At 72.0% G+C, this 56811-nt stretch carries 51 protein-coding genes (2 of these 51 running past the window's edge); 23 read left to right on the forward strand and 28 right to left on the reverse strand.

Features of this window, described 5'->3' with window-relative positions; all coding sequences use genetic code 11:
* From ACIQGQ_RS03685 to ACIQGQ_RS03700, 4 genes are all read right to left on the reverse strand, one after another.
* Positions 1-704: the beginning of an alpha/beta hydrolase gene (locus ACIQGQ_RS03685; protein WP_402390126.1), read on the reverse strand. Its footprint begins 889 nt before the window's first position; only the first 704 of its 1593 coding nucleotides appear in the window; it begins with the start codon at positions 702-704; its stop codon lies beyond the left edge, outside the window.
* On the reverse strand, positions 701-1948 hold the full coding sequence (locus ACIQGQ_RS03690) for a serine hydrolase domain-containing protein (protein ID WP_402390129.1): 1248 nt from the start codon (positions 1946-1948) through the stop codon (positions 701-703). The genes ACIQGQ_RS03685 and ACIQGQ_RS03690 overlap by 4 nt, the downstream gene beginning before the upstream one ends.
* 86 nt (positions 1949-2034) lie before the next feature.
* Entirely contained in the window at positions 2035-2658 is a 624-nt protein-coding gene (locus ACIQGQ_RS03695) for a TetR/AcrR family transcriptional regulator (RefSeq protein WP_402390131.1), read from the reverse strand.
* Complete coding sequence (locus ACIQGQ_RS03700; RefSeq protein WP_402390133.1) at positions 2646-3386, reverse strand: enoyl-CoA hydratase family protein; 741 nt, start codon at positions 3384-3386, stop codon at positions 2646-2648. The genes ACIQGQ_RS03695 and ACIQGQ_RS03700 overlap by 13 nt, the downstream gene beginning before the upstream one ends.
* A 288-nt stretch (positions 3387-3674) precedes the next feature.
* Here ACIQGQ_RS03700 and ACIQGQ_RS03705 point away from each other — a divergent pair, with 288 nt between their 5' ends.
* The 3 genes from ACIQGQ_RS03705 (at position 3675) to ACIQGQ_RS03715 (ending at position 6886) form a co-directional block, all read left to right on the forward strand.
* Entirely contained in the window at positions 3675-4055 is a 381-nt protein-coding gene (locus ACIQGQ_RS03705; RefSeq protein WP_402390136.1) for a hypothetical protein, read from the forward strand.
* 4 nt (positions 4056-4059) lie between these two features.
* Positions 4060-5421, forward strand: coding sequence for a caspase domain-containing protein (locus ACIQGQ_RS03710; RefSeq protein ID WP_402390138.1), 1362 nt, complete (start codon positions 4060-4062; stop codon positions 5419-5421).
* Positions 5422-5491: 70 nt separating this feature from the next.
* Positions 5492-6886 (forward strand): caspase domain-containing protein, encoded by a 1395-nt coding sequence (locus ACIQGQ_RS03715; protein WP_402390141.1) that lies wholly within the window; start codon positions 5492-5494, stop codon positions 6884-6886.
* Positions 6887-7087: 201 nt separating this feature from the next.
* Here ACIQGQ_RS03715 and ACIQGQ_RS03720 read toward each other — a convergent pair whose 3' ends face one another.
* A complete protein-coding gene (locus ACIQGQ_RS03720; RefSeq protein ID WP_402390143.1) occupies positions 7088-7618 on the reverse strand; it encodes a GNAT family N-acetyltransferase in 531 nt (176 codons plus the stop codon).
* Between the two features lie 125 nt (positions 7619-7743).
* Here ACIQGQ_RS03720 and ACIQGQ_RS03725 point away from each other — a divergent pair, with 125 nt between their 5' ends.
* Both ACIQGQ_RS03725 and ACIQGQ_RS03730 read left to right on the forward strand, forming a co-directional pair.
* Positions 7744-8889 carry a GDSL-type esterase/lipase family protein gene (locus ACIQGQ_RS03725; protein ID WP_402390145.1) on the forward strand — a complete coding sequence of 382 codons (1146 nt, stop codon included), beginning with the start codon at positions 7744-7746 and terminating at the stop codon, positions 8887-8889.
* 97 nt (positions 8890-8986) lie between these two features.
* Complete coding sequence (locus ACIQGQ_RS03730) at positions 8987-9652, forward strand: class I SAM-dependent methyltransferase (RefSeq protein WP_402390147.1); 666 nt, start codon at positions 8987-8989, stop codon at positions 9650-9652.
* 31 nt (positions 9653-9683) lie between these two features.
* On the opposite strand, the gene ACIQGQ_RS03735 is transcribed toward ACIQGQ_RS03730, so the two are convergent.
* Positions 9684-10388, reverse strand: a complete 705-nt coding sequence (locus tag ACIQGQ_RS03735) for a hypothetical protein (RefSeq protein ID WP_402390150.1) — start codon at positions 10386-10388, stop codon at positions 9684-9686.
* Between the two features lie 246 nt (positions 10389-10634).
* Between ACIQGQ_RS03735 and ACIQGQ_RS03740 the strand changes: the two genes are divergently transcribed.
* Positions 10635-12530, forward strand: a complete 1896-nt coding sequence (locus ACIQGQ_RS03740; RefSeq protein ID WP_402390152.1) for a right-handed parallel beta-helix repeat-containing protein — start codon at positions 10635-10637, stop codon at positions 12528-12530.
* 75 nt (positions 12531-12605) lie between these two features.
* Here ACIQGQ_RS03740 and ACIQGQ_RS03745 read toward each other — a convergent pair whose 3' ends face one another.
* Positions 12606-12797 (reverse strand): DUF397 domain-containing protein, encoded by a 192-nt coding sequence (locus ACIQGQ_RS03745; RefSeq protein WP_402390154.1) that lies wholly within the window; start codon positions 12795-12797, stop codon positions 12606-12608.
* Positions 12784-13671: a helix-turn-helix domain-containing protein gene (locus ACIQGQ_RS03750; protein WP_402390321.1), complete on the reverse strand. Its 888-nt coding sequence runs from the start codon at positions 13669-13671 to the stop codon at positions 12784-12786. Before ACIQGQ_RS03750 ends, ACIQGQ_RS03745 begins: the two co-directional genes overlap by 14 nt.
* 252 nt (positions 13672-13923) lie before the next feature.
* Between ACIQGQ_RS03750 and ACIQGQ_RS03755 the strand changes: the two genes are divergently transcribed.
* From ACIQGQ_RS03755 to ACIQGQ_RS03780, 6 genes are all read left to right on the forward strand, one after another.
* Entirely contained in the window at positions 13924-14382 is a 459-nt protein-coding gene (locus ACIQGQ_RS03755; protein WP_402390157.1) for an ATP-binding protein, read from the forward strand.
* Positions 14383-14494: 112 nt separating this feature from the next.
* On the forward strand, positions 14495-15031 hold the full coding sequence (locus tag ACIQGQ_RS03760; protein WP_402390160.1) for a class IV adenylate cyclase: 537 nt from the start codon (positions 14495-14497) through the stop codon (positions 15029-15031).
* 63 nt (positions 15032-15094) lie between these two features.
* Entirely contained in the window at positions 15095-16237 is a 1143-nt protein-coding gene (locus ACIQGQ_RS03765) for a radical SAM protein (RefSeq protein ID WP_402390163.1), read from the forward strand.
* A gap of 624 nt (positions 16238-16861) precedes the next feature.
* Complete coding sequence (locus ACIQGQ_RS03770) at positions 16862-17206, forward strand: hypothetical protein (protein ID WP_402390165.1); 345 nt, start codon at positions 16862-16864, stop codon at positions 17204-17206.
* A 94-nt stretch (positions 17207-17300) separates the two neighbouring features.
* Entirely contained in the window at positions 17301-17999 is a 699-nt protein-coding gene (locus ACIQGQ_RS03775) for an ABC transporter ATP-binding protein (protein ID WP_402390167.1), read from the forward strand.
* A complete protein-coding gene (locus tag ACIQGQ_RS03780; protein WP_402390170.1) occupies positions 17996-20182 on the forward strand; it encodes a permease in 2187 nt (728 codons plus the stop codon). Before ACIQGQ_RS03775 ends, ACIQGQ_RS03780 begins: the two co-directional genes overlap by 4 nt.
* A gap of 186 nt (positions 20183-20368) precedes the next feature.
* Here ACIQGQ_RS03780 and ACIQGQ_RS03785 read toward each other — a convergent pair whose 3' ends face one another.
* Genes ACIQGQ_RS03785 through ACIQGQ_RS03810 form a run of 6 tightly spaced genes read right to left on the reverse strand, consistent with a single transcriptional unit; the run spans position 20369 to position 29324 of the window.
* A complete protein-coding gene (locus ACIQGQ_RS03785; protein WP_402390173.1) occupies positions 20369-21961 on the reverse strand; it encodes a 4-coumarate--CoA ligase family protein in 1593 nt (530 codons plus the stop codon).
* A 42-nt stretch (positions 21962-22003) separates the two neighbouring features.
* Positions 22004-23197 (reverse strand): acyl-CoA dehydrogenase family protein, encoded by a 1194-nt coding sequence (locus ACIQGQ_RS03790; RefSeq protein ID WP_402390175.1) that lies wholly within the window; start codon positions 23195-23197, stop codon positions 22004-22006.
* Positions 23194-25164, reverse strand: coding sequence for a biotin carboxylase N-terminal domain-containing protein (locus tag ACIQGQ_RS03795; RefSeq protein ID WP_402390178.1), 1971 nt, complete (start codon positions 25162-25164; stop codon positions 23194-23196). Before ACIQGQ_RS03795 ends, ACIQGQ_RS03790 begins: the two co-directional genes overlap by 4 nt.
* Positions 25165-25171: 7 nt before the next feature.
* Positions 25172-26770, reverse strand: a complete 1599-nt coding sequence (locus tag ACIQGQ_RS03800) for an acyl-CoA carboxylase subunit beta (RefSeq protein ID WP_402390181.1) — start codon at positions 26768-26770, stop codon at positions 25172-25174.
* Complete coding sequence (locus ACIQGQ_RS03805; protein WP_402390183.1) at positions 26767-28530, reverse strand: acyclic terpene utilization AtuA family protein; 1764 nt, start codon at positions 28528-28530, stop codon at positions 26767-26769. Before ACIQGQ_RS03805 ends, ACIQGQ_RS03800 begins: the two co-directional genes overlap by 4 nt.
* Positions 28527-29324, reverse strand: coding sequence for a TIGR03084 family metal-binding protein (locus ACIQGQ_RS03810; protein ID WP_402390186.1), 798 nt, complete (start codon positions 29322-29324; stop codon positions 28527-28529). Before ACIQGQ_RS03810 ends, ACIQGQ_RS03805 begins: the two co-directional genes overlap by 4 nt.
* A gap of 468 nt (positions 29325-29792) precedes the next feature.
* On the opposite strand from ACIQGQ_RS03810, the gene ACIQGQ_RS03815 reads away from it, so the two are divergent.
* A complete protein-coding gene (locus ACIQGQ_RS03815) occupies positions 29793-30740 on the forward strand; it encodes a BTAD domain-containing putative transcriptional regulator (protein WP_402390188.1) in 948 nt (315 codons plus the stop codon).
* Positions 30741-30788: 48 nt separating this feature from the next.
* Here the strand turns inward: ACIQGQ_RS03815 and ACIQGQ_RS03820 are convergent, their stop codons facing one another.
* The 10 genes from ACIQGQ_RS03820 to ACIQGQ_RS03865 all read right to left on the reverse strand — a co-directional run bounded on the left by ACIQGQ_RS03820 (position 30789) and on the right by ACIQGQ_RS03865 (position 41714).
* Complete coding sequence (locus ACIQGQ_RS03820) at positions 30789-31670, reverse strand: ABC transporter permease subunit (RefSeq protein WP_402390191.1); 882 nt, start codon at positions 31668-31670, stop codon at positions 30789-30791.
* Complete coding sequence (locus ACIQGQ_RS03825) at positions 31667-32620, reverse strand: ABC transporter ATP-binding protein (RefSeq protein ID WP_402390194.1); 954 nt, start codon at positions 32618-32620, stop codon at positions 31667-31669. Before ACIQGQ_RS03825 ends, ACIQGQ_RS03820 begins: the two co-directional genes overlap by 4 nt.
* A 110-nt stretch (positions 32621-32730) precedes the next feature.
* Complete coding sequence (locus ACIQGQ_RS03830) at positions 32731-33243, reverse strand: multidrug transporter (protein WP_402390197.1); 513 nt, start codon at positions 33241-33243, stop codon at positions 32731-32733.
* A gap of 52 nt (positions 33244-33295) precedes the next feature.
* Positions 33296-35443 (reverse strand): peptidase domain-containing ABC transporter, encoded by a 2148-nt coding sequence (locus ACIQGQ_RS03835; protein ID WP_402390199.1) that lies wholly within the window; start codon positions 35441-35443, stop codon positions 33296-33298.
* Positions 35440-35949 (reverse strand): hypothetical protein, encoded by a 510-nt coding sequence (locus ACIQGQ_RS03840; RefSeq protein ID WP_402390201.1) that lies wholly within the window; start codon positions 35947-35949, stop codon positions 35440-35442. Before ACIQGQ_RS03840 ends, ACIQGQ_RS03835 begins: the two co-directional genes overlap by 4 nt.
* Positions 35943-39257 (reverse strand): type 2 lanthipeptide synthetase LanM family protein, encoded by a 3315-nt coding sequence (locus ACIQGQ_RS03845; protein WP_402390203.1) that lies wholly within the window; start codon positions 39255-39257, stop codon positions 35943-35945. The genes ACIQGQ_RS03840 and ACIQGQ_RS03845 overlap by 7 nt, the downstream gene beginning before the upstream one ends.
* 88 nt (positions 39258-39345) lie before the next feature.
* Positions 39346-39582 carry a mersacidin/lichenicidin family type 2 lantibiotic gene (locus ACIQGQ_RS03850; RefSeq protein WP_010071700.1) on the reverse strand — a complete coding sequence of 79 codons (237 nt, stop codon included), beginning with the start codon at positions 39580-39582 and terminating at the stop codon, positions 39346-39348.
* A gap of 32 nt (positions 39583-39614) precedes the next feature.
* Positions 39615-39836 carry a mersacidin/lichenicidin family type 2 lantibiotic gene (locus tag ACIQGQ_RS03855; protein ID WP_352275857.1) on the reverse strand — a complete coding sequence of 74 codons (222 nt, stop codon included), beginning with the start codon at positions 39834-39836 and terminating at the stop codon, positions 39615-39617.
* A gap of 364 nt (positions 39837-40200) precedes the next feature.
* Complete coding sequence (locus tag ACIQGQ_RS03860) at positions 40201-40632, reverse strand: DUF3592 domain-containing protein (RefSeq protein WP_402390207.1); 432 nt, start codon at positions 40630-40632, stop codon at positions 40201-40203.
* 119 nt (positions 40633-40751) lie between these two features.
* A complete protein-coding gene (locus tag ACIQGQ_RS03865) occupies positions 40752-41714 on the reverse strand; it encodes an EamA family transporter (protein ID WP_402390210.1) in 963 nt (320 codons plus the stop codon).
* Positions 41715-41885: 171 nt separating this feature from the next.
* On the opposite strand from ACIQGQ_RS03865, the gene ACIQGQ_RS03870 reads away from it, so the two are divergent.
* Positions 41886-42791: a LysR family transcriptional regulator gene (locus ACIQGQ_RS03870; RefSeq protein WP_402390212.1), complete on the forward strand. Its 906-nt coding sequence runs from the start codon at positions 41886-41888 to the stop codon at positions 42789-42791.
* A gap of 87 nt (positions 42792-42878) precedes the next feature.
* Positions 42879-43307, forward strand: a complete 429-nt coding sequence (locus ACIQGQ_RS03875; RefSeq protein WP_402390215.1) for a RidA family protein — start codon at positions 42879-42881, stop codon at positions 43305-43307.
* A gap of 29 nt (positions 43308-43336) precedes the next feature.
* Here ACIQGQ_RS03875 and ACIQGQ_RS03880 read toward each other — a convergent pair whose 3' ends face one another.
* Entirely contained in the window at positions 43337-44134 is a 798-nt protein-coding gene (locus ACIQGQ_RS03880) for a MarR family transcriptional regulator (RefSeq protein WP_402390218.1), read from the reverse strand.
* Positions 44135-44650: 516 nt separating this feature from the next.
* Positions 44651-47488 (reverse strand): FAD-binding and (Fe-S)-binding domain-containing protein, encoded by a 2838-nt coding sequence (locus tag ACIQGQ_RS03885; RefSeq protein ID WP_402390220.1) that lies wholly within the window; start codon positions 47486-47488, stop codon positions 44651-44653.
* A gap of 314 nt (positions 47489-47802) precedes the next feature.
* Between ACIQGQ_RS03885 and ACIQGQ_RS03890 the strand changes: the two genes are divergently transcribed.
* The 8 genes from ACIQGQ_RS03890 (at position 47803) to ACIQGQ_RS03925 (ending at position 55303) form a co-directional block, all read left to right on the forward strand.
* Positions 47803-49389 carry an ATP-binding protein gene (locus ACIQGQ_RS03890; protein WP_402390223.1) on the forward strand — a complete coding sequence of 529 codons (1587 nt, stop codon included), beginning with the start codon at positions 47803-47805 and terminating at the stop codon, positions 49387-49389.
* On the forward strand, positions 49386-49817 hold the full coding sequence (locus ACIQGQ_RS03895; RefSeq protein ID WP_352275842.1) for a roadblock/LC7 domain-containing protein: 432 nt from the start codon (positions 49386-49388) through the stop codon (positions 49815-49817). Before ACIQGQ_RS03890 ends, ACIQGQ_RS03895 begins: the two co-directional genes overlap by 4 nt.
* Positions 49814-50185: a DUF742 domain-containing protein gene (locus tag ACIQGQ_RS03900; protein WP_352275841.1), complete on the forward strand. Its 372-nt coding sequence runs from the start codon at positions 49814-49816 to the stop codon at positions 50183-50185. The genes ACIQGQ_RS03895 and ACIQGQ_RS03900 overlap by 4 nt, the downstream gene beginning before the upstream one ends.
* On the forward strand, positions 50166-50828 hold the full coding sequence (locus ACIQGQ_RS03905; protein ID WP_402390227.1) for a GTP-binding protein: 663 nt from the start codon (positions 50166-50168) through the stop codon (positions 50826-50828). The genes ACIQGQ_RS03900 and ACIQGQ_RS03905 overlap by 20 nt, the downstream gene beginning before the upstream one ends.
* Complete coding sequence (locus ACIQGQ_RS03910) at positions 50825-52123, forward strand: cytochrome P450 (RefSeq protein WP_402390230.1); 1299 nt, start codon at positions 50825-50827, stop codon at positions 52121-52123. The genes ACIQGQ_RS03905 and ACIQGQ_RS03910 overlap by 4 nt, the downstream gene beginning before the upstream one ends.
* On the forward strand, positions 52120-53328 hold the full coding sequence (locus ACIQGQ_RS03915) for a cytochrome P450 (protein WP_402390233.1): 1209 nt from the start codon (positions 52120-52122) through the stop codon (positions 53326-53328). The genes ACIQGQ_RS03910 and ACIQGQ_RS03915 overlap by 4 nt, the downstream gene beginning before the upstream one ends.
* 96 nt (positions 53329-53424) lie before the next feature.
* Positions 53425-54543, forward strand: a complete 1119-nt coding sequence (gene serC, locus ACIQGQ_RS03920; RefSeq protein ID WP_402390236.1) for a phosphoserine transaminase — start codon at positions 53425-53427, stop codon at positions 54541-54543.
* Between the two features lie 148 nt (positions 54544-54691).
* The gene (locus tag ACIQGQ_RS03925) at positions 54692-55303 is read left to right on the forward strand and encodes a Uma2 family endonuclease (protein WP_402390239.1); all 612 of its coding nucleotides are present in this window, start codon (positions 54692-54694) and stop codon (positions 55301-55303) included.
* Between the two features lie 57 nt (positions 55304-55360).
* Here ACIQGQ_RS03925 and ACIQGQ_RS03930 read toward each other — a convergent pair whose 3' ends face one another.
* Together ACIQGQ_RS03930 and ACIQGQ_RS03935 are read right to left on the reverse strand one after the other, a co-directional pair.
* Positions 55361-55771, reverse strand: a complete 411-nt coding sequence (locus tag ACIQGQ_RS03930; RefSeq protein ID WP_402390241.1) for a DUF4259 domain-containing protein — start codon at positions 55769-55771, stop codon at positions 55361-55363.
* Between the two features lie 126 nt (positions 55772-55897).
* On the reverse strand, positions 55898-56811 hold the 3' portion of the coding sequence (locus tag ACIQGQ_RS03935; RefSeq protein ID WP_402390243.1) for a WD40 repeat domain-containing protein. The gene runs 82 nt beyond the window's last position; only the last 914 of its 996 coding nucleotides appear in the window; its start codon lies beyond the right edge, outside the window; it ends in the stop codon at positions 55898-55900.

Below are 56811 nucleotides of genomic sequence, written 5' to 3' on the forward strand. Positions count from 1 at the left end.
AGGTAGGAGATCTTCCGTTCGCCGAGGGCGCCCCGGATGACGTCCATGTCGCGGGCGGTGTTGCGGGTGGTGACGTACGGGAGGACGTCGGCGCTGGTGGCGCGGCACTTGTCGGCGAGGCTCTTCTGGAAGGCGACCTGGCGGTCGAAGCCGGCCCGGTCGGGTCCGGCCGAGCGGAAGAAGATGCCGGTGTCCCAGGAGCAGTCCAGGGGGGTGCTGCGGCCGACGAAGCGGGGGTCGAAGCCGATGATGTCGTAGCGCGCCCCGACGTCCTTCATGGCGTCGCGGATGTGGGGCGGGGACTCGACGGCGGTGCCGCCGGGGCCGCCGTTGTTGAGCAGGATGGCGCCGATGCGGTGGCGGGTGTCGGTGGCGCGGAGCCGGGAGACGGCGACGGTGAGGGTGCGGCCGCCGGGGTCGGCGTAGTCGAGGGGGACGGTGGCGTCCGCGCACTGGACCCCGGCCTCGTCGAGGTCGTGGCCGACGGTGTCGTCGGGGCCGGTGGCGCAGCTGCCCCAGTCGAGGTGCTGGTGGTAGTAGCGGTCGAGGCCGGGGGTGGTGGCCCCGGGAACGGCCCGGGGTGCGGCGACGGCGGGGGTCGCGGCGAGGCAGGCGGTGACGGCGGTGACAGCGAGGGCGGCGGCCGAGGCGCGGCGCGCGGTCTTCGTCGCGGTCTTCGTCGTCTTCAGCGCGGTCTTCGTCATCGGGACTCCTTGTACGGGTGGCAGAGGGCGGTGTCGACGGCGGCGAGGAACTCTTCCTCGGCCCGGTCGGTGTCGGGCACTTTGGTGAGGGCGAGGGCGACGGTACTGCCGTCGGGGCCGGTCGCGCCGAGCGCGCGGTGGCCGCCGGGCACGGTCCCGCCGTGGCCCCACCAACGGCCGCCGCAGCTCAGCGGGGAGGAGATCAGGCCGAGCCCGTAGCGGGCGCCGGGCCAGAGCCGTTGCGGGTCGGCCGGGACGGTGCGTTTCATCTCGGCGAGCCAGCGGGCGGGGAGCAGCCGTCCACCGAACAGGGCGCGGTAGAAGCGGTCGAGGTCGGCGGGGGTGGAGACGAGGGCGCCGCCCACGCCGCCGATGGTCATGTTCCAGGCGGTTCCGTCGCGCAGGGGGGTGCCGGTGTCCCCCGTACCGGTGGCGGGGTCGTCCCCGGGTTCCGGGGCGGGGAAGTAGCTGTGGGAGTGCGGGCCGCGGATGCCGGTGCGGTCGCCGGGCCAGTAGGTGTCGCGCAGGCCGAGCGGTCGGACGACGCGGCGGTCGATCTCGGCCTCGACGCGGTGTCCGGTGACCTGTTCGACGATCAGTCCGGCGAGGACGTAGTTGGTGGTCGAGTACGACCAGGCGGGCTCGGGGGGCGGCAGGGTGAGGGCGAGGGCGACGAGTTCGCGGGGCTCGTAGTGGCGCAGCCGCCACTGGTCCAGCGGTTGCCCGGCGATGGCGTCGACGTGGTCGGGGAGCCCGCTGGTGTGCTGGAGGAGCTGCCGTACGGTGATGCGCCGGCCGTCGTGGCCGTTGCCCCGGATCAGCCCGGGGAGGTAGCGCTCGACGGGGGCGTCCAGTGCGATCCGGCCCTCGGCGGCGAGTTGGACGACGACGGTGGCGGTGAACGTCTTGGTGACGCTGCCGATGCGCAGCCGGTCCCCGGCGCTCATCGGGCGGCCGGTGTCCAGGTCGGCGACGCCGCGCGCCACGGTCCACCGGCCGCAGTCCGGGCCGGTGACCTCGGCGGCCACGCCGGGGATGCCGTCCCGGCGGGCCAGGGTGTCGAGCCGGGCGCCGAGGGCGTCGCGGGCGGCGGCGCAGTGGCCGGGCGGGGCCGTGTGACGTGCGGTGCGTGCGGTGTGCGCGGATGCCGGTACGGAGGCCGAGGCCAGCAGCGCCGTGGCCGCGGCCAGGACGGCGGCGCGGGTGAGGAGTGGTCTGTTCGCTCTGCTCTGTCCGTGTCTCACGGGGCTCGACGCTAGCCGCGCGGCAGCCCCGTGATCACTGCGGCCAGCACCCCAACCCCACTGGTGCCAGCCCTACTTGTCGCCGCTCAGCCCAGTTCGCGTTCCAGGAGGGCCGCCCACTGCGCGACGACCCTGCGGCGCCGGGCCGTGTCGTCGGTGAGGACGTTGGCGAGGCCGAGGCCGCGTGCCATGTCCAGGAGTCCCTGGACCGTTTCGCGTACGCCGGGCCTCGTCTCGTCGGCGGCGAGGAGTTCGACGGCGATGCGGTGGGTCTCGCGGCCGACGCGGGCTTCGAGTTCGGTGACGCGGGGGCGGAGCTGCGGTTCGTTGGAGGCGGCGACCCAGAGCTGGAGCGCGGCGCGGAAGAGCGGTCCGGTGTACAGGTCGACGAGTGCGGCGACGACCTCGGCGCGGCCCTGGACGGGCAGGGCGCGCAGGGCGGCGGAGCGTTCCTCGGCGACGTACTCGACGGCCGCGGTGAACAGGTCCTCGCGGGTCGGGAAGTGGTGCTGGGCCGCGCCGCGCGAGACTCCGGCGCGTTCGGCGACGACGGAGACCGTGGAGCCGGCCCAGCCGTGCTCGGCGAGGCAGGCGACGGCGGCTTCGAGGAGGCGCTTGCGGGTGGCCCGGCTGCGGTCCTGCTTGGGACTGCGGTCGGCGGGGACCCGGTCGTGGGGGACGCGTTCGTTGGGGGGTGTCACAGCACCCATGCGGGCTCCCGTCGTTCGAGGAAGGCCGTCATCCCCTCCCGGGCCTCGGCGGAGGCGAAGAGGGCCGCCGAGCGGGCGATGAGGTCTTCGGCGTGCTGGTCGAAATTCTCCAGCACAGTAGCCGTGACCAGCTCCTTCGACGCCGCCAGCCCCTGCGGGGAGGCCCGGCGCAGCCCGTCCAGTACGGGGGCGAGCGCCTGGTCCACGTCGTCGCCGGCGGCGAGGGTGACCAGGCCGATCCGGGCGGCCTCGGCGGCGTCGAAGCGTTCGCCGGTGAGGTAGTAGCGGGCGAGGGCGCGCGGGTCGGTGCGGGGCAGCAGCGGCAGGGAGATCACGGCGGGGGCGAGCCCGAGCCGGGACTCGGTGAGGGCGAAGGAGGCGCCGTCCCCGGCGGCGGAGATGTCGCAGGCGGCGAGCAGGCCGAGCCCGCCCGCCCGGACGTGGCCGGTGACCCGGGCGACGACGGGCTTGGGCAGGGCGACGATCCGCCGCATCAGGGCGACGAGGGCCGACGGTTCGGGCGGGGCGGTGAGGTCGGCGCCCGCGCAGAAGGTGTTGCCGGTGTGGGTGAGGACGACGGCCCGTACGGATTCGTCGGCCGCGCAGGTGTCGAGGGCGGCGGTGAGCTCGTCGACGAGTTCGGCGGAGAGCGCGTTGCGGTGGGCGGGCGAGTCGAGGGCGAGGGTGGTGATGCCCCGGTCGTGGACGGGCGCGGCGAGCCGGCTCATCGGTCGCTCTCCTCCTGTGGCTCGGGTGTGCTCCGGTGGACCCGCCCCGCCTCCTGCGGGGCCGTCGCGTCGAGGGTGGCAGCGGGACCGAGAACAATCAAGCACGCTTGCATGATTCTGGTCGCCGTATCTTCTCTCCGCGCCCTGCGCGCCTTCCTGCCGGCGGTTCCGGGCCATCCCCTCCCTCCGGGGCGCGGGCCACGTCCACGGGGTGTTTCGGCCACCACCCGCCGCACTCCCTGCGACAACCGGCGTTCACGGGGTGCCGGTCCTGGCAGGATGGGCGCCATGACTGAGACGCACGCGGCCCCCGCCCCTCTGATGCTGACGGTCTCCGGCGCGGACGCCCCGGTTCATCTGCGCTCCCTGCGCGACTGGTTGACCCGGGAGGACGCGTTCCGCGGCCGGCTGGCCCTGCGCGCCGACGCTCCACAGCCGGGCCATATGGGCACCGCCGCCCAGGTGTTGATGGTGGCGGTCGGCTCGGGTGGTGCCGCCACCGTGCTGGCACGCTCCGTGGCCACCTGGCTGACCCAGCGGCGCGCCGACGTCAAGGTCACGGTGCAGACACCGGGCGGAAGCCGGATCGTGGTCGACGTGAAGCGGGCCGCCGATCCGGAGAAGGTGATCGCCGAGGCGCGCGCGGTCCTGGACCGGGCCGAAAGCTGATGACATGCCGAACTCCCAGGAGGAACACGCGGGTTCCTCCCGCGCGCTGCTGATCGGGGTGTCGGATTACGCGGAGCCCGGCCTGCCGGGGATCCCCGCCGCGCGGAACAACCTCGATGCCCTGGAGAATGCCCTCTCCGGCGAGCGCGGACTGTTCCGGCCGGAGGACTGCCGCGTCCTCGGAAGGAACGGCGAGGCCGTCGACCGGCACGCGGTCGGCAGGGCGCTCGTAACGGCCGCACGCGAGGCCGAGGAACTGTTGCTGGTCTACTTCGCGGGGCACGGCCGTACCGACGACGAGGACAATCTCCACCTGCTGCTCACGGACGCGCATCCTGAGCGGAACACCTACGCCACCCTGCCGTTCGACCAGCTCAGGAACGAGCTGAGGAAGTCCCGGGCCGCGACGAAGGTGATCATGCTGGACTGCTGTTTCTCGGGCCTCGCAGCCCAGGGCATGGCGGATCCCCACGCCGCCCTCCTCGCCCCGTTCGAAGCGAACAGAACCTGCACCCTCACGTCCGCCGCGCGGACCGAGCTCTCGTACGCCCCGCCCGGCGACCGGTACACCGCCTTCACCGCCGCCCTGCTGAGCGCCCTCGAACAGCCCGAGGCGCTCACCCTCGACCAGATCCACCACCATGTCTGCCAGGAGCTGGTCCACAGCGGCCTCCAGCATCCCCAGTTCCAGACGGACGACACGGTCGGGAACGTCGTCCTGACGCGCGGGCCCGCCCGGAAGAACCCCCCGACCAACCCCGCCCGCCCCTCCGGCAGGCAGGAAGTGCGCATCACCCGGGACCGCGGCCCCGCACAGCGCGCCGCCGTCGCCTTCAGCGGCGCCGTCTTCCTCGCCTGCGGCGGGCTGGCCGCGTACAAGGTTCCGGAAGAGCTTCTGGTCCTTCCCTTCCCTGCCGTCTTCCTCCCCTCCGGGTTCTTCCTCGCGTGGAGCTCGGTCCGAAGGCACCCGCATGTGCTGATCACCCGTTCCGGGATGGAGCTGACGGACCGGAGAAACCGCCCGAACGTCATTCTCTGGAAAGACGTGGCCCACCTGGGGTTCCTGAAGGAGTTTCCGTACCGGAACAGGAGGGCGAAGCCGAGGACCGCCGAGGACGTCCTGGCCATCCGCCTGAAGGCGGGATCCCCACCGCCGGCCGAGGGCACCGTCCTGCGGTCCGGCCCCTTCCGGGACGTCTCGCTCTCGTTCCTGGGCATGGGATACGCCGGCTTCCGGGTCGCGGACGCGGGCACCGACCTCCCGGGGTTCCAGGACGCCGTCGAACGGGTCGGCCGTCTGCGCGCCCTCTCCGACCAAGAACTCCGCGAACGGGATCCGAGACTCCGTTCACTCGGGGAGAGCTGACGGGTTCGTAAAAGCGAAGGGCACCGCGCCGCACCACACTGTCCGAAGGACCGTTTGAGAGGCCGAAACCATGTCAGGAATCTGGAAGCCCGACGAGCACGCTTCCCGCGTACTGCTGATCGGTGTGCCGGAGTACACGGACACCGCCCTGGCGCAGATCCCGGCCGTGCACAACAACCTCGACTCCTTGAAGGAAGCCCTCTCCGGCGAACGCGGCCGCATTCGCCCGGAGCACTGCCGCGTTCTCGGCGGGCACGGCACGGTTGTCGACGGGAAGAGCCTCGACGACGCACTCGTCTCCGTCCGGGAGGAGGCCGACGACCTGTTGCTGGTCTACTACGCGGGACACGGCCTGCTCGACGAGAAAGGCAACCTTCACCTGGCGCTCACGGACAGCGAGCCCGGGATCACGGCCCTCACCACCTACTCCCTCAAGGACCTCATGAAAGAGCTGGCGCATTCCCGCGCCAGGGCCAGGGTGCTGGTGCTGGACTGCTGCTTCTCCGGCCAGGCGGTGGGCCCCATGGCCACCGCCCGAGACCTTCTCTCCCTGCAGCTCAGGCCGAGCGGTACCTACACACTCGCGTCCACCACGGCGGACAGTCCCTCGTACGCCCCGCCCGGCGACCGGTACACCGCCTTCACCGCCGCCCTGCTGAGCGCCCTCGAACAGCCCGAGGCACACACCCTCGACCAGATCTACGAGCACATCGTCCGGGAGGCAGACCGCGGTCACCTGCCGCGCCCGAGGAAACAGTCCGTGAACTCGACCGGCGGCATCGTCCTGACACACGGACCGGTAAAGCGGGACGACCGCGAGGTCCGCCCGCCCTCCGGCCGAGCCGTCTTCACGGCGAAGGTCGGCTCGCGTATCCGGTTCCCGCCCTTCCACCTGGGCGTCACCCTGGCACTGGTCCTAGGGGTGGCCGGATTCTCTCTTCGGTTCGCAGGAAGGATGGTCCAGGACCCGTTCAGCCCGGAAACAGCGTTCGCCCTGCCTTCCTGGGCGATCCTGGCGGCCGTCGGGTGGCTGCTCACGAAGACCGCCCGGGGACACTCCGTCACCCTGATGATCGACAAGGGTGGCCTGACCCTGAGGAAACCCGGGTGGCGCCCGGTCGCAATCCCCTGGGAGCGGATCGCCTACCTCGGGATCCTGGACGTCTATTCCTACGAGCAGAGGAACGAGGGAACCAAGAGGGCGAGCAACGTCCTGGTCATCCGGATCAGCGAAGGTTTCGAGCAGCCCCTCCGGGAGAACTTCCTCACCTCGTCCCTGTACGGAAACGGAATCCAGCGCTCTCTCCAGAGGATCAAATATGCCGGAATCCAACTCCAGGACATCGACGCCGCCCCGGAGGGAGTCAAGGAGGCCATCGACCGTTTCAGTCCCCTGTCCTGTCAGTCCGACCAGTGGCTCCGCGAGCAGGATCCGAAGTTCCGCACAACCGTCACCCGGCTCTGAGAGCAGTCCCGTTCCGGTGCACCGGGCAGGACCGTTCGGGGCCGGCCCACACCGAGCAGGACTGCGCGGAACCTGGCCGTACCGGTCAGGGCTGCTCGCGACGCTGATCCGCCGAGCCGCGTGTTCGTCCGGATCGCGATCGCCGCCCACTGGAGCCGAACACCCCGCTGGACTTCCTGTCGGTCTTCCCGCCGAGCGCGGTCAGCCCACTCTCCGGGCCAGCACCTGCCCCGGCCAGGTCCCGGACAGGAAGCGGTCGGTGGGGGTGAAGCCGTTGCGCTCGTAGTAGGCGACCAGTTCGCCGCCGCCTCCCGCCCAGCAGTCCACCCGGAGCAGATCCGCACCGGCCCGCCGGGTCTCCGCCACGGCACGGTCCAGCAGCGCCGCCCCGATGCCCCGACCGGCGTACTCCCGGTGCGAGACCAACAGCCTGATGTACACCTCCGGTTCGTCGGCCGGCGGTATCGGCATCTTCGGGCTGGGGCCGGTGTCCAGCACCAGGGCTCCGACGGGCGTCCCGTCCGACTCCGCGACGAACGGCGACATCTCGGTCGTGTACTGGTCGATCCGCGCCACCCCGCCGGGTATCCGGGAGTACGGCGTCGTGCCCCACTGCTCGGTGTTTCCACGGGCGTTCATCCAGGCCACCGCCAGGTCGAGCATGGCGAGGATGGCGGGTGCGTCGGCCGGGCCGCCCGATCTGATGTGCATGCCGTGTGCGTTGTCGTCCATGGCGGAAGAGTAGGCACATACGGTCCCCGGTGGGCCCCGGCCACGCGGTCGGCGACCGGGCCGATGGGTACGCTGCTCGCGGCGGCGTCCGGTTGGCCGTCGCCGCGGCGGCGGGAAGGGCGGACATGACCGGCGAACTACGCGAGATCCCGCTCATGGGCGGACCCGTGAGGTTCCGCGGCGCGCTGGATGTGGAGCGGACCGGGGCCGGGGTGCTGCCGTGGCGGTTGCCGACTTCGGCACGGGCGCAGTTCCCGGACGAGTCCGTCGAGCGGATGGCCACATTGCCGTCGGGGGTACGGCTGGCCTTCGTGACGACCGCGACCGTGCTGGAGGTCGAGGCGCTCACGACCGTCACGCGGTACGAGGGCGCCGCCGGACCCTCTGGGCCCGGTGCCCTGGAACTCGTGGTCGACGGAGCCCTGTTGCGCAGGGAGCCGCTGTCCGTGGGCAACGTGCTGCATGTGTCGGCCGGGCGCGGCACAACGGTTCCGGGGCCGACCTGCCGTGTCACTTTCGGTCAACTGCCGCCGGGCGAGAAGGAGATCGAGCTGTGGTTGCCGCAGCAGTCCCGTATCGAACTCGTCTGCCTGAGGGCCGACGCCGAGGTCGTACCGCCGCCGGCCACGGGTCGTCGGAACTGGCTGCATCACGGAAGTTCCGTCAGCCACTTCCCGGAGGCCGACTCGCCCGCCGACACCTGGCCGGTGATCGCCGCGGCCCTCGGCGGGGTGGAACTCGTCAACCTCTCGCTGGCCGGCAATGCCCTGCTCGACCCGTTCGTGGCCCGCGCGATCCGGAACGAGCCGGCCGACCTCATCAGCCTCAAGCTGGGCCTCAACGTCGTGACCGGCGCGTCGTTCGGGCGGCGTGCCTTCGGACCGGCGGTGCACGGCTTCCTCGACACCATCCGTGAGGGGCACCCGGACACCCCCTTGCTGGTGGTGTCCCCGGTGGTCTGTCCCCCGGTCGAGGACACCCCCGGCCCGGTGACCCGCACCGCCGAGGGGTACTTCACGGCGCTCGGGACACCCGCCGCCGTCCCGGGCGGGGCGCTCACCCTCAACGTCGTACGCGAGGAGCTGGCCCGCGTCGTGACCGCCCGCCAGGCGCACGATCCGCACCTGCACCACCTCGACGGGCGCGAGCTGTTCGGCGCGGACGACATCCCCGATCTCCCCGATGGCCTCCACCCCGACACCGCAGGCCACCGCCGCATCGCCGAACGGTTCGCCGCCTTCGCCTTCACGCATCCGGGCCCCTTTGCCTGAGGGGTGCGGAACCGCTCTCGCACGAGTGTCCGCCGGTGCCCCTCGGATGCACCGGGCCGCCGTCCCCGTCCCGAGACGATCGATTGGAGTCGCCCTCGTGTCCGACCTCTCCTCTTCCCACCTCGCCGCCGTCCGGGAGTCGTACGACTCCGTCGCCTCCGCCTACGTCGAACGTGTCAAGTCTCCGGCGGAGCTGGACCCGTTGTCGCGCGGGATGCTGGACGTCTTCGCGGAGACGGTACGGGCGGACGGGCTCGGGCCGGTCGCCGATCTGGGATGCGGGCCGGGGAAGGTCACGGCCCACCTCGCGGCGCGAGGAGTGCCGATGCTCGGTGTGGACCTGTCGCCCGCCATGGTCGGGCTGGCCCGTGGCGCCTACCCCGAACTGGGCTTCTGCGTCGGCTCGATGACGGCGCTCCCGGTCCGGGACGGCGCCCTCGGGGGTGTGCTCGCCTACTACTCCACCCACCACACGCCGCCGGAGCTGCTGCCGCTGGTGTTCGGGGAGTTCCAACGTGTCCTGGCGCCCGGGGGCCGGCTGATGCTGGCCGGGCACGTGGGACACGGCCAGCGCCTGCGCCCCACCCAGGCGTACGGCGGCCGCCCCGTCTCGTACGAGTCCCATCTGCTGCCGCCCGACCGGCTCGCCGGGCTGCTCCAGCAGGCCGGGCTCGCCCTCACCGCACGCCTGGTGGAGGAGCCCGCCGAGGGGGCCGAACGGAGCTACGCCACCCTCCTCGCCCGCAAGCCCGAGCGGGCCTGAGGAAACGAGGAGGCCGGGTCAGCCGTCCGGGTCAGGCGTCCGGGTTCCTGCCGACCAGGACCTTGATCAGTCGGTCGTTCTGGAGCTTGGCCAGTTCGGCGGCGGTGTCGTACGGGTGGGTGTCGCCGGGCAGGGTGCCGAGTCGGGTCTCGCTCAGGATCGTGCCGGACCGGGTGATGACGTGGACGGCCCCCGGGGCGTCGCTCCCCTTCTCCATGAAGCCGGTGGTGCTGGAGGCGTCTCCGAGGGGCGCCGTCTTCACCGTCTTGAGCACGAGGTTCTGGTCCGTCGCGTCCCGGGCGATCGCGGCCTTCATCGCTGCCTTCGCGTCGTCCTCGGTGCTGAACGAGTACACGTTGAACGTCACACCCACCGTGGCGTCGTTCGCCCTGCGGTAGCCCGCGGAGCCCATCGCCTTCAAGCCGCCACAGCCGGTCCTCAGTTCGCTCCGGCAGTGGTCCTGGGTGAGGTTGGCGCCGTACGCGATCGGAGTCCCCGGGTCGTCGTTGCTCATGGGATTCTGCGACTCCGGGAAGTATCCCTCCCCCATCGCCGACTTGCTCGGCATGACCTCGACCAGCTGGGACGCCGAGTCCAGCTTCACCACGGTCCGGGCCCACGGCGGCGAGTCGCCCCCCTTGGGCACGTCGTCGATGCCCGCGTCGCACGCGGACAGACCACCCACCGCCAGCAGCGCGCAGGCCGCGGCCGTCGCGGCACGGGTCATTCCGTTCATGAGTCCCCCAACTCAGCGTCCGTACAGGGCAATTGACGCATACACGCGTGAACGGTGGGTCACCGTATCCGGTGGCCACCCGCCGGTCAACGCAGTCCCCCCGGGAGCAGAGCCCTGCATCGGGCACTCCGGCCGGATCGGCACGAGCGGCTCGGTGCGGCCCCGGGTATGTGGTATCCGCAGGACGGCAACGGCACCCGTGGGCCGGCAACGGCGGCCCCTGCCCGCCCGATCGAAAGGTCCCTCATGTCCCTGTACACCTTCGGCGGCGCCCCCACCGACGTCCTCACCACCCGAACGGGCGACGTCGTCCCCGATCATCCACTGCTCGTCCGTATCGCCGATACGGGTGAACTCCTCACCGTGCTCTACCAGATGGACGGAGTCACCCCGCTCGGCCAGCTGCGCAGCAACCCTGCCGGTCACTCCTCGCCGGGGACGATCCCCCCGTTCACCTGCGCGGTCCCGGCGATCGAGTACGAGTACGCGGACGCGGCCGGGAACCCGGTGCGCTGGCGCCAGGACGGCCGGGAGCTGGCGGCGGGCGTTCCGGCGCAGGCCGCCGCGCCGTCCCCGGACGCCCCGGCGACGCAGCCGGACCCCTCCCCCAGGCCGGCCGACTTCGTCGCCGCCCGGCTGTTCGTGGTCCAGGGGGCGGTGGGCGACGGCGTCGCGGACGACCGGCTGCCGATCCAGGCCGCCCTCGACGCCGCCCGCAGCGCCGGGGGCGGCACCGTCGTCGTCCCCGCCGGGCGTACGTACGGCGTCGGCACGTTCCTGGTCGTCTTCGACAACACCACGATCTACGCCTACGGGGCGACGCTCCGCGCGATCGGGAACTCCGGCATCCTGCGCAACTTCCTGCCCGACGAGACGTTCGCGGGCTACGGCGGGCACTCCCACATCAACGTCCTGGGCGGCACCTGGGACGGCAACGCGGCCGACGGCACGTCCGGCACCGTCACCGCGCTGACCGACGTCATGAACTTCATCCACGCCCGGGACATCACCGTGCGGGACGTGACGGTGACCGACGTCAGCGCGGCGCACGCGCTGGAGTTCAACTCCGTCGACGGCGGCCGGGCGGTCGACTGCCGGTTCCTCGGCTTCAGGGACACGACGGACGAGAAGAACCGGGGCACGTCCGAGGCGATCCAGATCGACATCGCCAAGGCCGGGTCCAGCTCCATCGGCGACTTCGACGACACCACGGCGAACAACATCGTCGTGTCCGGCTGCTACTTCGGCCCGTCCGACCGGCTCGGCCCGTTCGGACGCGCGGTCGGCTCGCACGCCGCCTCGGCCGGGAGGTACTTCGACGGGATCCAGATCATCGGCAACCGGATCGAGGGCACGGCCGCCGAGGGGGTGCACGGGTACGGCTGGCGGCGCGCGGTCGTCGCGGACAACGTGATCAGCGGTACGGGCGCGGCCGGTATCCGGCTCACCCACCCGAATCCGGTCGGCGCCGGATTCTCGCTCACCCCGCACTCCCTGGCCGTCACCGGCAACACCATCGACGCCCCGGCCGCCGACGCCGGGGTCACCGTCCTCGGCTACCCGACCGCGCAGGTCTCCGGCGTCAAGATCGCGGACAACGTCGTACGGGGCTCGGGCGGCACCGGCATCCGCGTCTCCTCCTGCACGTCCCCGAGCATCACCGGCAACAGCGTCGACACGACCAGCGGCACCGGCATCCTCGTCCAGGCCGGAAGCGGGGCGACCGTCGCGAACAACACTGTCCGGTCCACCGGGTCGAACGGCATCAACATCTCGAACCACACCGGGGCCACGGTCGGCGGCAACAGCGTCGACACCACGGGGACCAACCACGGGATCTTCGTGGGCACCCTGGGCGACGCCCTGATCACCGGCAACCAGATCGTGGCGGCGGCCTCGGCCGGCATCCGGCTCTCGGACGGCGCGGTCCGCTGCACCGTCACCAACAACAAGATCCGCAGAGGCGACGGGACGACGGCCAGCGGGATCACCACCGCGACCACCGCGACCGGCGCCCTCATCGCGGGCAACGATCTGAGCGGGAACGCCTGGACGGCCGGAACCGCCCTGGCCGTCACCGATTCCGGCGCCGCCCTCGACTGGAGCGGCTCCACCACCGTCCCCGGCCAGAACCGCGTCTGACGCGAGCCCGTCCCGGGCCCCGGGCCGTGCGGGTGAACCGTACGGCCCGGACAAGCCCGGCACCCGGGGCAGGCCCTACAGCCCGCCTTCAGCCACACCCCCGATGAAGGACTGCCACCCCTCGGAAGCACAGGTCAGAACCGGCCCCGCCTGCTGCTTGCTGTCTCGTACGGCGACCGCGCCGTCGAGGTGCGCCACCTCGACGCAGTTGCCGTTTCCATTGCTGTGGCTCGACTTGAACCACTCGGCGTTCTCAACCGTTCTCATAGCTCCCTGCTACCTCGGAAATCAGGCGTAGCGACGCCTGCTCGTCCAGCGATGCTTTCCAGATGTCGTCGAGGGCCGCGTCGTACTGTTGCACCTCCCGTTCTTTGTCCAGGTATAGGCCGCCGGTGTATCCGTCCGCGTAGACGGTCGGCGGCTCCGTGGCGACCCCGTCGCCAGTCAACGGGAAGCGCAGAATCAAGAACGGGCCCGTGACGATCCCCGAGTGCGCACCTGCCTCGAAGGGCACCACCCGGATTGTGACGTTGGGCAGTTTCGCAACATAGACAAGGTGGGCGAGCTGCTGCGCCATCACCTCTTGGCCTCCGATGGGACGGCGCAGCACCGCTTCGCTCAGCACCGCACGGAACACCAGCGGATCGGTGGCTCGCGTCAGAAGGGACTGACGCTCCATGCGGAGGCGCACGCGTCCATCGAGCTCCGCGTCGCTGATCCCACGGACGTGCGTACGAATGATTTCGCGTGCGTAGCCATCGGTTTGAAGCTGCCCGGGGATGAGGTCGCTCTCGTACATCGACAGCGATTCCGCCGCCTCTTCAAGCCCTACGTAGATGTCGAATCCCTCGGGGATCGAGTCGCCATAGGCGTGCCACCAACCACGCGCCTTGGTCTCCTTCGCCAGCCCCATCAGCGCCTCGGTGAGATCCGCCGGAGCGCCGTACACCAGGCACATCGCCTGGACGTCGAGGCTCCGCAGCGCGGTCTGCCCCGTCTCGATCCGCCACATCTTCGCTTCGGACCATTCGAGCTTCTTCGCCGCCGCGCGGACAGTCAGGTGAGCCCGATTGCGCAGGCCCTTGAGATTCCGCCCCAGTTGACGACGCGGAACGGTTGACCCGGTCTGCCCCTCAGCCATCTTCACCCCTCCTGAAGAACCCAGTATGAGGGACTTTTGCCCCTCGCGATGAAAGCAGTCCAGCGCCCGCTTCGCAGTACAAGACATCCGTTCGATGTCTTTGAAGCGGAACAACGCCATGAAGTCTTGCACGACTCCCACTCCACCGTGCAGCCTTGAAAGCACTCTCCGTGAGCAGTCAATTCGCCACTCATTTGCACTCATCCGCACAAATCGCGGTGCACGTGCCGCACTTACCCCTGAGGAATACGCGTGATCGATCTTCCACGGGCTCTTCCACCCGTCCCCTGCGCACCACTCTGCGGCCCCCCGCCCACGCTGCTGCTGGCGAGTGAGCGCAAGTCGGTGCGCTACGCACGGGACTTCGTGCGCGCGTTCATCGTGCATCACTCACCGGACGCGCCGGGCACACACATCGACGCCGTCGTCCTGGTCACCAGCGAACTCGTCACCAACGCCTACCGGTACGGCACCGAGCCCGACGACCTGATCCGAGTCGTTCTCGACGTCGAGGGCGGCCGAACCCGCGTCGAAGTGCACGACCCCGTACGCCGGACGCCTCGCCGCCGCTTCAAGTCCACCGAAGGGGACGACGAGAGCACACGAGGGCGCGGCCTGGTCATCCTGGACGCGTTGTGTCCGGGACAGTGGGGATTCGCGGGCCGGCCCTTCGGCAAGTTCGTCTGGGCCGAGATCCGACAGGTCTGCTGACCCGTCCGGGCGGCGGCAGGGTTTCCCGGAGTGAGAGAGACCCCAGGACGCCCCGCCGCCGCCGTCGACCCTATAGACCCACTGTCGTCATCCGAAGATCGAGAGAGCCCCTGTGACAGACATCGAGTACGAGGCGAAGGCCCTCGACGTCGACCCAGTGGAAATGGCACGTCGAATCATCGCCGCCGGAGGGGTCGAGACGGCCCCGGCGCGGGTGATGCGCCGGTACGTGTACGACACCGTGCCGCACGTTCCCGGGAGGTGGGTGCGCCTGCGCGACACGGGGGACGCGGTCACCCTGTGCGTCAAGGAGATCCATACGGACGCCGTGGACGGGACCCGGGAGACCGAGGTCACGGTCGACGACTTCGCCGAGGCCGCCGAACTGCTTCGCCTGGCCGGGCTCACCCCGCGCGGGTACCAGGAGAACCGCCGCACGTCCTACGCGCTCGGCGCGGCCCGGCTGGAGATCGACGAGTGGCCGCGTATCCCGCCCTACCTGGAGATCGAGGCCGACGACGAAGCGCAGGTGTGGGCGGCTGCCACCGCCCTCGGGCTCGACCTCGACGGCCTCACCTCCATCAACACCACCAAGGTCTACCACCGGTACGGCATCGATCTCGAAAGCATCACCGACCTGCGGTTCTAGTAGGTCGTCACCCATGACTCACTGCCGGGGCTCCTCGCCCTGGCAGTACCGAGAGGGGCACCCATGCACGATCTGTCCCATCTACCTGTCGAGGTAAGGCCGGACCGGACCTTACGCGTGAAGGTCATCGATGCGTGCGGCCTCGCCTGCTCCTTCTGCCACAACGAAGGAACACCCGTGGCGACCGACAACGCGCATCGTCCCACCGATCGGTTCACCGGTAGCCCGGGACGCTCCGGACGCGTATCCATCTACCTCCACACCAACGGCGCGGACTTTCTGCCTGCCCGGATCGCAGCCGATGCCGACTTCGCGCTCGCGCTCGCCGCTGTACGCGGCTCACTGCCCACCACGGAGGTCCACTTCACCGGAGGGGAGCCCACCCTTCACCCTGAACTGCCTGAGCTCATCGCCATAGCCCGCCGCCTGGGACTCTCCGTAGGGCTCACCTCGAACGGCGAAGCCGGAGCCTCAGTGCTGCCCGCCGCAGCCGCAGCCGGACTCGACCGCATCAACCTGTCCGTGTTCGGCACCACACCTGATGAGCTCGCTGCCGTGCAAGGGCCCCGCCTCGCCTCCCCGAGGCTCGCCGAGCGGAAACTCGCCGCGCTCGACGCCACGATCGAAGCCGCGACCGCACATGGGGTCAAGGTCTCCGCAAACATCGTGATCCCCGACCTCAATCACGTGGACCGCGTGCTCCGGGTCATCGAACGGCACGGTCGCTCCGTCGTCGTGCGCATGCTCGTATCGCTGGAGGACGGCGGCGCGTCGCTCGACGCGATGCAGGCCGTCATCGACCACGTAGGCGCTGTGCCGGACCGCCGCATCATCACGGCCGGAGCATCCGACCAACGCGTGCGCTACCTCCTTCCGGACGGACGTGCGCTGTACGCCAAGAGCATCAGGCCCGTACGGCTCCCCGAGACATGCGCCGACTGTCGGTTCAACAATGACCGGGATTGCCAGGAGGGCTACTACGGGCTCCGGCTCTACCGGGCCGTGAACGGGCCCTTCATGGTCGGGGTGTGCATTCAACGCATGGACCTGTGCATGAGCCTCGGTGAGTTCGTCATGAGCCAGCGCTGTCGCGAAGTGGCCGCGTTCCGCGAGGACGAGATCGCGCGTCTCACGAGCCTGCACGCCCCGACGGAACGTGCCGGGCAAAGCCAAGCGCCCTGCTGCCCTCCGCCCGCCGGAGCTTGAGGCCACCCATCGAGTTTCCAGTGATGTGGACGTGCCCCTGGATTCGCACCCCGTGCCCGAACGGTCTGCCAGCCCGCGCGGGCATTCACAACCCCACCCGCACGGCTGCATGAACAGTGCCCCGGCCACCGTCCAGCGGTCGGGGCACCACCCGCTGGGTTCAGGGAGCTCGGAGTTCGCGGCGGAGGATCTTGCCGGAGGCGGCGCGGGGGACGGCGTCGATGAACCCGGGGACCGCCATTGGCCTTCTTGGGGCTGGAGTCGTGGACTCCACGTCAAAGCCGGACGGACCACGCCACTGCCAGGGAAATCCCCAACTGAACATCCATGCATGACACCTGATGGTCAGTCACTTCTATTCGGCAAGGCGCCTGGCGACACGCTCGCAGGCTCGCGCCGACGACACGCGATGCGCCCAAGGGATTCCGCCACGTCGATCCGTGGGCGCTGGCAATGCGCACCCTGTCACCTTGCACCGAAACCGGAGCCTCCCCTTCCATTGAGTGACGCCAGCCACACCGAGAGTAATTGCCTTGTGAAGAAATCTTGACCATCCCATGATCAATTCTTGAACCGGGCGACGCATGATCCGCACAGGTCGCCCAAACAGGGGAGGAATCAACTATGCGCAGAATCAAGGCGATCGCCGCGATAGCACTGGTCATCGGCGTCGGAGTGCCGACCAGCACCGCGATGGCACTTGACGCCAAGGGCGGCGGCGTGACGGCGACGACTCCGTACAACGGCGACAGCGGCGTCATCTCCGTCTACGACGGCAGCGACGACGGTGACTCGGGCAAGGCCGAGTACTACCGTCAGGCCAGCGCCGGGACCAAGCGCACGCTGTGGAACCACAGCGGCTACAAGACCCGCGTGATCTCGGGTAGTGGCTCGAAGATCATCAAGTTCAGGGCGTGCGACGACAACGACTGGGCCAGCGACGACTGCTCCGGCTGGAAGGCTCCGTAACCGGAGCTACCGCTTGAGTACCCGCTGGGCAGGCCGTCCCACAGCCTGCCCAGCGGTTTCATCTTTGCTCACCTACTCAACACAGGGACGTGCCGTGACCCACACCCCTCCGCCGGGCGGTGGTCTTCAGATCAAGGGCCTGACCTATCAGGTCGGAGACCGTGTGCTCCTCAACAGCGTCGACCTCGCCGTGGACGCGGGGAAGTCGGTGGCCGTCACCGGGCCCAGCGGATCGGGCAAGTCGACACTGTTGATGTGCGTGCTCGGTCTGGTCAAGCCGGCCTCCGGCACGATCACGGCGGGAGGACATCGCCTTACGGGACTGCTGCCCGGCGCCCTGGCCAAGGCCCGTCGCAAGCGCCTCGGCATGGTCTTCCAATTCGGCGAGCTGCTGCCCGAACTGACGCCGGTGGAGAACGTGGCTCTGCCCATGCTCCTCGACGGCGTCGACCATCGTCACGCCCATGAGTCGGCTACGCAGCTCCTGGACGAACTCGAAGTACCCCATGGCAGTACCCCCACCGGCATGCTTTCCGGAGGAGAACGCCAGCGCACAGCCGTGGCGCGGGCGCTCATCGCGCAGCCGTCCGTGCTGCTGGCGGACGAGCCCACCGGCGCGCTGGACCCCAAAGCGCGCGAGAACGTGGCCGACCAGATGTTCCGGATCTGCCGTGAGCGGGACTGCGCGCTCCTGGTGGTCACCCACGATCCGGCAGTCGCCGAACGCGCGGACGACGAGTTCCAGCTTCAGGAGAGCACGCTCGTCCCTGTCCAGCGGGGGACGCACTCGTGACCGACCAGCACTCGCCACACCTCCGCCGGCCCGGAAAGCTCTGGGTCCAGCTGCTGAGGATCGGGCGCGCCGCAGGACGCACCACGCCCGGCACGCGACTGCGTATGTGGGCCCTGATGACGGCCTCCGCCGCTCTTGCCCTGACCGCCCTGGCGATGGTCACCACCAGCGCGACCTTCGACGGCCGCACGCAGCGCGACACGGTACGGGGCCCCGTTCTGACCAGCAGCGCACATCGGGCCACGGCCTTGTGGAAGGAGGCCATCGACTCGTTCGGCACGTCACCGCACAGCGTCATCTACGTCGAGCCTCTCGCGGCCGACGCGCCTCCACCGCCGGGCCTCCCACGCTGGCCGCAGCCGGGTGAGGTCTTCTTTTCCCCGGAACTCGCCCGGGCGGCGAAGGACATCGACAGCCTCGACAGATACGGCCGTTACGCAGGGACGATCGGCAAGCAGGGGCTCAGGTCACCATCTGAACGTCTCGCCTACGCCCGTCCCGCCCATCCGCCGGCCGACCCCACGGCAGCGTCCTGGCAGTACATCACGGGCTTCGGCCGGCTCTTCCCGATGAACCAGGACATCTACCCCTTCACCAAGGCGGAGACGGTCGGAGTCATCTCGGTGCTCATGCTGGTACCGGCCTTGGCTCTGCTGGTCGTGGCCACCCGGGTGGGATCGGCCACCCGGGACCGCCGGAGCCGTCTCGTCAACGCCCTGGGAGCCTCGTGGGCACACCGCGCGGTGATCAACACGGGAGAGGCCTTCGCCCCGGCCGCCATGGGAACGCTCCTGGTCCTCGTCCCCGCCGCCGTCCTGCTGGCCACCGACGTACGGTTGCCCTTCACGGGCTACATCGTCAACGCTGCCGACCTGCGCCACGCATGGCCGCAACTGGCCGCCTCACTCACGGTCTCCCTGGTTCTGACGCTCCTGCTGGTCGTGCTCCTCCACCGGGTTCAGCGAACGAAGGCGGCGACCCGGCCCAGCGCGTCCTCCTCACACCTGCCCAAGTGGCGCTTGGCCTTGTGCGTCACCGGTGTCCTGGGAATCGCGTTCAGCCAGTACGCCCCCAAGGGCCCTGACGTCGTGGTCTTCCTGGCCGGGACTGTTCTGATATGGGCCATGCTGCCGTCGGCTGTCGCCATGCTCAGCGTCGCCCACGGGAAGCGCCTGGCCGCGAAGGGCTATCGCAAGGGGAACCCGGGACGCCTCGTCGCAGGCCGCTGGACCGCGGCTCATCCAGGAGTACTCGTCCGGCTCTCTGTGGTCTTCGTCATCGGTATCGGTCTCATCAGCCATCTCCAGGTCTGGAACAGCCGGTTGGGAGACAGCGCCGCCGCTGCCCAGCAACTGACCCAACGCGTGGGAGACACCCTCTTCACCGTCTCCAGCAGCAACCTCACGCCCCGCACCACCGAACGCCTCGCACGGACTCTGCCGGACGGGACGCGTCTCCTGGCCACCACCGCCCATCCGGAGGGCGATCACCCCCGCATCGACGTGACCGGCGCCTGCCGGGACCTCGAAGCGATGCGTCTGCCCTGCCCGACAAGCGCCCGGCCCCTCACCACGCAGGACCCGCGGCTGCAAGAACTGGCCGCCGCCTACGGGGGCAACCTCACGGTCCAGGCCGTCACCGGCGCGCTGCCGAGCGGTCGCCCCAACCAGTCGCTGATCGTGACCGCCGACGAGTCCGGGCACCGGGCGGAGATCGAGAAGGCCGCCTATGCCGTGCTCCCCGGGATCAACGTGGAGTCCCCCGGGGAAACCTGGGTGATCGGTGCCCAGCAGAAGAACCGGCTCAACTACTGGCTCTACCTCTTCGGCGGCACAGGTCTGGCCCTGCTGCTGGTGACAGGGCTGATCAGCGCGGCCGCCGAGTTCGTACGCATCAGGCGGGGACTGGCCCCGTTGAGCGTCCTCACCGGCGACACCCGAATCTTCCGCGCCATCGCCCTGTGGTATTTGACTGTGCCGTTGCTCATCGCGACCTGTGTCGCCGCCTTCATCACCAACTGGCACTCGTTGTTCTTCGTCATCTCCTTGCGCGAAGGGAAGTTCTCCTGGCCGGTTCTGGCCGCGGCAGCCATCGGCTTCGCACTCGCCGCCGTGGCGATCGGCCTCCTCGCGGCACACTCGGCGCGTCGCGCCGCACCATCCTGGCGCCCCGAAGCGGACTGAGAGGGGACCGGCCCACGGCTCCCTAGGGGGTGTCTGATAAATGAGTGCGGGTGAAGGAGCGGGGTCCGGTGCGTGCGATCGCAAGGCGCCGGGGCGTCTGCGTGGCGGAGCCACGTGGGCGGTTCGGCAACGCCGCGAGCGTGCATGCCGGACCCCGCGACGCCGCAGGCATTTGTCAGACACCCCCTAGGAACGGGGAGCCCGGGGGCCGGTCCGGAGTTCGCGGCGGAGGATCTTGCCGGAGGCGGCGCGGGGGACGGCGTCGATGAACTCGGTGCGGCGGATCTTCTTGTACGGGGCGACGCGTCCGGCGACGTAGGCCATGACGTCGTCGGCGGTGAGGCCGGGGGCGTCGGGGCGGCGGACCACGTACGCCTTGGGGATCTCGTTGCCCCCGTCGTCGGGTACGCCGATGACGGCGGCGTCGGCGATGGACGGGTGGGTGAGGAGGAGGGCTTCGAGTTCGGCGGGGGCGACCTGGTAGCCCTTGTACTTGATCAGTTCCTTCACCCGGTCGACGACGAAGAGCCAGCCGTCCTCGTCGACGCGTCCCACGTCCCCGGTGTGCAGCCAGCCGTCGGCGTCGATCATGGCGGCGGTGGCCTCGGGGCGGCCCAGGTAGCCCTTCATCACCTGGGGGCCACGGATGAGGATCTCGCCCTCGGTGGAGGGCGCGGAGTCCGAGGTGTCGGAGAGCGGGACGAGGCGCATCTCGGTGCTGGGCAGCAGCCTGCCGACCGCGCCGGGCGGCGGGTTCTCGGCGGAGAGCGGGACGACGTGGGTGCCGGGCGAGAGCTCCGTCATCCCGTACGCCTGGCGGACCGGCGGCAGGCCCAGCCGCTCGGAGCAGGCGGCGGCGAGGGCCGCGTCGAGCGGGGCGGCGGCGCTGACGACGTACTCCAGCGAGGAGAGGTCGTACCGCTCGACGGCGGGGTGCTTGGCGAGGGCCAGGACGATGGGCGGGGCCACGTAGAGGCCGGTGATCCGGTGCTTCTCGACGGCGGCGAGGAACTGGTCGAGGTCGAAGCGCGGCAGGACGACGACGGTTGCGCCCATCCGCAGCGGGGCGTTCATCAGGGCCGTAAGCCCGTAAATGTGGAAAAACGGGAGAACCGCGAGGATTCTGGCGCCCGGGCCCATGGGGATGAAGGGGCGCAGCTGCTCCAGGTTGGTGGCCATGGAGCGGTGGGTGAGCATGACGCCCTTGGGGGCGCCGGTGGTGCCGGAGGAGTACGGGAGGGCCGCGACGTCCTCGGCGGGGTCGATGGCGGGGGTGGGTTCGGGGGCGGTGGTGGTGAGCAGGTCGAGTACGGAGGGGTGGCCCTCGGCCCGGTCGCAGACGTAGATCCGCTCGATGCCCCCGGCGCGGGCGGCGGCGTCCAGGGCGGTGGGCAGGAGCGGGGAGACGGTGACGATCCAGCGGGCGGCGGAGTCGGCGAGCTGCTTGGCGAACTCCGCCGCCGTGGCGAGCGGGTGGACGGTGGTGACGGTGGCCCCGGCCCGGGTCGCGCCGAGGAAGACCGCCGGGTAGGCGATGGTGTTGGGGCTGTGCAGGGCGAGCACGTCGCCCTTGCGGAGTCCGGCCTCGGCGAGTCCGGCGGCGATGCGGCGGTGGAAGGTGTCGAGCTGCCGGTAGGTGAGGGCGGAGGTGTCGTCCGTCCCGTCGATCAGGGCCACGGTGTCGCCGTGGTCGGCGGTGGCCCGGCCCAGGACCGCGTCGTGCAGGGGCTGGTCGAGCGGCGGTACGTCGGGGTGGTCGCTGCGGAACACGTGCGTCATGGCGGTCCCTTCGGGACGGGCGACGGATCGACGAGAGCGGGGTCAGTAGGACTTGGGCAGGCCCAGGGACTGGTGGGAGACGTAGTTCAGGATCATTTCCCGGCTGACCGGGGCGATCCGGGCGACCCGGGCCGCGGTGATCAGGGAGGCGAGGCCGTACTCGCGGGTGAGGCCGTTGCCGCCGAGGGTGTGGACGGCCTGGTCGACGGCCTTGACGCAGGCCTCGCCGGCCGCGTACTTCGCCATGTTGGCGGCCTCGCCCGCGCCGATGTCGTCGCCGTCGTCGTAGAGCCGGGCGGCCTTCTGCATCATCAGGCGGGCCAGCTCCAGCTCGATGTGGGCCTGGGCGAGGGGGTGGGCGATGGCCTGGTGGGCGCCGATGGGCTCCTTCCAGACCTGGCGGGTCCTCGCGTAGTCGACGGCCCGGTCCAGGGCGTAGCGGCCCATGCCGATGCCGAACGCGGCGGTCATGATGCGCTCGGGGTTGAGCCCGGCGAAGAGTTGGAGGAGTCCGGCGTCCTCGTCCCCCACCAGCGCGTCGGCCGGCAGGCGTACGTCGTCGAGGACGAGTTCGAACTGCTTCTCCGGTGCCTGGAGTTCCATGTCGATCGGGGTGCGGCCGAAGCCGGGGGCCTCGCGCGGGACGATGAAGAGGCAGGGCTTGAGCCGGCCGGTACGGGCGTCCTCGGTGCGGCCGACGACGAGGGTGGCGTCGGCGATGTCGACGCCGGAGACGAAGACCTTGCGGCCGGTGAGCAGCCAGTCGGCGTCCGGACCGGAGCCGTCCCTGCGGGCGGTGGTGGTGATGCGGTGGGAGTTGGACCCGGCGTCGGGTTCGGTGATGCCGAAGGCCATGGTGAGGCTGCCGTCGGCGAGGCCGGGCAGCCAGGCGCGCTTCTGGTCCTCGGTGCCGAACCGGGCGATGACGGTGCCGCAGATCGCCGGGGAGACCACCATCATGAGCAGCGGACTGCCGGCCGCGCCCAACTCTTCCAGGACTATGGAGAGTTCGGCCATGCCGCCGCCCCCGCCGCCGTACTCCTCGGGCAGGTTCACGCCGAGGTAGCCGAGCTTGGCGGCGTCGGCCCAGAGTTCGCGCGGGTGGGCGCCGTCGCGGACGACGGAGGTCATGTAGTCGCGTCCGTAGCGCTTGCCGAGGGCGGCGACGGCGGCGCGGAGGGCCTGCTGTTCCTCGGTTTCGAGGACGGTGCTCGACGTGCTGCTGGCGGCGGTCATGCGTTCTCCCCAGTCTGTGCGGACCGCGTGTCCGCGGATTCGGTGACGACTGCGAGCAGGGTGCCGACCTCGACCTGGTGGCCGGGGGTGGCGTGGAGGGCGGTGAGGGTGCCGGAGGCGGGGGCGAGGACGCGGTGTTCCATCTTCATCGCCTCCAGCCAGATGAGGGGCTGCCCGGCCTCGACGCGGGCGCCGGGGGCCAGGCCCTCGGCGAGGCGGACGACGGTGCCGGGCATGGGTGCGAGCAGGGAGCCGGGTTCGGCGCGGTCGGTGGGGTCGGTGAAGCGGGGCAGGGGGGTGAGGGTGTACGAGCCGGTGGCGGTGTCCACGTACGCGGTGCCCCGGTGGACGGCGATGTCGTAGTGGTGGGTGAGGCCGTCCGGGGTTTCTAGGGTGACGCGGTCGGGGGCGGCGGCGACGGCTCGTTCGCCGGTCACGGGGACGGGGCCGGTGCGGGTGGTGCGGTAGGCGGCCTCGTACTCGGTGCCGTCCGGTTCGGCGCGGTAGCGCTTGACGTGGGGCGGCGCGGGGAGGTTCCGCCAGGCGCCCAGGCGTACGGGGCCGGGTCCGGGCCCCCGGTGCCGGGCGGCGGCGTCGGCGAGGGCGGCGGCGAGGGCGGCGCGGCGGGGCCCGTCCTCCGGTGCCCCGGTGGTGAGGGCGGTGAGGTGGCGGTCGTAGAAGCCGGTGTCGAGGCGGGCGGCGCGGAAGTCGGGGTGGCGCAGGGACCGTACGAGCAGGTCGCGGTTGGTGACCGGGCCGTGGACGCGGGCGCGCTCCAGGGTGCGGGCCAGCAGGCGTACGGCCTCGGCGCGGGTGGCGGCGTGGGCGACGACCTTGGCGATCATCGGGTCGTAGTGCACGCCGATGGTGTCGCCGTCCGCGTACCCGGTGTCGAGCCGGACGCCGGGTCCGCCGGGTACGTCCAGGGTGTGCAGGGTGCCGGTCTGGGGCTGCCAGTCGCGGGCCGGGTCCTCGGCGTAGAGGCGGGCCTCGACGGCGTGGCCGCGCGGCTCCGGGGGCGTCGGGGCCGGGAGGGGTTCGCCCTCGGCGACGCGGAGTTGCAGGGCGACGAGGTCGAGGCCGAAGACGGCCTCGGTGACGGGGTGTTCGACCTGGAGGCGGGTGTTCATCTCCAGGAAGTACGGGCGCCCGTCGGCGGCGAGGAGGAATTCGACGGTGCCCGCGCCCTGGTAGCCGACCGCGTGGGCGGCGGCGGTGGCGGCGTCGTGCAGCCGGGTGCGCACGGCGTCGTCGAGGCCGGGGGCGGGGGCCTCCTCGACGACCTTCTGGTGGCGGCGCTGGAGGGAGCAGTCGCGGGTGCCGAGCGCCCAGACCCCGCCGTGCGCGTCGGCCATGATCTGGACCTCGACGTGCCGGCCGCGTTCCACGTACGGCTCCGCGAAGACCTCCCCGTCCCCGAACGCGGCGGTCGCCTCGGCCGTCGCCGCCGTCAACTCGCTTTCCAAAACGGCCAGTTCACGGACTATGCGCATGCCCCGGCCGCCGCCGCCCGCCGCCGCCTTGAGGAGCAGCGGCAGGTCCTCGGCGGTGGCCCGGTCCGGGTCGACGGGGGCGAGCAGCGGCACCCCGGCTCCGGCCATGAGTTCCTTGGCGCGGGTCTTGGAGGCCATCAGCTCGATGGCCTTGGGCGGCGGGCCCACCCAGAGGAGCTCGGCGTCCTGGACGGCGCGGGCGAATCCGGCGTTCTCGGAGAGGAAGCCGTAGCCGGGGTGGACGGCGTCGGCCCCGGCGGCGAGCGCGGCGCGCACGACGAGTCCGCCGCGCAGGTAGGTGTCGGCGGGGGCGGCGCCGGGCAGCCGTACGGCGGTGTCGGCCTCCCGTACGTGGAGGGCGTCGGCGTCCGCGTCGGAGTACACGGCGACGGTGGCGATGCCGAGTTCGCGGCAGGTCCGGAAGATCCGGCAGGCGATCTCGCCCCGGTTGGCGACGAGCAGCGTGGAGATCATCAGGGCCTCACATCCGGAAGACGCCGAAGCCGCCGCGGGCGCCTTCGACCGGGGCGGTGTGGATCGCGGACAGGCACATCCCGAGGACGGTCCTGGTGTCACGGGGGTCGATGACCCCGTCGTCGTACAGCCGCCCGGAGAGGAACATCGGCAGGGACTCGGACTCGATCTGCTGCTCGACCATGGCGCGCAGCGCGGCGTCGGCCTCGTCGTCGTAGGGCTGTCCCTTGGCGGCGGCGGAGGCGCGGGCGACGATGGAGAGCACCCCGGCGAGCTGCTGCGGGCCCATGACGGCGGACTTGCTGCCCGGCCAGGCGAAGAGGAACCGCGGGTCGTAGGCGCGGCCGCACATGCCGTAGTGCCCGGCCCCGTACGAGGCGCCCATCAGCACGGAGAGGTGGGGGACCTTCGAGTTGGACACCGCGTTGATCATCATGGCGCCGTGCTTGATGATGCCGCCCTGTTCGTACTCCTTGCCGACCATGTAGCCGGTGGTGTTGTGGAGGAAGAGCAGCGGGATGTCGCGCTGGTTGGCGAGCTGGATGAACTGGGCGGCCTTCTGCGACTCCTCGCTGAACAGCACCCCTTGCGCGTTGGCGAGGATGCCGACCGGGTAGCCGTGGAGGGTGGCCCAGCCGGTGACCAGGCTGGTCCCGTAGAGCGGTTTGAACGCGTCGAAGTCGGAGCCGTCGACGAGGCGGGCGATGACCTCGCGGGGGTCGAAGGGCACCTTGAGGTCGCCGGGGACGATGCCGACGAGTTCGTCCTCGTCGTACTCGGGCGGTGCGGCGGGGCCGGGGTCGGGGTGGGCCTTGCGCCAGTTGAGGCGGGCGACGATGCGGCGGGCCTGGCGCAGCGCGTCCTGCTCGTCGACGGCGTAGTGGTCGGCGAGGCCGGAGGTGCGGGCGTGCATCTCGGCGCCGCCGAGCGATTCGTCGTCGCTCTCCTCGCCGGTGGCCATCTTGACCAGGGGCGGTCCGCCGAGGAAGACCTTGGACCGGTCCTTGATCATGACGGTGTGGTCGGACATGCCGGGGACGTACGCGCCGCCCGCGGTGGAGTTCCCGAAGACGACGGCGACGGTGGGGATGCCGGCCGCGGACAGCCGGGTGAGGTCGCGGAAGAGGGCCCCGCCGGGGATGAAGATCTCCTTCTGGGACGGCAGGTCGGCGCCGCCGGACTCGACGAGGCTGACGCAGGGCAGCCGGTTGGCGAAGGCGATCTCGTTGGCGCGCAGGGCCTTCTTCAGGGTCCAGGGGTTGGAGGCGCCGCCGCGTACGGTCGGGTCGTTGGCGGTGATCAGGCACTCCACGCCCTCGATCACCCCGATCCCGGTGACGAGCGAGGCGCCCACGGCGTAGTCGCTGCCCCAGGCGGCGAGCGGCGACAGTTCGAGGAACGGGGTGTCCTCGTCGATCAGCAGCTCGATGCGTTCCCGGGCCAGGAGTTTGCCCCGGGCGCGGTGCCGGGCCACGTACTTCTCGCCGCCGCCCGCCTGCGCCCTGGTGTGTTCGGCGGCCAGTTCGTCGAGTCGGGCGAGCATCGCCGTGCGGTTGGCGGCGTACTCGGGGCCCGTGGTGTCGAGCGCGGTGGGCAGGACGGTCATGCGTGCGCCTCCGGTGGTACGTGGGCGGCCGGGTGTGTTTCTCGCGCCCGGGCGGCTTCCAGCAGCGACACGGGGACGGGCAGGTGCCGGGAACGCAGCCACTCCCCCACCGCCTTGGCCTGCGGGTCGAAGCGGTGCTGGGCGGCGACGCCCTCGCCGAGCAGCCCGTGCACGGTGAAGTTCAGGGCGCGCAGGTGGGGCAGGACATGGCGTACGACGGTGAGCGGGGCGGTCTCCGGGAGCAGTTCCCGGAAGCGGTCGACGGTCAGTTCGTGGGCCAGCCACCGCCAGGCGTCCTCGTCGACGGCCCAGACGCCCACGTTGGCGTCGCCGCCCTTGTCGCCGCTGCGGGCGCCCGCGATCCGGCCGAGCGGGGCGGGGCGGGTGGGGCCGGGGTCGGTGAGGGGGGCGGGGAGCGCGGGTTCGCGGACGTCCCGCAGCGGCCGAGTCGTGGCCGGGGGCGCCACCGCCACGCGCCGCCCGTCGGGCAGGACGGCCAGGTGGGGGACGTCACCGGCCGGTACGTACCGGGCCTCGAACACCCCGTACGGGGCGCCCTTCCCGGGCGGGGCGGTGACGTGGAAGCCGGGGTAGCTGCCGAGCGCCAGCTCGATCGCGGTGCCGGAGACGGCCCGGCCGACGGTCTCCGGGTCGGGGTCGCGGACGACGAGCCGGAGCAGGGCGCTGGCGGTCTCCTCGGTGGCGGCGTCGGCCCGGTCGGTGCGGGCCAGTTCCCAGCGCACTTCCTCGGGGCGGGTGCCGGAGCGGTCGAGCGCGTCGGCGAACTGCTCCCGCACCAGCCGGGCCTTCTCCTCGATGTCGAGGCCGGTGAGGACGAAGACGACCTCGTTGCGCCAGCCGCCGAGCCGGTTCAGCCCGACCTTGAGGGTGGGCGGCGGGGCCTCGCCGCGCACCCCGGAGATCCTGACCCGGTCGGGCCCTTCCTGCCTGAGCCGTACGGTGTCGAGCCGGGCGGTGACGTCCGGTCCGGCGTAGCGGGCGCCGCCGGTCTCGTAGAGCAGTTGGGCGGTGACGGTGCCGATGTCGACGACGCCGCCGGTGCCGTCGTGCTTGGTGATGACGGACGAGCCGTCGGCGTGGATCTCAGCGACGGGGAAGCCGGGGCGGCGCAGGTCGTGGCCCCGGAAGAAGGCGTAGTTCCCGCCGGTGGCCTGGGTGCCGCACTCCAGTACGTGTCCGGCGACGACGGCCCCGGCGAGCGCGTCCAGGTCCTCGGGGCCCCAGCCGAAGCGGGCGGCGGCCGGCCCGGTGACCAGGGCGGCGTCGGTGACCCGCCCGGTGACGACGATGTCGGCGCCCGCGGTGAGGCAGGCGGCGATCCCGGCGCCGCCGAGGTAGGCGTTGGCGGTGAGGAAGCCCTCCGGTACGGGGAGGCTGTCGCCCTCGACGTGGGCGACGCGCACCGGGACGCCGACCTTCTCCGCGAGCTCCCTGACGGCGTCGGCCAGTCCGGCCGGGTTGAGCCCGCCCGCGTTGGCGACGATCCGCACCCCGCGCTCATGGGCGAGCCCGAGACCCTCCTCCAATTGGCGCAGGAAGGTGGTGGCGTAGCCCCGGTCGGGGTTCTTGAGCCTGCCGCGGCCGAGGATGAGCATGGTCAGCTCGGCCAGGTAGTCGCCGGTGAGGACGTCGAGCGGGCCGCCGGTGAGCATCTCGCGCAGGGCGTCGAAGCGGTCCCCGTAGAACCCGGAGGCGTTGCCGATCCGCAGGACCCCGGCCGCGTCCGGGGTGCCGGTCACGCGCCGCCCTCCCGCCGCGCGCGGCCCTGCCCGGGTGGCCCGGCGAAGGCCTGGGCGATGCCGAGCCACTGGTCGGCATCGGGCCCGACCGCCCGGACGGCGAGGTCGTCGCGGTGCGCCCGTTGCGTCACGAGGAGGCAGAAGTCGAGGAGCGGACCGGTCACGCGCTGCGCCGCGCCCTCGGGGCCGAAGGCGACGGTGGCGCCGCCGGGGGCGTCCAGCTCGACCCGGAACTCCTCGCCGGGCGCCGTCAGTCCCCGGACCAGGTAGGCGTAGTCGCGGGCCCGTACCCCGATCCGGGCGATGTGACGTAGCCGGTCGGTGGGGGCGCGGACGGTTCCGAGGGCGTCGGCGATGTCCTGGCCGTGCGCCCAGGTCTCCATGAGCCGGGCGGTCGCCATGGACGCGATGCTCATCGGCGGCCCGTACCAGGGGATGCGGGTGCCCTCCGGCGCGTCCCGCAGCACCGCCGCCAGCCGCTCCCGCCCCTCGCGCCAGCGCGCGAGCAGGGTCTGCGGGGTGTGGGCCGCGGCGATCTCCTCGGCGCCCCGGTCCACGAAGGTGCCGGGTGCCCGCGCGGCCCGGGCCACCTCGCCGGCGAAGGCGTCGGCGTCGGTCGCGGCCAGCAGCGCGACCTCGTCGGTCCAGGTGAGGTGGGCGATCTGCCGGGCGACGTCCCAGCCTGGGGCGGGGGTCGCGGCGGACCACCGACCGGGGTCCAGGGCGCCGACCAGCCGGTCGAGTTCCTCGCTCTCGTCGCGCAGATCGCCGAGCACGGCTGCGACTTGGGACACGGTGCGCTCCCCTCGGGGCGTGGCGGTGTGTCCAGGAGCATGGCACCGGGGCCATAAACAATCAAGCACGCTTGCATGCTTTTCCGTCCGGGCGCGGCCGTGCGCGCACGGAGTGAGCGGGACTGTCGGACCTCCACGAACGGAAGCGGCGGATGTTACGCCCGAGTACCGAAGACTGGAAGATTATCGGCCATGAAATTTGGATCAATTATCCGATGTTGCTAGCCGAATCCCGCTCCCTCTGAGAGCGTGAACGCAGTTCCAACGGGGGGAACGAATGGGGAACACCTGTGCGCATTCCCCCTGCCCTGACCAAGCAGGAGAGAATATGACGCGCTTGAGTCGCAGCTCGCCGAAGTCCGCGCGAAGGGGCCCTTCCTCGGCCTGGCGCGGCGGGGAGAACCGGACAGCCGGGGTCCCCCCTTCAGCGGCCGGTGCCCGCCCCGCCGGACGTGGACGGGAGGAGACTTGCTGACCCGCCACCCGGAACCGGACGCCCCCGACGACCGCACCGCGGGCGACGAGCCGGAGCCCGCGGTCCCGGCGGCCGCGCCCGACCCCCCTGGGGGGCGCCCGGATCCGTGCTTCGGCATCCTCGGGCCGCTCTCGGTCCGCGGCAGGACCATGTCGGTCACCTCGCCCGTCCGGCGCGCGGTCCTCACCGCCTGCCTGCTCCGGTTCGGACGGCCCATCGGGATCGCGGAGTTCAGCGAGATCCTGTGGGACGACCCGCCCGCGTCGGCGACGGCGAACCTCCGCAGCCACGTCACGGCGTTACGCAGGGATCTCGACGAGATCGAACCGGGGCTGGGCGACCGGATGCGCACCTACCGGGGCGCCCAGTGCGGATACGGGGTGCAGATCGAGGCCGCGGAATTCGATCTGCCGCGGTTCACCGCAGCGGTCCAATGCGGCCGGAAACGGCTGCTGGGCGGTGCGCCCGGGCCGGCGGCCGACGCCCTGGAGCAGGCCGTGAGCCTCTGGAACGGCCCCTTCGGGCAGGACCTCCCGCCCACCCGGTGGTTCAACGCCCATGTCGCCGGGCTCAACAACGCCCGGCTGGACGCCTATCAGGATCTCTTCACCGCGTCCGTCCTCGCCGACCGGACCACCATGCTGGCCTACCGCATCGAGAGCCTGATCGCCGAGGCTCCCTACCGGCAGCACCTGTGGGAGCTCCTCGCGGCGGTGCACTGCCTGCACGGCGACACCGTCAGCACCCTGTCGGCGGTCAACCGCTGCCAGAAGCTGTTCGCGGAAGACCTGGGGCTCGATCTGCCCCCGGGCATCGAGGCGATGCGGACGGCGGCGCTCAACTGGGACCACGAGGAGGCCGTGCGACTCGTCGCCTCCCGGGCCCGGGCCTCCACCGATCCGTGCGAGTGCCGAAGACCTCCGCGTCCCTCTTCCCACTGACGCGGAGGCCCCGATGAGGGTCCGGTGGTTCTCCTCCAACCACCGGGCTCAGACGACGTCCCGCCGGAGCAGGAGCAGTGTTCCCGCGAAGCCGCCCACCAGGCCGTAGCCGACGAGCACGACGGCGCCCGTCCAGGAGGCCGGAGCCCCGGCGAAGAGCTCGCCGGGCGTGGTCATGATCTGCGACGCCACCCCGGGCAGCAGCACCTGCGCCTGAAGCACCCAGTCCTTCTCCAGGACCAGATCGTGGAGAACCTGGAAGGCGAACGCGACGACCACGGAGGACAGGAAGTAGAGCACCACCGCGGTGACGGTGGCGGCGGTCTGACTGCGGATGAGCACCCCGAGTCCGAACCCGAACACACCCCACACCATGTAGGCGGCCAGGTTCAGCAGGACCGCGCCGAGCACGTCCCCGCGCCCGAGCCCGAGGCCGGCCCCCCGCGTCGTCAGGAAGACCCCGCCCACCAGGACACTTCCCAGGGTCGCCACCAGCCACAGCCCGGCCGAGGAGAGAACGACCGCGACGAGTTTGGCGGCGACGACGCGGCCCCGTCGCGGCGCCACGAGGAACGTGGCCGTCAGGGTCCGGTAGTGGTACTCGTTGGTCACCAGCAGGACCGCCACCACACCCGACAGCAGCAGGCCGAAGCTCTGCCCGGAGGTGTAGAGGGTCGCGGCGATACGGCCCGGAGCGCTCTGGGTCTCCCACAATTCCCGCATCGTGCCGACCTGTTCGGCGGACATCTCCTCGCGGGGGGTCAGGATCGCCCCGGACAGGTAGTCCTCGAACGGCTGCATGAACGTGTGGGCCTGCCAGCTGTTCCACAGTGCGAGGAGCACCGCCGCTCCGGCCATCGCCGCGCCGGTGACCCACCAGGTGGGCAGCGTGCGGAGCTTGAGCAGTTCGCTGCCGATCAGCCGCCTCACCGGATCTCCGCCTCTCCCTGGGTGAGCTGGAGGAACGCCTGCTCCAGATCGGGTGTGTCCTCGGTCAGTTCGTACAGTTCCCCGCCGTGGACGGCCGCCGCCGCGGCCACCGCGCCCGCCCCGAGGCCGCTCACGACCAGGAGGCCCTCCTCGGCGGGCGGGCGGTCCACGGCGGCTCCGGCCCGGACGAGGGCCGATGCCAGCTCGGCGGGGAGCGCCACGCGGACCCGCACCCGGGCCTCGCCCCGCACCCGGGCGGTGATCTCCCGGCTCACCCCCTCCGCCACCAGCCGGCCCCGGCTGATGATCACGAGGTCGTCGGCGGTCTGCTCGACCTCGGAGATCAGATGGCTGGAGACGAGCACGGTGCGGCCCTCGGCCGCCATGGTCCGCAGCAGCGCCCTCATCCAGGCGATCCCCTCCGGGTCGAGTCCGTTGGTGGGCTCGTCCAGCACGAGGACGGGCGGGTCGCCGAGCAGCGCCTGCGCGAGGTTGAGGCGCTGGCGCATGCCGAGCGAGTACTCCTCGTAGCGGCGCCCGCCGGCCCCGGCCAGTCCGACCCGGTCGAGCACCTCGTCCGCCCGCCGGGCCGGCAGGCCCGTCGCCGCGCACTGCACGCGCAGGTGGTCACGGCCCGTGCGCCTGCGGTGCGTACCGGACTCGTCGAGCATCGCCCCGACCGTCGCGAGCGGCTGCTCCAGGTCCCGGTACGGCCGTCCGTCGACGGTGGCGGTGCCGGACGTCGGGGCGGTCAGGCCGAGGAGCATCCGGAGCGTCGTCGTCTTGCCCGCGCCGTTCGGGCCGAGGAAGCCCGTGACGCGTCCCGGTGCGACGGTGAAGGACAGGTCCCGCACCGCCCATCTGTCGCGGTACCGCTTCGACAGGGCCCGGAACTCGATGGCCCGGCCTCCTGCCGGGGCCGGCGCGTTCGCCGCATCCGTCGGGGTCATGAACTCTGCTCCTCACGTACGCGCGGCGGCCGTGCCGGGCCTCCCGGCACGGCGCTTGGGAGCCGCTGGGGTCGTCGGGCCGTCGAGGTCGTGCGAGGTGGGGCGGGGTGTCACCGCCGCCGGTCGCGGTGGCCGCGCAGGTCCTGTGCCAGGTGCGACCGGCGCGGACGGCGGGTGCGCAGCAGCCGGCGCCAGTCCGCCCGGGTGTCGTGCATGAGCTGCCGGTGGAAGTAGTTGACGTACTCCGCCAGGGCCAGGCAGTACAGCAGGAGGCCGGGGACCCAGTGCGACGGAGTCCGGCCCTGGACGGCAGGGGCCGCGACGGCGAACGGACCGGCCAGCAGGGCCAGTCCGCACAGCGACCGGAGCGGGCGGAACACCCCGATCACCGGTGGCAGCACCGCCCCGGTGCGCAGTTGACGGTGTTTCAGCGCCCAGTAGCCGGACCCGACGAGCAGGAGTCCGGCCGTCAGGGCGAAGCCCACCGTGTTCGCGGCACTGGCGGGCGCGCCGAAGGCGGCGAACACCACCCAGCCGATCAGCACGGCGTCCGCCGCCTCCACGAGGGCCAGCATGCGCAGTCGTTTCAGCAACGCGGTGCGGGAGCGTGTCGCAGGGGTCACGCTCCCAGCATCGCGTGCCAGGCCGGGCCGTGGGCCCGTGCGCGGGAACCGGTCAGTCATGGACCAGTTGCTGTCCGACGAGTGCCGCGTACGCGCCGCCCCGCGCGACCAGCTCCTCGTGGTTGCCGTCCTCGACGATCCGGCCGCGGTCGATGACCAGGATGCGGTCCGCGTCGCGCACGGTACTCAGACGGTGCGCGATGACGATGCGGGTGCAGTCGAGTGCCGAGAGGTTCTCGTGCACGGTCGCCTCGGTGGTCGCGTCCAGGTGGCTGGTGGCCTCGTCGAGCAGCAGGACCCTCGGCCGGTGCACGACGGCGCGGGCCAGGGCCACCCGCTGCCGCTGCCCGCCGGAGAGCCCGTTGCCGCCCTCGCCGAGGATCGTCTCGTAGCCCATCGGCATGTGCGTGATGTCGTCGTGGACCGCGGCGAGGCGGGCCGCCTCGACGACGTCGTCGAGGGTGGCGTCGGGCATGACCAGCGCGATGTTGGTGAGCACCGACCCGCTGAAGATGTCTGCGTCCTGGGTGACGACACCGCACTGGCGGCGCAGGTGGCCGAGGTCCAGGTCGGTCAGCGGGGTGGACCCGTAGGTGATCTCCCCGTCGGTCGGGTCGTAGAGCCCGAGGATGAGGCGGGCCAGGGTGGACTTCCCCGATCCGCTGCTGCCGACGATGGCGATCTTCTCGCCCGGCCGGACGGTGAGCGAGATGCCCGACAGGGCCTCCGGCCCGTCCCCGGAGTAGCGGAAGCCCACGTCGGTCAGGGTGATCGGCTCGTCCAGATCCACCTTCCCGGTCCCCTGCCCCACGGACTCCGGGGGCTCGTTGAGCACGTCGCGCAACCGGTCGAGGTGGACCCGGATGGTCTGGAACGTCTTGATCCCGCGCCCGAGTTGGGCCACCGGGGCGAGCGCGGAACCGGCCAGGGCGATGAGCGCGAGCATCGTCCCGAGCGACATGTTGTCGCTGAAGACGAGGTACGCGCCGAGCACGAGCATGAGCAGCGGGGACGCGGTGCCCAGCATGCCGAGGACGCCGTCGATCGTGTTGTCCAGCCTGCTGCGGCGCACGGAGGACTCCAACTGCTCGGCGAACTTCCCCGACCAGCGCTGCACCACGACGTGTTCGGCGCCGGAGGACTTGACCGTCTCGGCACCGGTCACCGCCTCCAGGAGCGTGCTCTGCGCCTCCCCGAGCGCCTGGAGCTCGCGCTCGGTCAGCCGCTGGGCGGTCCGGGCCGAGGCGAACATGACCGCGAGCTGCACGGCGGCCACGGCGAGGATCGCGGCGACGAACAGCAGCGACGTGAAGCCGATCACCACGAGGTAGACGCCGAGCAGCGCCACGTCGAGCAGGACCGCCAGGAGCTGGCTGGAGATGGCGTCCCGGACGTACGTCATGCTCGACACCCGGACGAGCAGGTCGCCCCCGGTGCGGAGCTGGAAGAACTTGTACGGCAAGGACATCAGATGTCTGAGGAACGTCCCCATCATCGACCAGTCCATCCGGGTCTGCAGCCACAGAAGCAGCTCGGCCCTCGCCAGTGTCATCAGCCCGTGGCTCACGGTGTAGGCGACGAGACCGGCCGCCAGGACGAGCAGGGTGTCCTCGCCGCGCCCCGGCAGGACGCGGTCGACGACGTACGCCGTCAGGAACGCCGGGAGCAGCCCGAGGAGGGTGAGCGCGGCCGAGGCCCCGACGACCCCGGCGACGACGGGCACGGAACGGGGCAGGAAGGGCCGGACGAAGGACCACAGTCCCGCCTCGGCTCCGTCGCGGCGTTCGAGCTCCTCGGTCGGCTCCAGCTCCAGCGCGACCCCGGTGAAGGAGGCGTCGAGTTCCGCGTAGGTGATGCGCCGCCGCCCGGACGCCGGATCGACGATGTCGACACCGCGGCGGGTGAAGCGCTCGACGACGACGAAGTGGTTCATCCCCCAGTGCACGATCAGCGGCAGGGCGAGCCCGCGCAGCGCGTCCGGCTCCGCACGGAAGGCCCTCACCTTCATGCCGAGTTCGCGTGCCTGCCGGGCGATGGAGGCGGCGCTCGCCCCGTCGCGCGAGAGCACCATCCGGTCGCGCAGCTCCGCGACGGTGGTGGAGCGGCCGTGGTGACCGAGCACCATGGCGAGGGCGGCGACACCGCACTCGACCGAGGTCGACTGCAGCCGCACGGGTACCCTGCGACGGACAGCACTCACTGGTTGCCCCTTTCGTTCCAGATGTCCACGAGCAGGGGGCGGGTGCCCTGGTCGAGGACGACGGACGCGCCCTCCTCCAGCCCGTCGGCGACACCGTCGGGGAGTTCGACGAGCACCATGGTGACCTGGGTCCCGCCCTGGCCGGTCCGGAAGTCCTTCACCCGGCCCTCCATGTCCCGGCCGTCCACCCGCAGCAGGACGTCGCTGCCCTTGGCCGGCGGGCTGAAGCCCGGGAAGGCCAGCACGCCCTGGCGACCGTTGACCCCGGCCAGGGTGCCGGTCGGCCCGACCGGCACCCGTACCACGAGGCCCGCCGCCACCGTGAGGACGAGGAGCAGGGTCGCGGCCAGGGCCCAGCGCCACCGGGGCCGCATCCGTTCGGGGTGGAACCCGGTGCGGGCGGCGCCGCGCGGGTTGGCGCGGTAGGCGGCCACCATGCTCGGCCGGTAGACGCCCTCGGCGAGCGTGCCGTCCGGGGCCCCGGGGGCGGACGCGCCGTTCAGCACGTCGTCCCCCGGGGTTCGGGGGCGGCGAGCGTCAGCAGGTCCGGGACCCGCCCGGGTGCGGCCTTGCGGGCCAGGCCCCAGGCGATGCCGGCCAGTCCGGTCATGAGGCCGGGGGTCTCCACGCCCTTCGGGACGCCGCACAGCCAGCCGTTCTCCCGCCCCTCGTGCAGCAGGGTGTTCCACACCCGGGGCAGCAGGTCGGCCACCTCGGGTTCCTGGTCGGCCCTGGTGCTCCCGTCGATGATGAGCAGGTTGCCGACGTCCCCGTGGCAGAGGCTGTGGTTGCCGAGACCGGACACCGGGTCGAGGTCGAGCCCCGTCGAGATGGCGGCGAGCACCGCCGTGTGCCGGTCGCTCTCGACCTGTTCGGCGAGGTCCGGGACGGTGCCCAGCCCGTGGAGGGCGGTGCGGGCCATCGCGATGCCCGGGGCGCCGTGGCACCAGGCGTTCATGACCGTGCGCCCGCCGAGGTTGGCCGGCCGCAGGTCGCGCCAGGTGCGCAGCTCCGGGTCGAAGACGGTCCGCTCGTACGCGAGCGCGCGCCGGACGGCCTCCCGGTACTCCGGCCGGGGGGCGATCCGGTCGAGCCGGGCGAGCGCGTACGCGATGCCGGAGGCGCCGTGCGAGAAACCCGCGAGCGGTTCCTCCGGGTTGATCGGGGTGGCCCAGCCCCATCCGTCACCGTGCTCCTGCCGGGTGGCCAGCAGCCGGTCGGCGCAGCGCACCGCGATCCGGGCCGCTCCGGTGCCCGGCCGGGCCGCCTCCAGGGCGAGGAGGGCCAGGATCGCGCCCGCCGATCCGGAGACGATGTCCAGGAGCCCGTCCTCGTCGGCGAGTTCGTCGACGGCGGGCAGCAGGGCGGCCGCGGCCTCGGCGTACTCGGGCCGGTCGTGGCGCACGGCCGCGTGGGCGAGGGCGTAGACGGCGCCACCGAACGGGCCGAATGCGCCGATGCCGAACTCGTTGGCCCCGGGCTTCTTCGCGAGGCCCGCCAGCGTCTCGGCGATGAGCAGCGAACGCTTCGCGACCTGGTCGAAGGCGGCTCGGGCCAGCTCGCCGGTGCGCTCGTCACCGGTGACGGCCGCGACGGCGTCGAGGGCGTGCGCGATGCCGGCGGTCCCGGTGTAGAGGCCGATGGGTGCGGGTGCGTACTGCCAGTACTTCTCGTCGACCAGGTCCAACCCGATCCAGCCAAGACCGTGTTCGTCGCGGACGCACAGGTCGGACAGCCGGCGCGCCAGCCGCAGCGCCTCCTCGGCGAAGTCGCCGGGGTCGGCGGCGCCGTCCATGCGGGGCCGGTGCCAGTTGGGCCAGCGGGCGTCGCTCTCCCCCATCGCGGTGGCGGCGACGCACGAGCGGATGACGCGCTCCTGGAAGGCGAGGTCGGCATCGCCGAGGGCGAGGAGGCGTTCGCGTACGGCGGTGAGCGGCGGGTAGCGGGTGCCGATGGGTGCCTCGTCCAGCCCGCCGCGCAGGGTTCCGTCCTCCGCGTCGACGGTGAACATGGGGATGTCCCCGAGGGTGAGCTCGGCGACCTCGTCCAGGACCATCGCGGTGCGGGACTCCGGCATCTCGATGTGTCCGCCGGCCAGCCGGGCGAGCGAGCGGGAGTGGTCGAGCCCGTCGCGCATGAAGTCCGGGTGGGTGCTCTCCAGGAGCAGTCGGCCGTAGATGTGGGTCGGTCTGGCGATGAGCCGGGTCCGTACGGGGCCGAAGGCGGCCAGCGCTCCCCCGGGGGCGAGCAGTTCGTCCTGCCCCGCTTCCAGGAGCCGGTAGACGTGGGTGAAGCCCTCGACGAACGCGTCGACCCGGCCGACCAGGTCGATCGGTTCCCCGTCGGCGGTCATCGGGTGGTTGCGCTCGGCGTCCATCTCCATCCGCCGCTTGACCAGCCGCATGCGGTCGGTACCGCTGTCCTCCCAGGTGGGCACCGGCATGGGGGTCAGCTGCCCGCCGTGGCCCGCGAGTCCGCTGACGTCCAGACCGAAGGTGCCGTCCTCGCCGCGCACGAGGAGGTGGTTGGGGAGGATGCCCACGGACTGGACGGAGTCGGCGAGGGTGACCGCGGCGATGTCCGTCTCACCGTCGATCTTGACGACCGCCGCGGTTTTGTCGTTGTGCAGCAGCGCCTCCAGGTCGACGAGGACCGGGTACTCGCCCGCGGCCAGCACGTTCTCGAAGTGGAAGTCGGTGGCGTGCAGGAGGTAGAGGAGCGAGGTCAGGGCGCCGAGCCGCCAGGCGTACCGGTCGCCCCCCTCGGCGTCGGTGGTCGCGGTGGTGTCGACCTGTTCGACCCATCCGTGGCCGCCCCGGTCCACGATGCCGATCCTGGCCAGATCGTGCGGGGCCTCCTGCTGGTTGACCCAGTCCAGGAGTCCGTCGAAGGCGGTGTCCATGGCCAGCGGACGGGGTTTGAAGACCAGGGTGGCGGTGTCGAACTCGACCATGGCGACGGAGCGGCCCCGCCGGTGCTTGTCGCCGGCGCCGAACTCCAGGCGTACCAGCCGCCGGGGCTCCTGGGCGGCGAGCAGGCTCCCGCGCAGCACGGGGAGATCGGCCACGAGTGCGTCGATCAGCTCGACCCGGGTGTCGATCCAGAAGCGGAGCTGGCCCACGATCAGCCGTGCCAGGACCGGGTATTCGTCCCAGAGGGCGAGCGCGTTGGCCTCCGACCGGAGGAGTCCGACGTAGGAGGAGAAGCGTTCCTCGGGGGTCTCGCCGCCGAGGCGGTCCTCGACCCGGGCGATGTTGAGTTCGAGGACGAGGGTCCGCTGCACATGGCCGAGGAGGTCGGCGGCGGGGGCGGTCGCGCGGACGACGTCGAGAACGTGCCCGAGGTCGGCGAGGACGGGGTCCTCGCTGCCCCGTACCCGTTCCTCGACGAGTGCGTCGAGCTCGTGGACGGCGCCTTCCACGAGCGGGCGTATCACTTCCAGGAGGCCCATGTCCGGGTCGAGGCGGCGGGTGGCGTCCGTGGTGGCCATGCCTTCGGCCCACCACCGCCGGAAGATCCGGTGCCAGTCGGGTTCGTCCGTCAGGCGGGCGACGAGGGAATCGTCGCTCTCCCCGAGCAGGGCGGTCAGTTCGTCGGCGGTGACGCCCAGCGGTGCGAGCCGTTCGTCCAGGGTGGCGCGTTCACCGGTCAGGGGCGCCAGCTCCCTCCACATGGCCAGGCGCTTCTCGCCCCGCACCGGGTCGATCCGCGACGGGGTACCGCCGAGCCTTTCACTCAGGGTGGCGGCCCGGTGCCAGGGGAGGTGGACCCCCGCCGACCCGCCGATGGGGTGCTCGCTTGCGACGTCAGGCATTCCGCTCTTCCTCCTGGGGCATAAACATGACCGGCGGGGGCGTACGGTCGCCCGCCCCTGCCGGTCACGTCATTTCTTCGGTACGCTGCTAGTTCTTGCAGGGCTTACCGGGGTTGCAGGCCAGACCGCATACGGTCCAGCCCGAGTACCACGGCAGGCACGAGCAGCACCCGAGAGTGCCGAGAACGCCGGAGCCAGCTCCGTTGATCTCGGTCAGCTCTTCGTCGGTGATTGCGGTGAGGCCTTCGCCCGACGGATGGGCGGGGGCCTCACTCCCGAGGGACAACCGGTAGTCGGCGTCCTTCCAGGACCGGACTATGTCCACGAATCATCACTCCCTGTAGGAATCGGGCAGGCTCAGCAACAGCCGCGCGTGCCCATGCTGCAGCTGCCGCAGAGGGTCCCGGTCGGGGAGCACACCGTGACGGTCAGAGTGACCGTGGCGCACACCCACGTGGTCCCGCCCGCGACGCCGTCGAGCTGATCGTCGGCCAGCTCGACGAGGCCGGCCGGGTTGGCGGGGGCCTCGCTGAGGGTGGCCCGGTACTCGGGGTCCTTCCATGCGCGAACAAGGTTCATTTGTCTGTCACCTCCTTTCGCTGAGGATGGGAACCGGCCCCTGGGGGCTGGTTCCGGGTGCCATCCTCAGCGGCCGTCATGCAGCCGGAATACCGCGCGGGCGGCCCGGGGCGCATACACGGCGCATACGCCGGAGCGAGTTGCTCCGGCAGGGCCGTCCGCCCTCACGGCCCGTACGGGAACGCCGCCGTCATGGGGTCCATGGCGGCGGCTGCCCCGGGGCATGCCTTCGCACCGGTCGTGGTGACGACCGGTGCGGGAACACATACGGGTGCACGGTGGGGAGGCACCGGCGGCGGAGGGGACTGACGGCCCGGGCAGAAGGGGGCCGGCCGGAAGCGCTGGACGGAGAGGGTCCGGCGGCTCAGGCGACCACGGCGACGACGGCCGCCGTCAGGGCGAAGAAGCCGCACACACCCAGGACCAGGCCCCTGAGGTGGAGCATCACGAACGACGGGCCCCGGGTGGTCGCGCCTTCCGGGTCGGCGGCGCTGTAGTGGACGGTCACGACGTCGCCCACGGCCGGGGAGAGCCGCCCCTGCCGCTCCTCGAAACTGACGGTGCGCCCGTCGTCGGTGCGGAACTCCAGGGTGGGGTGGCGGTGGACGACGAAGCCGCCCTCCGCGTCCTGCCCCTCCTCGACGCGTATGCCGGTGCAGCGGGCCTCGGCGGTAAGGCCCTCGGCCCAGATGGCCCGGAGCCGGGGGCCGTCGATGAGGCGGTCCGCGTGCTTCCGGAACATCATGGTCGCGCCGACGGAAAGGACGAAGTAGACGGCGGCGATGGCGACGGCCATGGGGCTCCCCCGGCGGGATCGGGCGGGACGGACCGGCATTATCCCGTGCGCGGATCGCGCCCGGCAAGGGCCCTCCGCACCTGCGGCACCGGCGCACCGGGGCCGCCCCGGATGGTCCGTCAGGTGCGTTCGCGGGCCTTCACGCGCCGCGCCTGGCTGCGCACCGCGCCCATGCTCGCCCCGATGACGAGGGCGATCGCCAGTGCGTCGGTGGTCGACAGGGCCTGGTCGAGGACCAGGAATCCGGCCAGGGCCGCGATCGCCGGCTCCAGGCTCATCAGGATCGCGAAGGTGGGCGCGGGCAGTCGGCGCAGCGCCATGAACTCCAGGGTGTACGGGAGTACCGAGCTCAGCAGCGCCACCAGCGAACCGAGCCCCAGCGTGGCCGGGACCACCAGCTTCGGCCCCGACTCGATGAGGCCCAGGGGCAGGACGAGGAGGGCGGCGACGGCCAGGGCCAGGGCCAGCCCGTCCGCCTGCGGGAAGCGGCGGCCGGTACGGGCGCTGAAGACGATGTACGTCGCCCACAGGGCACCCGCGCCGAGCGCGCAGGCAGCGCCGACCGGGTCGAGGCGGTCGAGCCCGCCACCGCCCAGCAGCACGACGCCGCCCAGCGCGAGCCCCGCCCACACCACGTTGACCAGGCGACGGGAGGCCACCACGGAGAGGACCAGCGGCCCCAGCACCTCCAGGGTGACCGCCGCACCCAGCGGGATACGGTCGGCGGCCTGGTAGAAGAGCGTGTTCATACCGCCCATGGCCAGGCCGAAGGCGACGACGGTGCCCCAGTCGGCACGCGAGTAGCCGCGCACCTTCGGCCGGCAGACGATCAGCATCACCACGGCGGCCACGACCAGCCGCAGCGTGACGACCCCGAGCGCCCCGGCCCTCGGCATCAGCAGCACCGCGACGGCGGAGCCGAACTGCACGGAGAGTCCGCTTGCGACCACCAGCGCGATCGGGGCGAGCGCCGCGCCCCGCCCTCGGGGGCCCGTGGGACCGCCCGAAGCACCGCCCGGGGCGGCGACCGCCTCGGGTACGGCGACGGCCGCGGCTCCTGCCGCGCTGCGCTGGTCGTTCACCTGCGGTGTCCCTCCTCTGCCCGAAGTCCACTCTGGTGGACCGCCCGGTCGAAGGTACTGCACCTTCCCGTACCCCGGCCGGGCCGCCGTTCGTTCGGTACGTCCTCTTACGGTAAGTACCTCCGCGTGCCATGTGAAATGTCGAAAGCGCTCCGGTTATGCTCCGCGCGCATGAGCATCGGACATTCCGGGGAGAGCACCGGCCGCGGCATCGAGGTACGGCATCTGCGTGCCTTCCTCGCCGTGGCCGACGAGGGCAATGTCACCCGTGCCGCCACCCGCCTGCACCTCACCCAGCCTGCGGTCTCGCGCACCCTGGCCGCGCTGGAGCGGCACCTCGGCACCCGGCTCGTCGACCGGTCCACCCACCATCTCGCCCTCACCCCGGAGGGCGTCGTCTTCCGCGACAGGGCCGCCGCCGCGGTCGCCGCCTTCGACGAGGCGCTGGACCCCGGCGGGCTGCGCCGGTGGCCGCTGCGGCTCGGGCACGCCTGGTCGGCGTTCGGCCCGTACACCACTCCGCTGCTGCGCCGCTGGCAGGAGCGGTATCCGCAGACCCCGCTGGAGCTGCTGCGGATCGACGACCGCACCGCCGGGCTGACCCGTGGCGAGGTCGACGCGGCGCTGCTGCGGGGGCCGGTCGAGGCGCCCGGTCTGGTCACCGAGGTGCTGTTCGAGGAGGACCGGGTGGCGGCGGTCGCCACGGACGGTCCGCTCGCCGCCCGCGCCATGCTCCGGCTCGACGATCTGAGGGGCGAGACGGTCGTCCTCAACACCGTGTCCGGCACCACCACGGTCGAGCTGTGGCCCCCGGGCGGGCGGCCCGCCGCGACGCTGACGGTCGCCAACACCGACGACTGGCTCGCCGCCATCGCGGCCGGGCGCGGGGTCGGGGTCTCCGGCGCCTCCACCGCGTCCATGCACCCGCACCCCGGCGTCGCCTACCGCCCCCTGGCCGACGCCCCGCCCGTGCCCGTACTCCTCGCCCGCCGCGACGCCCCCGGCCACCCCGCCCTGCCCATCCTGCTCGCCCTGGCCCACGAGGTGGTGGCGCACGACCGGGGCGCCACCGGCTGAGCAACGTCACGGGCCGCCGGACCGGACCTGGATCCGGCCCGCCGAAAACCCGGTGCGCCCGGCGGGCCGGGTCACCAGACTCGGCACATGGATTCCAGGATCACGCGCATCAACCCCACTCACCTCCACACGACCCCGGGCTACCACCACATCACCGTGGCGGAAGCCGGCCGGACCGCTTACCTGGCGGGCCAGTGCCCGCTCGACCTCTCGGGGGAGGTCGTGGGGCCGAGCGATCTCGATGCCCAGATCGACCAGGTGGTGGCCAACTCCGTCGCCGCCCTGGAAGCGGTGGGCGCCCGGCCGGAACACGTCGTCCGTTCGGTGATCTACGTCGTCAGTGACGGTGACGCGCCCCTGGGGGCCGTCTGGCAGCGCCTGACCGGATCGGCCCTGGGACCGGCGTTCACCACCGCGAGCACCCTGCTGGGCGTCGCCCAGCTGGGCTTTGCCGGGCAACTGGTCGAGCTGGACCTCACCGCGTCCCTCCCCGACGCGCCCGCCCCACACGCCTGAGCCGCACCGCGACCGTCACATTTTCTTTCTCAGGGGGTGGGGTCGGGCTCGCGGCAGGGGCGGCAGAGTCCGTCGCGGAAGGCCTCGGGCCTTCCCGGTACGCCGCACTCGGTGCACTCCGGCATCACACGACGCACCGGGGCTTCCGCCGGTGCGGGCGGGACGGGCGTCACGGGCAGGTGGGGCGGAAGCTTGTCCCGGAGGCGGCGGCGCACCAGCCCGAAGGGGGAGCCGACCGCGTCGGGAAGCCCGGCGGTCAGGACCCGGGTCAGATAATCGGCGTCCACACCCCGCGCGAACCACCCGGCCGCCAGCCCCTCCAACGCCGCACAGTCCGCCGCCGAGAGAGCCAGCCGGGAGTCCGTACGACCGAGCCGCGCCAGCGCCGCGAACGCGGGCGAGGGAGCGCCGTTCTGCGGCTGCGGCTGCGGCTGCGGCTGCGGCTGAACCGGTACCTCCGGCTCCGCGACGCGCTGCTGCGGGACCTGCGCGGCGGGCACGGGCACGGAAGCAGAAGCAGGGGCAGGGGCGGCGGCCTGGGGGTCGGACTGGGTGGCGCGGTGGTTCTGGTCGGCGAGGAAGGTGGTCCACCACTCGTTGTCGTGGGCGACCCGCGACCAGAACGTGCGCGTGACCCAGCGGATCTGCCCGTTCTCGATGCTCACGCAACGCCCCCGGCGCAGGTGACCGGCCACGCTCAGGGCCCGTAACGCGCTGCCCACCGCCATCTGCCCGTACAACGGCAGCGACTTCGCAAGGGACTTGATGTCCATCGCCGCACCCTCCGCCAACGCCTCCACATAGCCCGCGATGTGCCGCTCACGCACCGGCAGCGACGCGAAATCGGCCTCGTGGGGCGGGCGTTCCGCCGGTACGGAACGCTTCCCGTAACCAGGATTTGCCCTCGGCGGGAGAACGCGCGGAGCTGCGGACGCACAACGGTCGGGGATAAACTCGGCTACAGCCAAGGGATCGTCTTTCTGTTTTGGTTTGGGAGATCTTGCGGTCAGACCCCGGCCGGTGCTCTAACACCGCGTCGGGGTCGATTCGTTCGCACCGTAAGCGGGCGCGACTCTGCGCCGCAACTCGATCACGATTAGTCATACTTGCTGGCCGTGACGGGTACGGGAGGGCGGGGAGGTTTCCCCAACCCACCCAGGAAACCAACCGCTTGGAACACACCGCTCGAATCCCGAACCCCGAATCCCGGCCCCCGGATCCCGAAGCTCAAGCCCCGGGCCCGCACCCGTCTCCGCGCCCACGAAAGAGTGAACCGGCCCCTCCCGAAGCTCGGCACCCGAAGCCCGGCGCCCGAAGCTCGGGACTCGGGATTCGAGGCGGGCTCAGGGAGATCGGGGGCTCTCCTGGCGCAGGGCGTCCGCGAGGAGTTCGGCGAGGTGGCGGGCGCGTACGCCGCCGAGCTGGGCGAGCTGGGTACGGCACGAGAAGCCGTCCGCGAGGAGGGCCGTGCCCGGTTCGGCCGCCCGTACGGAGGGGAGCAGGGTCTCCTCCGCGCAGGCCACCGACACGTCCCAGTGGCCGCGTTCGAAGCCGAAGTTCCCGGCCAGGCCGCAGCATCCGCCGCTCAGCTCGCCGGTCAGGCCCGCCCGTTCGCGCAGGCGGCGTTCGGCCGCGTCGCCGAGGACCGCGTGCTGGTGGCAGTGGGTCTGACCGGCGACCGGGCGGTCCAGGCGGGGCGGCCGCCAGTCGGGGGCGTACTCCTCCAGGTACTGGGCCAGCGTCCGGACGGAGGCGGCGAGTTCGGCGGCCCGGGGGTCGTCGGGGAGGAGTTCGGGCAGGTCGGTGCGGAGGGTGGCGGCGCAGCTCGGTTCGAGAACGACGAGCGGCTCGCCCAGGGTCGGGCCCATCCGGTCCAGGGTGCGGCGCATCACCGCGCGGGCCCGGTCGAGCCGGCCCGTGGACACGTAGGTGAGGCCGCAGCACAGGCCCCGGCCGCCGCCGGGGAGCAGCACGGTACGGCCCGCCGCCTCCAGGACCTCGACCGCCGCCCGGCCCACCTCGGGCGAGAGGTGGGTGGTGAAGGTGTCGGGCCAAAGGGTGGCGGTCCGTTCGTCGGAGACGGTCTCCGGCCGCCCGCCGCCGCGCCGGGCGGGCCCGTGGGTGAAGGGGTGGCGGGGGAGGACGGGGATCGTGCGTTCGGGGGCGATCCCGGCCAGCCGTTTGGCGAGGGCGGCCAGGGGGCGTACGCGGGCCAGGGCGTTCAGGACCGGTGCGAAGGGGGCGGCCAGGCGCAGCCACCGGGGCAGCCCGCCCATCGCGTAGTGCGCGGCGGGGCGGAGCCGTCCCCGGTAGTGGTGGTGGAGGAACTCCGCCTTGTACGTGGCCATGTCGACGCCGACCGGGCAGTCGTGGCGGCAGCCCTTGCAGGACAGGCAGAGGTCGAGCGCGTCGCGTACCTCCGTCGACCGCCAGCCACCGGTGATCACCTCCCCGGCGAGCATCTCGTGGAGCAGCCGGGCCCTGCCCCGGGTGGAGTGGGCCTCCTCGCCGGTCACCCGGAACGACGGGCACATCACGCCCGGACCCGCCGTCGGCACCGCCGTACGGCAGGCGGCGACGCCCACGCAGCGGCGGACCGCGGCCGAGAAGTCGCCGCCGTCGTGCGGGTAGCCGAACGCGACGTCCACCGGGTGTTTCGGCAGCACGGCGAAGCGGAGGTGCTCGTCGAGGCGGTCGGGGCGGGCGAGGACACCCGGGTTCATGCCGCCGTCCGGGTCCCAGACGTCCTTGAAGCGGGCGAAGAGGGCGACCAGTTCGTCCCCGTACATGCGGGGCAGCAGTTCGGCGCGGGCCAGGCCGTCGCCGTGCTCGCCGCTGAGTGAACCGCCGTGCGCGACGACCAGGTCCGCCAGTTCCTCGGAGAAGCGGCGGTAGCGGGCGACGCCCGCCGGGTCCAGCAGGTCGAAGTCGATCCGGACATGGACGCAGCCCTCGCCGAAGTGGCCGTACGGGGTGCCGCGCAGGCCGTGGGCGGCAAGGAGGGCGCGGAAGTCGCGCAGGTAGGGGCCGAGGCGGGCGGGCGGCACGGCGCAGTCCTCCCAGCCGGGCCAGGCCTCGGTGCCGTCGGGCGTCCGGGTCGCGGTGCCCGCCGCGTGCTCCCGGATGCGCCACAGGGCCCGCTGTCCGGCCGGGTCGGTGACGACGGCGGCGTCCAGGGCGTCGGCGGCGCGGACGACGCGTTCGGCGTGGGCCCGCGCCTCGGCGGGGGTGGTGCCGCCCGTCTCGACGAAGAGCCAGGCCGCGCCGCACGGCAGCCCGGCGGGTCCGCGTACGAGGTCGGCGGCCATGCCCTCGACGGTGAGCGGGTGGTGCGGCAGCAGGCCGGGGGCGGCCTCGGCGGCGGCGGACTCGTCCGGGTAGCCGAGCACGGCCAGCGCACGGGCGGCCGGGGCCTCGACCAGCCGTACGGTCGCCTCCGTCACCACGCCGAGCGTGCCCTCGCTGCCGCAGAACGCGCGGACCGGGTCGGTGCCGCGCTCGGGCAGCAGGGCGTCGAGGGCGTACCCGGAGATCCGGCGCGGGAGGTCCGGATAGCCGGTGCGCAGCAGGGCGAGGTTCTCGCGGACGAGGGCGGTGAGGGCGTCCAGCGGGGCGGGGACCATGCCCGGGGCCAGGCGCAGGACGTCGCCGCCGTAGCGGGCCACCGTCAGCTCGCGCACCTGGTCGGCGGTGGTGCCCCAGGCGACCGAGTGGGCGCCGCAGGAGTTGTTGCCGATCATGCCGCCGAGCGTGCAGCGGCTGTGGGTGGACGGGTCCGGGCCGAAGGTGAGGCCGTACGGGGCGGCGGCGGCGCGCAGCCCGTCGAGGACCAGGCCGGGCTGGACGACGGCGGTACGGGCCACCGGGTCCAGGGCGACCAGCCGGTCCAGGTGGCGGGTGAGGTCGACCACGACGCCGGTACCGGTGGCCTGGCCCGCGATGGAGGTGCCGCCGCCGCGCGGTACGACCGGCACGCCGTGCGCGCGGCAGACGGCGAGCGCGGCGGCCACGTCGTCGGCGTCACACGGTCGGACGACGCCGAGCGGCACCCTGCGGTGGTTGGATGCGTCCATCGTGTTCAACGCCCGTGCGGTGGGGCCGAATTCGACCTCGCCGCGGATCGCGATACGCAGGGCCTGTGCGAGTTCGTCGGGTTCCGTCGGATTCTGTACTGCGGCCATGGGACCCAGGATGCCGTTGATCGGGTCACTGGACCCCACGACGCTTCCTGTTTCCCCCGGGTACGTCAATACGTCGGAATAGGTCGGATGCGTGGTCACATACACAACAGAGAGCGCCACAAGGGCTTCCCAAAGAGAGCGTCAATTCTCATATAGTGACCAGGACTTAGCTTGGAATTGTCAGCTCCAGTTGTCGCTTTTGCGGCTGACGTACCGGACTGACCCCTCGTAAGCTGTTCGACCCGCCCGTTATACCCGATCCGCCCGTTCCATCCACCCTCCGCCCGTTCCTCGTCCGCTCCCAAGGACCCCCATTGAGCGCCTCATCCCGGCCGACCGCAGCGGCCCTGCTGATATCGCTGGTCGTCACCGGCTCCCTGTGCCTGTGGGCGGTCCTCGCCGCCCCCGACTCGGTGCGGACCGAACTCGCCTGGGGTCTGGGCGGGGCCGCCGTGCTGCTGTCCACCGCCGTGGCCGTCGCCGTCCGTGCCCGCGCCGAGGTGAAGCGGCAGCGTGCCCGGCTCGCCTCGGAGACCCAGCGGTTCACCGGTGAGATAAGCCGTCTGGTCTCGGCCTCCGCGGCCGACGGTCAGCGGTTCACCGCCGAGACCGCCCGTATCAAGGCCGCGGCGGCCGCCGACACCGCCCGGCTCAAGTCCGCGGCCGAGGCCGAGACGGCCCGGCTCACCGCGCAGGCCGCCGCCGAGAGCAAGCGGCTCACCGCCGACATCGCCCGGCTCACCGCCCGCGCCACCCGCAGCGAGACCGAGCGCGCCGCCGCCGTCGCCGCCTGCGCCAACGCCGCGGGCCGGATGCAGGCCCTGTCCACCAGCATGCTCGCCGACCTGCGCGACATGGAGCACCGGCACTCCGCCGAGGATGTCCTGGGCGACCTGCTCCACCTCGACCACCGCACCGCCCAGGCCGGCCGGCTCGCCGACTCCATCGCCGTACTGACCGGGGCCCGCTCCGGCCGGCGCTGGGCGAAGCCGATCGTGATGGAGTCGATCCTGCGCGGCGCCATGGGCCGGATCAGCGGGTACCAGCGCGTACGGCTCCACTCGACCAGCGATGTCGCCGTCGCCGGTCACGCCGCCGAGGGCGTCATGCACGCGCTCGCCGAGCTCCTCGACAACGCCGCCAACTTCTCGCCGCCCACGGCGGAGGTCCACGTGTACGTCGAGGAGGTGCCGGCCGGCATCGTCCTGACCGTCGAGGACAGCGGCCTGGTCATGAGCGATGTGCAGCTGCGCCGCGCCGAACGCGCCGTCTCGGCCGTCGACCAGGACCTGACCGGACTGTCCGGCACCCGGCTCGGCCTCGCCGTCGTCGGCCGGCTGGCCCGCAAGCACGGACTGACCGTGTCCTTCCGGCCGTCCGCGCGCGGCGGCACCGGCGCCCTGATGATGCTCCCGCAGGAGCTCCTGGCCCGGACCCCGGCCCCCGTGCCGGCCGCCGCCCCCGCACCGGCCCCGGCGGCCACGAGCCCGGCGCTCCCCGCCCGGACCCAGCCCCAGACCCAGGCGCCGGTACCGGCCCAGGCCCAGGCCCCGATGGCCGAGCCGGAGCCCGTCCACGGCACCGCGCGGAGCACCGGGACCACCGAGGCCGCGCCCGCCCCCGAGGCCCTGGACCGCCCGGAAACAACCGCCGCGGCCGACGCCACCGCGTCCGAGACCACCGGCGGCCTCCCCCGCTTCGGCGAGAGCGGGCTGCCCCGGCGCCCCCGCGGCCGCACCCTCGCCGCCGCCGAGGCCCGCGCCGCCCAGGCCCACGCCGAAGGCACCCCGGCCTCCCGGCCCCGTACCTCCGACCCGAAGGAACAGGCAGCCCGCTTCAGCAGCTTCCGCCGGGCCGTCCGCTCCAACTCCCCGCACCCGGAAGAAGGCAACACCCGATGACCGCCACCACCGACGAGAAGCTCAACTGGCTGCTGGAGGGGCTCCTGGAGCGCACCCCCGGCACTCGTCACGCCCTCGTCCTGTCCAGGGACGGCCTCAAGCTGTGCCGCACCCCCGAGCTCTCCGTGGACCAGGCCGACCAGCTGGCCGCCATCTCGGCCGGTATCCAGAGCCTGTCGCACGGCGCGTCCGTCGAGTTCGGTGACGGAAGCGGCGGCGTACGGTCCGCCATGGCCGAGTTCTACGGCGGGGTGCTGTTCATCGTCGAGGCGGGCGACGGCGCCCACCTCGCGGTCGTCGCCTCCGAGGACTCCGACGTCGGTCTCATCGGCCACAACATGAGCGAACTCGTCGAGCAGCTCGGCGAGCACCTCAGCGCCCCGCCGCGCTCCCGCGCGGACGCGGCCGACGCCGACGCGACCGTATGAACCGGCCCCGCCCCCTCCGGCCCGGCCGGGACGACACGCCGGACCGGCTGTACACCCTCACCGGTGGCCGCAGCCGGTCCGACTCGGACGCGTTCGACCTGGTGACCCTGGTGGTCTCCGAGTGCGAGCCGTCCCCCGGCATGCAGTCGGAGCACGTGACGATCCTGCGGATGTGCCAGTCCCCCACCGCGGTCGTGGAGATCTCCGCGGCCCTCGGACTGCCCGTCAGCATCGTCCGCATCATGCTCTCCGACCTGCTGGACACCGGACGGATCAGCGCCCGTCACCCCCGTACTGCCCGTGTCGCGGACCGGCTCCCCGACCCCGACATCCTGGAACAGGTGCTCGTTGGACTCCGCAACCTCTGACCGTGCCGCCCTGCAGGCGACCGCCGACAACGGACTGAAGATCGTCGTCGTCGGCGGCTTCGGGGTCGGCAAGACCACCATGGTCCGCTCCGTCAGCGAGATCCGTCCGCTGAACACGGAGGAGACGATGACCCGCGCGGGCGAGGCCGTCGACAGCCTCGACGGGGTGCACTCGAAGACGTCCACGACGGTCGCCTTCGACTTCGGCCGAATATCGCTCGACGAGCGGTCCGTGCTGTACCTCTTCGGCGCCCCCGGCCAGGAGCGCTTCTGGTTCCTGTGGGACCGGCTGTTCTCCGGAACGCTCGGCGCCGTCGTCCTCGTCGACACCCGCAGGCTCGCCGACTCCTGGTACGCGATCGACCGGCTGGAGCACCACGGCACGCCGTTCATCGTCGCCTGCAACGACTTCGGCGGCCCGCTCCACACCGAACAGCAGATACGCGAGGCGCTCGCCCTCTCGGACGACGTGCCGCTGGTGGAGTGCGACGCGCGGGACCGCTCGTCCAGCAAGTACGTGCTGATCACCCTGGTCGAGTACCTGCACTCCCTCTCGACGTCCTCGAAGGGCGGGGCCCCGGCCCGGTCCGCCGCCGCCCGTCCGGCGTCCGTGCCGGAGAAGACCCCGGAGCCCACCCCGTGACCCAGCCCCCGGCGCCGCCCGCCGGCTGCCCCGTATCCCAGGGCCGCGTACCGCTCTCCGGCCCCCGCTTCCAGACCGAGCCCACCCGGCTCTACCGCGAGATGCGCCGCGACCACGGCGCCGTGGCCCCGGTCGTCCTCGACGGGGACGTGCCCGCCTGGCTGGTCCTCGGCTACCGCGAGCTGCACCAGGTCACCGGCGACCCGGTGCTGTTCAGCCGCGACTCCGACCTGTGGAACCAGTGGGAGCGGATACCCGACGACTGGCCCCTGCTGCCGATGATCGGCCGCAAGCAGCCGTCGATCCTCTACACGGTCGGCCCCCGGCACACCGAACGCGCCGCGATGATCAGCAACGCGCTGGAGGCCGTCGACCCGTTCACCCTCAAGCGGTACGCGGAGGGCTTCGCCGACGGGCTCATCGACCGCTTCTGCACCACCGGCAGCACCGACATCATCGCCGACTACGCGATGCTGCTGCCCGCCCTCGTCCTCGCCCGGATCTACGGCTTCGACGACACCCTCGGCGCGGCCCTGGTCGGCTCGCTCAACGACATGATCGACGGACGGGAGCGAGCCCTGGCGGGCCAGCAGCACCTGGCCACGTCCATGTTCCAGCTCCTCGCCGACAAGCACGCCGAGCCCGGCGACGACGTCGCCTCCCGGATGCTCGCCGACCGCGGCGGCTTCACCGACGAGGAGGTCGCGCAGGACCTGATGGTCATGATGGCCGCGGGCCACCAGCCGACCGCCGACTGGATCGGCAACTCGCTGCGGCTGATGCTCACCGACGACCGGTTCGCCGCCTCCCTCTCGGGCGGCCGGCACAGCGTCGCCGAGGCCATGAACGAGGTCCTGTGGGAGGACACCCCGACCCAGAACGTCGCGGGCCGCTGGGCCTCCCGCGACACCCACCTCGGCGGACGCCACATCAGGACCGGCGACATGCTCCTCCTGGGCATCGCCGCCGCCAACTACGACCCGCAGATCCGCACCGACGGCTCCACGATGACCGGCGGCAACAACGCCTTCCTCTCCTTCGGCCACGGCGAGCACCGCTGCCCGTTCCCGGCCCAGGAGACCGCCGAGGTCATCGCCCGTACCGGCATCGAGGTCCTGCTCGACCGGCTCCCGGACATCGACCTCGCCGTCCCGGCCGACGCGCTCACCCGGCGCCCGTCCCCGTGGCTGCGGGGCCTGACCGACCTGCCGTTGACCTTCACACCCACCCTCGCCCTTGGTCCCGTCACGGGACCGGCCGCGGGAGACCACACCGAACCCGGAGGCCAGAGATGACCCGCATCGCCCTCGACCCCTTCGTCACCGACCTCGACGGCGAGAGCGCCCGGCTGCGGGCCGCCGGCCCGCTCGCCGAGGTGGAGCTGCCCGGCGGGGTGAACTGCTACGCGGTCACCCACCACGCCGAGGCCCGCCAGTTGCTCACCGACAGCCGGATCGTGAAGGACATCAACGTCTGGAACGCCTGGCAGCGCGGCGAGATACCCCTCGACTGGCCGCTGATCGGCCTCGCCAACCCGGGCCGCTCCATGCTGACCGTCGACGGCGCGGACCACCGCCGGCTGCGCACCCTGGTCGCGCAGGCGCTCACGGTGAAGCGGGTGGAGCGGCTGCGCGAGGGCATCGAGGCCCTGACCACCGCGAGCCTGGACCGGCTGGCCGCCCTGCCCACGGACGAGCCGGTCGACCTGAAGGCCGAGTTCGCCTACCCGCTGCCGATGAACGTCATCAGCGAGCTGATGGGCGTCGACAAGGCCGACCACCCCCGGCTCAAGGAGCTGTTCGAGAAGTTCTTCTCGACGCAGACCCCGCCGGAGGAGGTCCCGCAGATGATGGCGGACCTCGGCGCGCACTTCACGAAGATCGTCGAGGGCAAGCGGAACAACCCGGGCGACGACCTCACCAGCGCCCTGATCGCCGCCTCCGAGGACGGTGACCAGCTCACCGACGAGGAGATCGTCAACACCCTCCAGCTGATCATCGCGGCCGGTCACGAGACCACGATCAGCCTGGTCGTGAACGCGGTCGTCGCCCTCCAGACCCACCCCGAGCAGCGCGAGCGGGTGCTGAGCGGCGAGGTGCCGTGGGAGAACGTGATCGAGGAGACCCTGCGCTGGTCCTCCCCCACCTCGCACGTCCTGATCCGGTTCGCCACCGAGGACGTCCAGGTCGGCGAGAAGGTCCTGCCGAAGGGCGAGGCCCTGATCGTCTCCTTCGGCGCGCTCGGCCGCGACGAGTCGCAGCACGGCCCGAACGCCGCCGAGTTCGACGTCACCCGCTCCCCCAACCGCCACATCGCGTTCGGGCACGGCCCGCACGTCTGTCCGGGTGCGGCGCTCTCCCGGCTGGAGGCCGGCGTGGCGCTGCCCGCGCTGTACGAGCGGTTCCCCGGGCTGGAGCTGGCCGTACCCGCCTCCGAACTGCGGAACAAGCCGATCGTCACCCAGAACGACCTGTACGACCTGCCGGTCACGCTGGGCTGATCCGGGCCGCCGGACCACCGTCCACGGGCCGGAGCGCGCATCTCATCTCACGGACACGGTGCTCCACCGTGTCCGTGAGGCACTACGCTCCGGTTCGTGGCCGATATCCAGATTCCCGCTGACATCAAGCCCGCCGACGGACGCTTCGGCGCCGGTCCCTCCAAGGTGCGCACGGAGGCGCTCGACGCGCTGGCCGCCACCGGCACGTCCCTCCTCGGTACGTCGCACCGCCAGGCCCCGGTGAAGAACCTGGTCGGCTCGGTGCGCCAGGGCGTACGCGACCTCTTCTCCCTCCCCGAGGGCTACGAGGTGATCCTGGGCAACGGCGGCTCCACCGCCTTCTGGGACGTCGCGACGCACGGGCTCATCGAGACCAGGTCCCAGCACCTCAACTTCGGCGAGTTCTCGTCGAAGTTCGCGAAGGCCGCCAAGCTCGCCCCGTGGCTCGCCGACCCGACCGTGATCGCCTCCGAGCCGGGCACCCACCCGGATCCGCAGGCCGAGGCGGGCGTCGACGTCTACGCGCTCACCCACAACGAGACCTCCACCGGCGTCGCCGCTCCCATCCAGCGTGTCGAGGGCGCCGACGAGGGCGCCCTGGTCCTGGTGGACGCCACCTCCGGCGCGGGCGGCCTGCCCGTCGACATCACCGAGACGGACGTCTACTACTTCGCCCCGCAGAAGTCCTTCGCCTCCGACGGCGGCCTGTGGATCGGCGTCTTCTCCCCGGCCGCCCTGGAACGCGCCGCACGCGTCCACGCCTCGGGCCGGCACGTCCCGGAGTTCTTCTCGCTGCCCACCGCGATCGACAACTCCCTGAAGAACCAGACGTACAACACCCCCGCCCTGGCCACGCTCTTCCTGCTCAACGAGCAGCTGAACTGGATGAACAGCCAGGGCGGCCTGGACTTCGCGGTCCGCCGCACCGCCACCTCGGCGCGGGGCCTGTACGGCTGGGCCGAGGAGTCCAAGTACGCGACCCCGTTCGTCACCGACCCGGCGAAGCGCTCGCAGGTCATCGGCACGATCGACTTCGCGGACGAGGTCGACGCCGCCGCCGTCGCCAAGGCGCTGCGCGCCAACGGCATCGTCGACACCGAGCCCTACCGCAAGCTGGGCCGCAACCAGCTGCGCGTGGCGATGTTCCCGGCGATCGACCCGGCGGACGTCGAGGCCCTGACCGCCTGCATCGACTACGTGATCGAGAAGCTGTAACCGGACCATGCGTCCGGTGACGGGCCCCGCGCCGACGCGCGGGGCCCGTCGTCGTTCACCCGGTCGAGTGGCGCACGCGCATCCGCCCCCGAACGCCCGAACCGTCCTACGATGATGTCCTCGACCACACCCCTTCAGGAGGCCCGCAGTGTCTGCAGCAGCAGTCGAGCACCCCTGTGACGGTGAGCCGGAGTCACAGCTCACGCTGGCCAACAGGCTCGCGGAGCAGAACCCGGGTTCCCGCGTCGAGATCATCGGAGGCGTCATCACCGTGGCCTCACCCCCGGACGGACCGCATGCCAACGCACTGACCACGATCATGGTGCCCTTCCTGGCCGCAGGTCTCCACGGCGAGGAAACCAAGGTCCTCCAAGGAATCGGCCTGTGGCTCCCCGGTGGCCCCGAGGACTACGCCATCCCGGACCTGGCACTCGTCGACGCCGACTTCGACGAGCACCTGATCGAGAACAACTGCTACGACCCCGCCGTCTTCCGCCTCGTGCTGGAGGTGACCTCCAGCAACTACAACAACGACCTGCGCAACAAGGTCGCGGCGTACTCCGAGGCCAAGATCCCGGTCTATGTGATCGTCGACCGCAAGCACGGCCGGGTGCACGTCCTGACCGAGCCCATGGGCGGCGGCTACGACAGCCACCAGGTGTACGCCCCGGGGCAGACGGCCGAGCTGCCCGACTCCCTCGGCGCCCCCGTGACGCTCGACGTCGACGCGCTGGTCAGGGCGGGCCGCCCCCGCACCTGATCATCCGGTTCGGCCGCCCCCGTATCCGGCCGAACCGGCCGCTGCGGCCCGCCCCCGTCAGCCGGCGGGGGCCGCCGTCAGGATCTCCTTCAGCCGGGCTATGCCCGCGGCCCACGCCTTGTCCCCCGACTCGTCCCACAGCTCGCGCAGCTCCGAGTCCTCCCCCAGCACCGCGTCGAGCGCCCGCACCGCCAGGGAGCGCAGCTCCGGGGCGAAGACCGGCAGCGGCTCCTTGGGACCGTACGGGGTGGTCACCGCCGTGCCGCCCGGGCACTGGGCGGCGACCAGCGCGGCCGCCGCGACCGCGACCGCCCCCTCGTCACTGTCCAGGTACTCCGACGCCCCGGCCGCGAAGGCCAGCGCCTCGCGGACGACCGTCTCCCGCTCCGCCCACGGCGTGTCGTCCACCTGGCCGGAGAAGTCCGCGGCGCTGTCGCTGTCGAAATGGCCGGTGTCCCACGTACCCATCTGAACTGCCCTTCGCGCAGGTCGTGCACGCACACGGGTGCCCCAGGGCACCCGTCCACGGTGCGTACGCCCATTCGGTGCGTACGTCCCTCACTCTGGCAGCCACCACTGACAATGCCCCGCGCCTCAGCCCTTCTTCCGCCGCACGCCCAGGAAGACCAGGACGGCCGCCCCCAGGAGCAGCAGCGTGCCGGTCGTGCCGAGGCCCTTGCCGCCGCCGGTGGCCCCCTCGGCCCCGGAACCGGAACCGCCGGGCGGGGCCGAGGAACCGCCGCTCCCGGACGGGGACTTCCCGCCGCCGTCCCGGTCGACGTCCACCCGCACCACCTCGCTCCGTTTCCCCTCCGAGCCGAACATCAGCGCCGAGCCGTCCGGCGTGAACGTGACGGACTCCGCCTGCCGCTGGAGCGGGCCCTGGACCGCGCGGTCGGCGCCGAGCCTGCCGTTCTCGAAGGCGTAGGCGCGGGCGCTGAAATAGGAGCGCAGCACCAGCTCCTTGCCGTCCGGGGAGAACGCCCCGTCCGTCACCCACGGCACCTCGCCCACCCGCCGGAAGACGTTGGTGGCGGAGGTGGTCAGCTCCGCCGGGCCCTCGTACAGCCCGCCGCCGCCCTCGTTCTTCGACGCGATGTAGACCCGCCCGGTCTTCGGGTGGACCATCAGCGCCTCGGCGTTGCGCGGGCCGTCGGCGTACTTCACGTCGAACTGGGTGGCGGTGACCGTCGCGTCCTTCAGCCGCTTCGGTTCCGGAAAGCGGTAGATCCAGACGTGGTCCCAGCTTCCGTTCAGGTTGTCGCCGATGTCGCCGACGTACAGGTTGCCGTCCGGGCCCAGCGAGATCGCCTCCACGTCGCGGGGGCTGCCGACGCCCTTCATGGTGATGGTCGCCACCGTCCGCCCGGTCCGGGAGTCGACGGCGTAGACGTACGGGCCGTCGTCGCTGTCGTTGTGCGTCCAGTAGATGCCCGGGTGGGTGCGGCTGGCGGCGAGGCCGCTGGACTCGGTGATCCGCGGGTCCTCGATGGTGAAGGTCCGGTCGG

This window comes from Streptomyces sp. NPDC092952 (assembly GCF_044754785.1).
In the GTDB taxonomy this organism is placed as follows: Bacteria; Actinomycetota; Actinomycetes; order Streptomycetales; family Streptomycetaceae; genus Streptomyces.

Coding starts and splice junctions, on each gene's coding strand:
- ACIQGQ_RS03765 (WP_402390163.1), top strand. CDS start 15,095: ATGCACGATCTGTCCCATCTACCTGTCGAGGTAAGGCCGGACCGGACC.
- ACIQGQ_RS03930 (WP_402390241.1), bottom strand. CDS start 55,771: ATGGGTACGTGGGACACCGGCCATTTCGACAGCGACAGCGCCGCGGAC.
- ACIQGQ_RS03855 (WP_352275857.1), bottom strand. CDS start 39,836: ATGAACCTTGTTCGCGCATGGAAGGACCCCGAGTACCGGGCCACCCTC.
- ACIQGQ_RS03735 (WP_402390150.1), bottom strand. CDS start 10,388: ATGAACGGAATGACCCGTGCCGCGACGGCCGCGGCCTGCGCGCTGCTG.
- ACIQGQ_RS03700 (WP_402390133.1), bottom strand. CDS start 3,386: ATGAGCCGGCTCGCCGCGCCCGTCCACGACCGGGGCATCACCACCCTC.
- ACIQGQ_RS03790 (WP_402390175.1), bottom strand. CDS start 23,197: ATGACCGCCGCCAGCAGCACGTCGAGCACCGTCCTCGAAACCGAGGAA.
- ACIQGQ_RS03710 (WP_402390138.1), top strand. CDS start 4,060: ATGCCGAACTCCCAGGAGGAACACGCGGGTTCCTCCCGCGCGCTGCTG.
- ACIQGQ_RS03915 (WP_402390233.1), top strand. CDS start 52,120: ATGACCCGCATCGCCCTCGACCCCTTCGTCACCGACCTCGACGGCGAG.
- ACIQGQ_RS03860 (WP_402390207.1), bottom strand. CDS start 40,632: ATGGCCGTCGCCATCGCCGCCGTCTACTTCGTCCTTTCCGTCGGCGCG.
- ACIQGQ_RS03695 (WP_402390131.1), bottom strand. CDS start 2,658: ATGGGTGCTGTGACACCCCCCAACGAACGCGTCCCCCACGACCGGGTC.
- ACIQGQ_RS03720 (WP_402390143.1), bottom strand. CDS start 7,618: ATGGACGACAACGCACACGGCATGCACATCAGATCGGGCGGCCCGGCC.
- ACIQGQ_RS03725 (WP_402390145.1), top strand. CDS start 7,744: ATGACCGGCGAACTACGCGAGATCCCGCTCATGGGCGGACCCGTGAGG.
- ACIQGQ_RS03705 (WP_402390136.1), top strand. CDS start 3,675: ATGACTGAGACGCACGCGGCCCCCGCCCCTCTGATGCTGACGGTCTCC.
- ACIQGQ_RS03785 (WP_402390173.1), bottom strand. CDS start 21,961: ATGACGCACGTGTTCCGCAGCGACCACCCCGACGTACCGCCGCTCGAC.
- ACIQGQ_RS03795 (WP_402390178.1), bottom strand. CDS start 25,164: ATGATCTCCACGCTGCTCGTCGCCAACCGGGGCGAGATCGCCTGCCGG.
- ACIQGQ_RS03845 (WP_402390203.1), bottom strand. CDS start 39,257: ATGCCTGACGTCGCAAGCGAGCACCCCATCGGCGGGTCGGCGGGGGTC.
- ACIQGQ_RS03825 (WP_402390194.1), bottom strand. CDS start 32,620: ATGACCCCGACGGATGCGGCGAACGCGCCGGCCCCGGCAGGAGGCCGG.
- ACIQGQ_RS03900 (WP_352275841.1), top strand. CDS start 49,814: ATGAACCGGCCCCGCCCCCTCCGGCCCGGCCGGGACGACACGCCGGAC.
- ACIQGQ_RS03715 (WP_402390141.1), top strand. CDS start 5,492: ATGTCAGGAATCTGGAAGCCCGACGAGCACGCTTCCCGCGTACTGCTG.
- ACIQGQ_RS03875 (WP_402390215.1), top strand. CDS start 42,879: ATGGATTCCAGGATCACGCGCATCAACCCCACTCACCTCCACACGACC.
- ACIQGQ_RS03870 (WP_402390212.1), top strand. CDS start 41,886: ATGAGCATCGGACATTCCGGGGAGAGCACCGGCCGCGGCATCGAGGTA.
- ACIQGQ_RS03800 (WP_402390181.1), bottom strand. CDS start 26,770: ATGACCGTCCTGCCCACCGCGCTCGACACCACGGGCCCCGAGTACGCC.
- ACIQGQ_RS03750 (WP_402390321.1), bottom strand. CDS start 13,671: ATGGCTGAGGGGCAGACCGGGTCAACCGTTCCGCGTCGTCAACTGGGG.
- ACIQGQ_RS03885 (WP_402390220.1), bottom strand. CDS start 47,488: ATGGCCGCAGTACAGAATCCGACGGAACCCGACGAACTCGCACAGGCC.
- ACIQGQ_RS03895 (WP_352275842.1), top strand. CDS start 49,386: ATGACCGCCACCACCGACGAGAAGCTCAACTGGCTGCTGGAGGGGCTC.
- ACIQGQ_RS03745 (WP_402390154.1), bottom strand. CDS start 12,797: ATGAGAACGGTTGAGAACGCCGAGTGGTTCAAGTCGAGCCACAGCAAT.
- ACIQGQ_RS03740 (WP_402390152.1), top strand. CDS start 10,635: ATGTCCCTGTACACCTTCGGCGGCGCCCCCACCGACGTCCTCACCACC.
- ACIQGQ_RS03770 (WP_402390165.1), top strand. CDS start 16,862: ATGCGCAGAATCAAGGCGATCGCCGCGATAGCACTGGTCATCGGCGTC.